Here is a 53,935-nt window from a genome sequence, read left to right as displayed (position 1 = left end):
ACGGTGTGTTCACTGCCCTGGGTATCGGGCTCGGGGTCATGCTGCATATCGGCTACAGCCTGCTGGGGGTGGGGGTGCTGTTGCAGCAGTCGCTGCTGTGGTTCACCGCGCTGAAGATTGCCGGGGCGCTTTATCTGATCTATCTGGGGATCAAGCTGTTGCGCGGTTCGGACCAGGGGCCGCACGAGGAGGGGGCGGCGAATGTCGAGACTTCGTCATGGGCGGCTCTGCGCAGCGGCTTTCTGACCAATGCGCTGAACCCCAAGACGATGATTTTCGTTCTCAGCCTGTTTATGCAGGTGATCCAGCCGGGCACGGCATTGCCGGTGCAGATCGGCTACGGGGGGATCATTGTCCTGGCTCACGTGTTGTGGTTCGTGGCGGTGGCGCTGTTTTTCTCGGCACCGGCCATTGCCAGTCGATTGCTGGGGTACAAGCGCCGTATCGATCAGGTATTTGGTGTGGTGCTGGTGGGGTTCGGGCTGCTGCTCAGCGTGCTGAGCCTGCAGCCCTGAAACACCTCAGGTGCTTTCCCGCACCCGCAGCTCGAAGCCCATGTCCACCACGGGCTCGGCCACGCTATTGCCGGCCAGCAGGGTCAGCATCTGCTCGGCTGCACGGCGGCCGATGGCTTCCCTTGGGGTGCTGATGCTGCTCAGGCGCGGCACCATGTGTTCCGAGGAGGGCAGGTCGTTGAAACCCAGCACCGCCACTTGCTCCGGAACCTTGATCCCGCAGCGCATGGCTTCCAGCAGTGCGCCCTGGGCCAGGTCGTCGTTGCCGAAGAAGATGGCGTCGACTTGTGGCTGGCTCTGCATCAGTTGCAGGAACAGTTCGCCGCCCAGGCCCACGGAGGATGGGCGTGGGGTCAGCAGTTCCAGATCGGGGTTGTATAGCCCGGCCTCTTGCAGGGCGCGACGGAAACCTTCGCCCCGCAGCAGAGTGCGTTGATCCAGTTGTGCGCCGACGTAGGCCAGGTGCTTGCGACCACGGGAAATCAGGTGCTGGGCGGCAGTCTCGCCCGCGTTCAACTGGGAGAAGCCCACGCAGTTGAGCCCGGCGCCGGGGTCCAGGTCCATCATGTAGACGCAGGGGATGTTGTTGGCCTCGATCATCCGCCGGGCGCTTTCGGTACGGTCAAAACCGGTCAGCAACAGACCCCGGGGCTGGTAGGTCATGTAGTTGCGCAGCAGGTTTTCTTCTTCGTCCCGGGAGTAGTGGTAGTTGCCGATCAGCACTTCGAAGCCCTTGGGTCGCAGGACCTGATGAATGGCTTCCAGGGTTTCGATGAACAGCAGGTTGGACAGCGACGGCACCAGCACCACCACCGACTGGCTCTGGGCCGAGGCCAGGGCACGGGCGGCGGAGTTGACCACGTAGTTCAGCTCCTGCGCGGCCTTCTGCACCTTTTCCACCAGCTCGGTGGCCACGCTGCTGACGCCGCGCAGGGCCCGGGAGGCGGTGATCGGACTGACGCCGGCCAGTCGCGCCACTTCGTTGAGGGTAGGGCGCCCCGTGGTACGGGAGCTTTTATCGTTTTTATGAGGGGTCATCAGACGGCTTGCCAAACAAAATTCAAGTCACTAAGGTAGCGCTGTCCTGAAACAGCTGCAATGCGTGAGCGAGGTGTGCCTGACCCTCACTCTTTGGTTTGGCGGACTATATACGCGGCAACCCACAAAAATGACAAGAAGGCGTCGGCAGACACTGTTTTTGTACTAGAACTAGAACTAGCGAAGGTAGCGCTGTCTGCGCGCTGAGGTGTTACATGAGTCAATCTATTACCGCCCTGGTCATCATGGGTGTTGCCGGCTGTGGCAAATCCAGCGTCAGCCAGGCGCTGTGCCAACGCAGCGGCGCCACGGCCATTGAAGGCGATACGTTCCACCCTGCCGCCAATATCGCCAAGATGAGCGCCGGCATTCCCCTCGACGACGACGACCGTGCCGGCTGGCTCGACAGCCTCTGCGATGAATTGCGTCGGACCCTGGCCGCCGGTCAGCGTCCGGTACTGACCTGCTCGGCCTTGAAGCGCAAATACCGTGAACGCCTGCGCGCAGCGACCCCCGGCCTGGGCTTTATCTTCCTCGAACTGACACCGGCAGTGGCCGCCGATCGCGTGGCACACCGGCCAGGGCATTTCATGCCTTCGACCCTGATCGACAGTCAGTTCGCCACCCTCGAATCCCCCGTGGGGGAGCCGCTCACCCTGGCCCTGGATGCCAGCACCCTGAGCGTCCAGCGCCTGGCCGAACTGGCCAACCAATGGTGGCTGGAGCATGGCCTTGAACCTTCACATTAAGTGCTGGCTCGAAATAGGTAGCGCTATCCCACTCGGCCCTTGTTTTTAACGCTTAAATAAAAACAACAAACCGGAGGCAATCCCATGTTTGGCATGTCCCAAGAGACCTATCTGCTGGTTGATGCAGTGGTCACTATCATCGGCCTGATCGTCTTGATCACCCGATTCAAGCTGCATCCCTTTATTGCTCTGACCATTGCCGCGGGGTTCCTCGGCCTGACCTCGGGCATGCCGGTAGACAAGATCATCAAGGCGTTCCAGGACGGTTTTGGTGGCGTGCTCGGTTTTGTCGGCATCATCCTGGCCCTGGGCACCATGCTCGGAAAAATGATGGCCGAGTCCGGCGGCGCCGATCAGATTGCCCAGACCCTGATCCGTTCGTTCGGCAAGGAGCGGGTGCAGTGGGCGATGATGTTCGCCGCGTTCCTGGTGGGCATCCCGCTGTTCTTCGAGATCGGCTTCGTGCTGCTGATCCCGCTGGTGTTCATCGTCGCCCGGCGCACCGGGGTGTCGCTGATCAAGATCGGCATTCCACTGCTGGCTGGCCTGTCGGCGGTGCACGGCCTGGTGCCGCCGCATCCGGGGCCGCTGCTGGCCATCGGCGTGTTTGGTGCCGACATTGGCAAGACCATTCTCTACGGCCTGATCGTTGCTCTGCCGACGGCCATCATTGCCGGTCCGATCTACGGCACCTTCATCGCCAAATACATCCCGGGCCACCCGTCCCAGGAACTGGTGGACCAGCTGGCCCGTGAAAACACCTCGCAGAACCTGCCGAGCTTCAGCGTGACCTTGCTGACTGTACTGCTGCCGGTGTTCCTGATGCTGCTCAAGACCTTCGCCGACGTGGCGCTGCCGGACGGGCATTTCTTCCGCATCTGGATGGACATGATCGGCCACCCGATCAGTGCCTTGCTGCTGGCCCTGCTGCTGTCGCTCTACACCTTCGGCTACAAGCAGGGCATCGGCTCCAAGCAGATCCTCGGTTTGCTCGACGCCAGCCTGGCGCCTACCGCGGCGATCATCCTGATCATTGGTGCTGGCGGTGGTTTCAAGCAGATGCTGGTGACCAGCGGCGTGGGTGATGTGATCGGCCACATGGCGGTCAATGCGCAGATCTCGCCGATCCTCCTGGCCTGGCTGGTGGCGGCGGTGATTCGTATCGCCACCGGTTCGGCCACCGTGGCCACCATCACGGGCGCGGGCATCGTGGTGCCGGTGGTAGGGATGATCCCCGGGGTCAACCGCGAACTGCTGGTGCTGGCCACCGGTGCCGGCTCCTTGATCCTGTCTCACGTCAACGACGCGGGCTTCTGGCTGGTCAAGCAGTACTTCAACATGACCGTGGCCGAGACCTTCAAGACCTGGACGGCGATGGAAACCATCCTCTCGGTGGTGGGCCTGATCTTCATCCTGTTGTTGTCGTTGGTGGTTTAAACGGCGGGGCTGCCCCCTGTAGCCGCTGTCGAGCCTGTGGCGAGGCTGGGCAAAGGTCCGAAGGGCCTTGCCCGGTGATCTGCCGTCAGCCCTTGATAGGCTTCTGAATCGCCGCGAGTGCTACGCACTCGTTCGCAGCCTGCGGCAGCGGCTACAGTGCAGGCACAAAAAAACCGCATCGCTGCGGTTTTTTTGTGGCTGAAGGAGTCTCAGCTTTTCTGCACCAGGGCGTCGGCGCGGAACATCCCGCGAATGCCGCGCACCGCCTGGCGAATCCGGTCCTGGTTTTCGATCAGGGCGAAGCGCACATGATCGTCGCCGTACTCACCGAAACCCACCCCCGGCGACACGCAGACCTTGGCCTCGGCCAGCAGCTTCTTGGCGAATTCCAGGGAGCCCAGGTGCGCATAGGCTTCGGGAATCTTGGCCCAGACGTACATCGAGGCCTTGGGGTTCTCCACCATCCAGCCCAGCTCGTGCAGGCCCTTGACCAGCACATTGCGCCGTTGCCGGTATTGCTCGGCAATGTCCTTGACGCACTGTTGGTCGCCTTCAAGTGCCGCGATTGCTGCTACCTGCAGTGGGGTGAAGGTGCCGTAGTCGTGGTAGCTCTTGATCCGCGCCAGGGCGTTGACCAGCTCCGGGTTGCCGACCATGAAGCCGATGCGCCAGCCGGCCATGTTGTAGCTCTTGGACAGGGTGAAGAACTCCACCGCGATGTCCTTGGCCCCGGGCACCTGCATGATCGACGGGGCTTTCCAGCCGTCGTAGACGATGTCGGCGTAAGCCAGGTCGTGGATCACCAGCACGTCGTACTGCTTGGCCAGGGCGATCACCCGCTCGAAGAAATCCAGCTCCACGCACTGCGCGGTGGGGTTGGAGGGGAAGCCCAGGATCATCATTTTCGGCTTGGGGATCGAACCGCGAATGGCCCGCTCCAGCTCGGCGAAGAAGTCCACCCCGGGCACCAGTGGCACCGAGCGCACCTGGGCGCCGGCGATCACCGCGCCGTAGATGTGGATCGGGTAGCTGGGGTTGGGCACCAGCACCGTGTCGCCCTGGTCCAGGGTGGCCAGCATCAAATGCGCCAGACCTTCCTTGGAACCGATGGTGACGATGGCTTCGCTTTCCGGGTCGATATCGACCTCATAGCGATCCTTGTACCAGCGGGAAATCGCCCGGCGCAGCCGTGGAATGCCTTTGGAGGTGGAGTAGCCGTGGGTGTCCTCACGCTGGGCAACGGTCACCAGCTTTTCGACGATGTGCGGCGGAGTCGCGCCGTCGGGGTTGCCCATGCTCAAGTCGATGATGTCTTCGCCGCGCCGACGCGCAGCCATCTTCAGCTCGGCAGTGATGTTGAAAACGTAAGGGGGGAGACGATCGATGCGCGCAAAGCGGCGCGGCGAACCTTGTTCGGCCATTGTTGCCTCGAAAAGACGTAAGCGCCCGGAACCGTCCGAGCGACGTTGGCCACTGCGGTGGCCTGCGGGGGCAGACGATAAAGGCGCTGGCGCGGGCTTGTCCAGAGCAGCGGAAAAATATTTTTGCGCTGCCGGCGGTTTGCCCGGCTGGCGGGTTTGCCGCTATAACGTGCACGCTTTTTGCCTGCAAGGACGGCGCCCGGCCTGTGCCTGATTCGTTCGGGCAGATCTGATGCCGCTCGGCAGCTCTTCGAACAACAGCGTCAAACAGGATGAATGATGGAGTTTACCAGCGGCTTTTTGCTGAGCCTTTCGCTGTGCCTGGACATCGGCGTGGCCAATATCGCGATGATCACCCTGGCCATGCAGCGCGGCTATTTCCAGGGCTTCTGCCTGGGCCTGGGGACTTGCGTGGGTGACCTGATCTACGCGCTGTTGGCCCTGGCCGGGATGACCGTACTGTTGCAGTACGAAACTGTGCGTTGGGTGCTGTGGATCGGCGGTTCGGCGCTGCTGGTGTATTTCGCGGCAAAGATGATCTACGCCGCCATTCATCACAGTGCGCTGCTGGCCACGGCGGGGGAGGCGGACCGCGGTTCGCCGCGCAAGGAGTTCCTGCGCGGGATCTTCCTGGCCATGTCTTCCCCCAGCGCGATCCTCTGGTTTGCCGCCGTGGGGGGCACCCTGATTGCCCGATCCGGTGGCGGCACGATTGCCGATTCCGGGTTGTTCCTGGCCGGCTTCTTTTGCGCCGGGCTGGTCTGGACCATGGGCCTGTGCCTGGCCGCGACCCAGGGCGGCAAGTTGCTGGGCGACAAGCTGTTGCGCTACTCCTACCTGGCATCTGCGGCGATCTTCTGCTATTTCGCGGTGTACGTGATCCTATCCGGTTATCAGGAGTTCATCGTCGGCGCCGGGGTGGTCGACCTTCCGGCGCTCTGATCCTGGCCCTGGCGATTGGCTTCTATACTTGCTGCCGTACCCATCTTTTCTGCGGCAGGAGTGGCATTCATGGATGAGCAAAAACAGGGCGCAGGTCCAGAACCGCGCTTCGAAAGAGAGCGTTTTCTGCTGATCGCCGGCTTCAGCGAGCGGTTTACCCCTGGCGCCAGCCAGGACATCGGTCAGCTCTGGCAGCGCTTCATCCCCCACATCGGCAAGGTGCCGGGGCAAGTGGATGAGGTGACCTACGGCATCTGTTGCAACCCCGATGGCCAGGGTGGCTTCGAATACCTGGCCGGAGTCGAGATCAGCAAGCTCGACGATTTGCCCGAGCGCTATCGCTGGATCGAGGTGCAGCCGCAGAACTATGCGGTGTTCGAGCACGGTGGCTCCTTGCAGGAACTGCCACAGACCTTCAACTACATCTGGAAGACCTGGCTGCCCCAGTCCGGTCGCGAGGCGGCCGATGCCCCGGAATTCGAGCGCTACAGCGCCGATTTCAACCCCGATACCGGCAGCGGCGTGGTGGAGGTCTGGCTACCGCTGAAAAGTGAATGATCTCCTCGGGGGCGCTGGCCGGCCCCCGATTCCCCCGGCCTTGGCCGCAATCTATACGCCGTCTTAATACCGCCCCCCGCAATCAGTGTCCGACCTTGATACGTCCTCACCTAACCTGCGTGGCGCAGAGGAGAGCGGCGGACGGCTCGTTCCCGACTCCCTGCCGGTGCCCGTTGCCGGGTGCCTGACCGGTTGCGCCCCGGGCCGCTGTCTGCGGTTGCGGCGCCGCCTCAATGGATTAAGGGGAAAAGCCTTGCTGACACTGGAATTCATCTACGGCGCCAGCGGTTTTTGCGCCGTGCTGCTGTTTGTCTACCTGGGTTACGCGCTGATCCGTGCCGAGAAATTCTGATGACCGCACCCAACGCTACCCCGGCATTTTCATTCGCCCGTCCGGGCATTCTCGAGAAAGGAAACCAGCCATGTACGACCTGATCTTCGTGGGCCTGTCCCTGGGGTTCTTTGTACTGACGGCCCTGGTCATCGTCGCCATGGGCAAGATTTGAACGGAGCATCGACATGTTGAGTACTGTGCTGGAATACGCGGTGATCCTCGGGGTAATGACCGGGCTCGCCGTACTCATGGGCAAATGGCTGGCCCGGGTCTTCAGCGGCCGCGGCCACGCCTTGCCCGAGCGGGCCACCTACCGCCTGCTGGGGATCGACCCCGGCGAAACCATGGGCTGGGCCCGCTATGGCTCGGCGCTATTGCTGTCCAACGCGGCGATGATGCTCCTGGGCTACCTGGTGCTGCGCCTGCAAGCTGTCATGCCCCTCAACCCCCTGGGGTTGGCGGCGCAGACCCCGGACCTGGCGTTCAACACCACCGCGTCCTTTATCACCAACACCAACTGGCAGGCGTACTCAGGTGAAAGCAGCCTGTCGAACTTCAGCCAGATGGCGGTGATCACCTTCCTGATGTTCGTCGGCGCTACCGCCGGTGTTGTCGCCGCGGCCGGCTTCATTCGCGGCCTGAGCCGTTCCAGTTCGGCGGATATCGGCAACTACTGGGTCGACTTCACCCGCACCCTGTACCGGGTGATGCTGCCTTTGTGCCTGGTCATGGCCCTGGTCTATGTCTGGCAGGGCATGCCCCAGACCCTCAACTCCCAGGCCCTGGCCACCACCCTGGAAGGCGCCCAGCAGCAGTTGATCGTCGGCGCCGTGGCCAGCTTCGAGTCGATCAAGCACATCGGCACCAACGGTGGTGGCTTCTTCAGCATGAACGCCGCCCACCCGTTCGAGAACCCGACCCCGCTGACCAACGTCCTGCACATCCTCAGCATGTTGCTGATCCCTTCGGCACTGACCTACGCCTTCGGCAGCATGCTGCTGCGTCGGCGTCAGGGCTGGGTGTTCTTCGGCACTTTCCTGGTGATGTTCGTCGGCTTCCTGGCCATTGTCTTCACTGCGGAGCAGGGCGGTAATCCGCTGCTGACCCAGGTCGGTGCCGACCAACAACTGTCGGCAACCCAGAGTGGCGGCAACATGGAAGGCAAGGAACTGCGCTTCGGCATCGCCGACACCGCGCTGTTCGTCACCACCACCACGGGCGCCACCACCGGTTCGGTGAACGCCATGCATGACTCGCTGACTCCCATGGGCGGTTTCGTGCCCCTGGCGCAGATGATGCTCAACTGCGTGTTTGGCGGTGACGGCGTGGGCTTTATCAACCTGATCCAGTACGCCCTGCTGACGGTGTTCCTGGTGGGCATGATGATCGGCCGCAGCCCGGAATTCCTCGGCAAGAAGATCGAGGCCCGGGAGATCAAGCTGGTGATGCTCTCGGTGCTCGCGCACCCGATCTGCATCCTCGGTTTCACCGCCCTGGCAGCGTTGTGGCCGGACACCATGAACAGCCTCAACAACCTTGGCCCCCATGGTTTCAGCGAGGTGCTCTACGCCTACGCCTCGGGTACCGCCAACAACGGTTCGGCGTTTGCCGGGCTCAATGCCAACACGCCGTTCTTCAACACCACCATCGGTCTGGCGATGCTCATGGGGCGCTTCTTCACCATGCTGCCGATGCTGGCCGTGGCCGGTTCCCTGGCGGCGAAAAAGAACATCCCGGCCGGTGCCGGCACCATTCCCACCGCCACACCGCTGTTCATGTTCCTGGTGGTGTTCGTGGTGCTGGTGGTGGGTGGCCTGACTTTCCTGCCGGCCCTCGCGCTCGGCCCGCTGGTGGAGCAACTGCAGTTGCTGGCCGGCCAGACTTACAAGTAAGGGGTTGTGATGACGACGCAAATGCAAACCCAAGGCACCACTGCGGTGCTGTTCAAGGGCCTGTTGCGCCCGGTGCTGGTGGCGGCGGTGTTCTTCATGCTGCTGACCGGGCTGGCCTATCCGCTGGCGACCACCGTGCTGGCCAACCTGCTGTTCCCGTTTCAGGCCCAGGGCAGCCTGGTGCAGCGTGACGGGGTGGTGGTGGGCTCGGCACTGATCGGTCAGTCCTTCAGTCGCCCGGAGTATTTCCAGGGCCGCCCGAGCATGACCCTGGGCAGCGATCCGCTGGACCCGAGCAAGAGCGTGCCCCAGCCCTACAACGCCGGGGCCAGTGGTGCCAGCAACCTGGGCCCCACCAACCAGAAACTGGTGGACAGCGTAGCCGCGCGGGTCAACGCCTATCGCCAGCTCAACGGCCTGGCGGCGGACATGCAGGTACCGGTGGACGCGGTGACCGCTTCGGCTTCCGGCCTGGACCCGCACATCTCCCTGGCCAACGCCCAGCTGCAATTGAACCGGGTGGCCCGCCTGCGCAACCTGCCGCTGGCCGATCTGCAGGCGCTGCTGCAGGACCACAGCGAAAGCCGCACCTTCGGCCTGCTGGGCGAGCCCCGGGTCAATGTGCTGCAACTCAATCTCGCGCTGGATGCCCTGGCACCCGTGCATGCCTCGCCCCTTGCGGTCAGTGAGTAAGAGATACCGATCATGAGTAATAACCCTCGTATAGCGTTGTTCGACCGTGGGCTGCTGTTCACGGCGTGCCTGGATGCGGTGAAGAAGCTGCTGCCTCAGGCGCAGTGGAAGAACCCGGTGATGTTCGTGGTCTACCTGGGCAGCATTCTCACCACTTTGCTGTGGTTCCAGTCCCTGGGCGGTGAAGGCGAGGCCTCCAGCGGCTTCATCCTCAGCATCACCCTGTGGCTGTGGTTCACCGTGCTGTTTGCCAACTTCGCCGAAGCCCTGGCCGAGGGCCGCAGCCGGGCCCAGGCCGCGAGCCTCAAGGGCATGAAGCGCCAGACCCTGGCCAAGCTGTTGCAGCAGCCCAAGCATGGCGCTGCCTGGTTGCCCATGGCTGCCAGCGAGCTGCGCAAGGACATGGTGGTGCTGATCGAAGCCGGCGACCTGGTGCCTTTGGATGGCGAGGTCATCGAAGGCGTGGCCACGGTGGACGAGAGCGCCATTACCGGTGAATCGGCGCCGGTGATCCGCGAGGCCGGGGGCGACTTCTCCTCGGTCACCGGCGGCACCAAGGTGCTGTCCGACTGGCTGGTGGTGCGCATCAGCGTCAACCCCGGTGAGTCGTTCCTGGACCGCATGATCTCCATGGTGGAATCGGCCAAGCGCCAGAAGACCCCCAACGAGGTGGCCCTGACCATTCTCCTGGTGGGGCTGACCCTGCTGTTCCTGCTGGTGATCGTGACCCTGAGCCCGTACTCGATCTTCGCCGTGGCCATGAGCGGCACCGGCAGCGTGATCAGCGCCACGGTGATGGTGGCGTTGCTGGTGTGCCTGATTCCCACCACCATCGGCGGCCTGCTCTCGGCCATCGGCGTGGCAGGCATGAGCCGGATGATGTCGGCCAATGTCATCGCCACTTCCGGGCGCGCTGTGGAAGCCGCTGGTGACGTCGACGTGCTGCTGCTGGACAAGACCGGCACCATCACCCTGGGCAACCGTCAGGCCAGCGCCTTCCTGCCGGCCCCGGGAATCAAGGACAGCGAACTGGCGGACGCCGCGCAACTGGCCTCCCTGGCGGACGAAACCCCGGAAGGCCGCAGTATCGTGGTGCTGGCCAAGCAGAAGTTCGACATCCGTGGCCGCGACATCGAGGCCCTGGGCGCCAGCTTCGTGCAGTTCAGCGCGCAGACCCGCATGAGCGGCGTCGACCTGCCGCAGGGGCGCAGCATCCGCAAGGGCGCGGCCGATGCCATTCGCCGGCACATCGAAGCCCTGGGTGGCAGCTTCCCGCCGGCCTTGCAGGCCAAGGTCGACGAAGTCTCCCGGCGCGGCAGCACGCCGCTGGTGGTCAGCGACGGCGCCCAGGCCCTGGGCGTGGTGGAACTCAAGGACGTGGTCAAGGGCGGGATGAAGGAGCGTTTTGCCGAACTGCGGCGCATGGGCATCAAGACCGTGATGATCACTGGCGACAATCGCCTGACTGCGGCGGCGATTGCCGTGGAGGCCGGGGTCGATGATTTCCTCGCTGAGGCCCGTCCCGAGGACAAGCTGCAACTGATCCGCGACTACCAGGCCAAGGGCAAGCTGGTGGCCATGACCGGCGACGGCACCAACGACGCCCCGGCCCTGGCCCAGGCCGACGTTGCGGTGGCGATGAACAGCGGCACCCAGGCGGCAAAGGAAGCCGGCAACATGGTCGACCTGGACAGCAACCCGACCAAGCTGATCGAGGTGGTGGAAGTCGGCAAGCAGATGCTCATGACCCGCGGCGCCCTGACCACCTTCAGCGTGGCCAACGACGTGGCCAAGTATTTTGCTATCGTACCGGCCGCGTTCGTCGCCACTTACCCGCAATTGGGCGCGTTGAACGTGATGCAACTGACCAGCCCGAACTCGGCGATTCTCAGCGCGGTGATCTTCAACGCGCTGATCATCGTGTTCCTCATCCCCCTGGCGCTCAAGGGGGTGAAGTATCGGTCCATCGGCGCGGCGGCCTTGCTTAACCGCAACCTGCTGATCTACGGACTGGGCGGGGTGCTGGTACCCTTTGCCGGGATCAAGCTGATTGACATGCTGCTGGCCGGGCTTGGCCTGGTTTGACGCAAGGACAGGCAATGCGGCGCTCCCTGGGGGCGCCGCATTGTTCATTTAAGGAAGCTCATGACTGTGCTTGATGCAAGTCCTGCGCCCCGCGACGGGCGCCCCGATCCCGATGCGCTGCTGGAAAAGCTGCAACAGGACGAACAAGCCGCCCAGCGCGGCAAGCTGCGGATCTATTTCGGTTCCAACGCCGGGGTCGGCAAGACCTGCGCCATGCTCACCGCCGCCCGCAATGAAGTGGCCCTGGGCCGCGACGTGGTGGCCGGGGTGGTGGAAACCCACGGCCGGCGGGAAACCGCCGAGCTGCTGCAAGGCCTGGAGGTGCTGGAGCGTCACAGCCTGATGCACCGCGACTATGCCTTGCCCGAATTCGACCTGGACGCGGCCCTGGCGCGACGTCCTTCGGTGTTGCTGGTGGACGAATTGGCCCACAGCAACGTCCCCGGTTCCCGGCATCCCAAACGCTGGCAGGATGTGGAAGAGCTGCTGCGGGCCGGGATCGACGTCTGGACCACCCTCAACGTCCAGCACCTGGAAAGTCTCAACGACATCGTCAGCGGCATCATCGGCATCCGCGTGCGCGAGACGGTGCCTGATCACCTGTTCGATGAGGCCCACGAAGTGCTGGTGATCGACCTGCCACCGGACGACCTGCTGCGTCGCCTCAAGGACGGCAAGGTCTACATGGGGCCCCAGGCCGAGCGCGCTTCACGCAATTTTTTCCGCAAGGGCAACCTGTTGGCCCTGCGCGAGCTGACCCTGCGCCGCACCGCCGACCGGGTCGATGCGCAAATGCGCGACTATCGCCGCGAGCGTTCGATCAATGCCCTGTGGCCGGCCCGGGAGCGCTTGCTGGTGGGGATCGCCGGCGACCCGGCGGACGAACGCCTGGTGCGCGAGGCCGCGCGCCTGGCGCAGAAACTCGAAGCCGACTGGATCGTCGTGCACGTGGCCTCGGCGCAACGTCGTGGCCACGGCGCTAGCCGTTATGCGGCGGCGATGAAGACCCTGGCCCTGGCCGCCGAGTTCGGCGCCGAGACCGCGACCCTGCCCGGCCTGGACGTGGCCGAGGCGCTGGTGGCCTGTGCCCGCGAGCACAATGCCAATCGCCTGGTGCTGGGCCATTACCCGCGCAAGGTCTGGCAGTTCTGGCATCAGTCGGTGAGTGATCGCATCAGCCGCCAGCATCCGGAAATCGATCAGATCGTGATCGCCAACGGGCCCTTGAGCCGGCGCCCGGCCGCTGCGGACAAGCCAGAGGCCGGTTTGACCCCGAGCCGAGCGCCGGCCTATCTGTGGGCCAGCCTGGCCTGTTTTGCCGCCACTGCAGTGGCGGCGCTGCTGCTGAAGGTGTTCGACCCGGCCAACGTGGTGATGTTGTTCCTGCTCACTGTGGTTCTGGTGGCCTTGCGTTTCGGGCGGGGGCCGGGTGTCTGGGCGGCCATGCTGGCGGTGCTGTGTTTCGACTTCTTCTTCGTCCAGCCGGTGTTGTCGTTCACCGTCAACGACACCCAGTATTTCTTCACCTTCGCCTTGATGCTTGGCATTGCCCTGATCACCGGCCAGCTCACCGCGCGGCTGCGCCACCAGGCCCGCACCGCCGCCGAAGGCGAACGCCGCGCCACCTCCCTGGCCGGGCTGGCTCGGGAGTTGTCGGCGGCACTGACCGAGGAGCAGATCTGCGCCGTGGCCCTGCGCACCTTCAGCGGTGTGTTCGAGGCCCGGGTCGGATTGGCGCTGCCGGATGCGGACAATCGCGTGCGAGCCTTGAATGCCAATACCCTGGCGATTGATGAAAGCATTGCCCAGTGGGCCTATGACCACGACCAGCCGGCAGGCAGCGGCACCGACACCCTGGCGGCGGCCAAGGGCTGCTACCTGCCGCTCAAGGCGCCGATGCGCGTGCGCGGGGTGCTGGTGCTGGAGCTGGCGGACGCCGAACGCCTCAACGAACCCGAGGAGCAGCGCCTGCTGGAGGCCTGCATGAGCCAGCTGGCAATCGCCCTGGAGCGGGTGCATTACGTCGAAGTGGCGCAGAGCACCGTGGTGCAGATGGAAGGCGAACGCATGCGCAACACTTTGCTCGCCGCTATTTCCCATGACTTGCGCACTCCGCTGACCACCATCATCGGGGCCGCCGATGCCGCGTTGCCCCATGCCCCCAGTGGCCCGCTGCCCGAGCTGTTGCATGGCATCCATGATCAAGCCACGTCGATGCAGCGCCTGATCGAGAACCTGTTGGACATGGCGCGCATGCAGGAGCGCGGGGTGCGCCTCAAGCGTCAGTGGAATTCCCTGGAGGAGATTGTCGGCAGCGCCCTGCGCCAGTTGCGCGAGCCCCTGGCCAGACATGAACTGCGGGTGACCATGGCGCCCCATCTGCCTCTGGTGGAGGTGGATGCGCTGCTGCTGGAACGGGTGCTGGTGAACCTGCTGGACAACGCCGCCAAGTACACCCCTGCCGGCACCCTGGTGCAGATCACGGCCCGTCAGGTGGACCAGCAGATCATCCTGCAGGTCAGCGACTCCGGCCCCGGCTGTCCCAAGGGCAGTTCCCCGGACAGCCTGTTCGAGGCCTTCAGCCGTGGCCAGCAGGAGTCCGCGGTGGCCGGGATCGGCCTGGGGCTGGCCCTGGCCAAACGGATTGTCGAAGCCCATGGCGGGCGTATCGAGGCCCAGCCTCACGCCGACGCCGGGCTGAGTTTTGTCATCACCTTGCCGGCGGGACAACCGCCATCCATGGAAGCCCTATGAGCAACCCACGCATCCTGATTGTCGAGGACGAAGCCAACATCCGCCGTTTTGTCGGCATTGCCCTGGAGGACGAAGGTTTCCAGGTGTTCGAGGCCGACAGCGTCAAGCGCGCCCTGATCCATGCCGCCAGCCGCCAGCCGGATCTGGTGATCGTCGACCTGGGCCTGCCGGATGGCGACGGCAAGCAATTGATCAGCGAGCTGCGCGGCTGGCTGGCGGTGCCGATCCTGGTGCTGTCGGCCAGGGACCGCGAAGACGAGAAAGTCGCCGCCCTGGATGCCGGCGCTGATGATTATCTGGTCAAACCCTTCGGTGTGCCGGAGTTGCTGGCGCGCATTCGTGCACAACTGCGGCGCCACGGCCAGAGCGGCGCGGTGGCGGCCACCAGCAAGGTGGCCTTCGGTGCCATCGAGGTCGACCTGGCCACCCATGAGGTGCGCCGCGAAGGGCAATTGGTGCACCTGACACCCATCGAATACCGTCTGCTCTGCGCCCTGATCCGCGGCCAGAGCCGGGTCCTGACCCATCGCCAACTGCTGCTGGAGGTCTGGGGCCTGGACTATGTCGACCGCGCCCATTACTTGCGGGTGCACATGGCCCATCTGCGGCAGAAGCTGGAGGCTGATCCGGCTCAGCCCCAGCACCTGATCACCGAGTTGCAGGTGGGTTATCGCCTGGTGGGGCTCTGATCCTGCCTGGTGGCGCCGCTCAGGGCTTTTTTGCCGCGACGCCGCTCATGTACAAAATCGATGTACAAGGTGATGCAGCCGAAGGCGGTGATGCTGAACAGCACAAGAAGGCCGATCTGGATGTTGCTCATGGGGAAAGTCCTGTGGGCAAGACGCGGCAGGACCGGCTTGATGGGGCCGGCCAGGAGGCGTCGGGGATCAGATAGATAATCCCTGGGCGCCGCCCTTGCCAGGGTTTATATGAAAGCTTTACGGCGGCCCCGACTATCCCTATGCCCTGCATACGCCAGGCTCCCGGCAACGCCACTCTTGCTAGAATCGGCCACCCTTCACCGTCTTCAGGTTGCCGCCCATGACTGCTTCGACCCCACTGATCCGTACCGTCCTGCCCACCGACCTGGATGCTTGCTTTGCCATCGAGACCCTGGCCTACGAAGGCGACGAAGCCGCGACCCGGGAAAAGATCGCTACCCGCATCGCCACCTGGCCCGAGGGTTTTATCGTCGCCGAAGTGGATGGCGCAGTGGCCGGCTTCATCAACTCCGGTGCCACCTTCGAGGTGCAGATGGCCGACGAAGCCTTCAAGGAACTGATCGGCCACGACCCGGCCGGTTCCGAAGTGGTGATCATGTCGGTGGTGGTGCATCCGGATTTCCAGGGCCAGGGTCTGTCCCGGCAACTGTTGCAAGCCTTCATTGCGCGCATGACCGAGCTGGGCAAGGCGTGCATCCACCTGATGTGCAAGGAACGCCATGTGCCGCTCTACGAGCGCTTTGGCTTCGTCTATGTCAAGGCGTCGGCGTCGGACCACGGCGGCATGGCCTGGCATGAGATGGTGCGGGGGCTGTAAGTCCCAGGCATGCCCCTGATGCACAAGGGGCGCCGGCGTAGGGGCTTTTCAGGGGGCTGCTAAGCAGGAGTGCCCTTGAGTTGAAGTGCTGAACTCAAAACGCCAGGACCATCCTGCGTTCATAACCCATCCGGCCTTTGCAGGCTTCGCCATTCTCGACCCAGCCCAGCTTGAGATAGAGCTGGAGTGCGGCCTGGTTGTCGGCATCCACCGCCAGCATCAGGCCCTTGAGCTGCGGCCACTCCTGGAGCGCGGCGCCGGGCAGGGCTTGCAGGCAGGCGGTGCCCAGTCCCTGGCCCTGGAACGGCAGGTCCACTTGCAGGGCGTGCAGGGTGGCGTGGTCGGCCTCGGCCCAGGCCGGCAGGCAAGGCGCGTGCTTGAGCAGCAGGAACGCCACCGGCCGTTCGTCGCTGAGCAGGGCAAAGCCCTTGATGGCGCCGGCCGGTGCATTGCCCAAGGTGTACAGCGCGCCATGGATATCCCCGGAAAACGCTCTCTGTTCAGGCCGTACTTCAAGGCTCAGCAGTTGGGCACGCTGATGGCTGTTGAGCTGTTCATAAGGCACGAGACGAGTGGTCACTGGCGGGACTGTCCAGGGGAGGGAAGGGGGCGGATTCTAGCGATTTTGCCCGAGCGGTAAAATTTTTTATCGAGGTTGTCGATTGTCTGGCTGGCCAGACGACTAAGGGTGTACCGAGCATTCAAGTGCGCTCTTGCAGGGGCTGCCCGGTGCCGGTTGATTCCACCCTTGAGGAGTTTTGCCATGCACAACCCATCCAGCGAAGCACAGATCCGCAGCCTGATCGGCCATTGGCAGCAGGCGGTGGTCGCCAGGGACATCGAGCGTATCGTCAGCTTTTACGCCGATGACATCGTCTCTTTCGACGCCGTCGGCGCCCTGCAGTATTCGGGCAAGGCGGCCTACCGTGAACATTGGCAAGCCTGCATGCAGGAGTGCCCGGGGCCGGGCATCTTCGAGTTCCACCAGCTGCAGGTGCGGGCCGCCGAGGAGCTGGCGTTCGCCCATTGGCTGGCCCATTGCGGGGGCACCGATGCCCAAGGGCAGACCAAGGCCTGCTGGATGCGGGTGAGTGCCGCCTATGAGCTGCGCGACGGGCAGTGGCAAGTGGTGCATGAACACTGGTCGGCGCCGTTCGACATGCAGACCGGGACCACTCAGTTCGATCTGCAACCTTGATGAGCGGGCGGTTCGCCAAAGGACAAAACAGCAACCATAGTTGATCAGCCCGAACTCGGAGACACCCATGAAATACCTCTGTCTGGTCTACAGCGATGAACAGTTGTTGCACAGCCTGCCCGAGAGCCCCAAGGACGCCGAGTGCCAGGCCTATGCCGAGTCGGTCCAGGGCAGCGGACGGATGCTTGCCGCCGAGGCGTTGCAATCGATACAGACCGCCACCACGGTGCGCATGCGTGGCGGCAAGCTCTCCATCACCGATGGTCCGTTCGCCGAAACCAAGGAGCAACTGGCTGGTTTCTACCTGATCGAGGCCAGGGATTTGAATGAAGCGATCCAGGTGGCGGGGAACATTCCGGCGGCCCGGGTCGGCAGTGTCGAAGTGCGTCCTGTGCGTGAACTCAATCCCTGATAACAAGCATAAGCAGGAGTTTGCCAATGACCTTTTCAACAGTCGGCCGCCAGGCCGCCGAGCATGAACTGTCCATCAGCCGCTTGATCGATGCGCCGCGTGCCAGGGTGTTTCGCGCCTGGACCGAGCCGGCGTTGCTGGCGCAATGGTGGGGGCCGCACGGCATGACCACCCCGGAGTGTGAAATGGATCTGTGGGTCGGTGGCCAGTTTCGCACGTTGATGCGGGCTGCGGACGGTGCCGAATACCCGACCATGGGGGTGTTCCTGGAGATCCACGCGCCGTCGCGCCTGGTGTTCACCGATGCCTATGTGCCGGGCTGGATTCCTTCGGGCAAGCCGTTCATGACCGCTGAAGTGACCTTCGAGGAGCAGGACGGCAAGACGCTCTACACCGCCCGCGCCATGCATTGGAGCGAAGCCGATCGGCAAGCCCACGAAGCCATGGGATTTCACCAGGGTTGGGGAGAGAGCCTGGAGCGTCTGGTGGCCCTGGTGACCCAAGGCATGGCGGACTGATGCCGGGTCAATCCGGTGAGGCCGTGCAGGTCCTGGTGGCGCGGGTCTACCGCGAGCAATCGCGGCGCATTCTCGCCACCCTGATCCGCCTGCTGGGGGATTTCGACCTGGCTGAAGAGGCCTTGCACGAGGCCTTCTTTGTCGCCGTAGAGCGTTGGCAAAAGGACGGCGTCCCGGACAATCCTCGGGCCTGGCTGGTGTCCGTCGGACGCTTCAAGGCCATCGATGCCTTGCGCCGGCGGGCGCGCTTCGCCGCTTCCCAGGCGGCGCTGATCAGCCAGCTGGAGCACCTGGAACAGCACGACTGGGACGGTGAGGACGTGCAAGACGATCGCCTGCGGTTGATCTTCACCTGTTGCCACCCGGCGCTGGCGGCAGACGCCCAGGTGCCACTGACCCTGCGGGAAATCTGCGACCTGAGCACCGAGGAAATCGCCCGGGCCTTTCTTGTCTCTCCGGCCACCATCGCCCAGCGTATCGTGCGGGCCAAGGCGAAGATCCGCGACGCCGGAATTCCCTATCAGGTGCCGACGCTGGACGAGTTGCCCGAGCGCCTGGACAGTGTCTTGCGAGTGATCTACCTGGTGTTCAACGAAGGCTATTCGGCGTCCATGGGGGCCGAGTTGACCCGCGAGGACCTGACCCGTGAAGCGATACGCCTGGGGCGCCTGCTGCTGGAGCTGTTACCGGAAGCGGAGGTATTGGGCCTGCTGGCCCTGATGCTGTTGCACGAGTCGCGACGTGGGGCGCGACTCTCCAGCACGGGCGAGTTGATCCTGCTGGATGAGCAGGATCGTTCCCTGTGGCAGCGGGCCTTGATGGACGAAGGTTGTGCCCTGGTGGAGCGCGGATTGCGCAGCGGACGCGGCGGAGCCTATTGCCTGCAGGCGGCGATTGCCGCGGTGCATGCCGAGGCTCCCAGCGCCGAACAGACCGATTGGCCGCAGATCGTTGGCCTGTATGAGGTGTTGCTGCGGCTGCAGCCTTCGCCGGTGATCGAGCTCAACCGCGCCGTGGCCCTGGCCAAGCGTGACGGCCCCGCGGCCGGCCTGGAGCAGGTGGAGGCCATCCTGCAGCGCGGCGACTTGCAGGATTACCACCTGATCCACGCTGCCCGTGCCGACTTCTGCCGGCAGTTGGGGCGAGTCGAGGCGGCGCGGGAGTCCTATCAAAGAGCCTTGGCCCTGACCCGGCAAGCTCCGGAACGGCGTTTTCTCGAAGCGCGCCTGGCCCAACTGGTTTCCAGCTCTGCGTAGCTTTACAGGGCGCGCTCTACAGGGGCGGATACCCGAGCTGCCTCACTCCAGCATCCGCCCCAATAGCCAGCTCCCGGCCGGCCCGGGCGGGTGCAGGCGCGACCAGAGGGCATCCACCACCACCTTGCGCGGCCAGCCGCGTACGTTCAGTTCCTGCAATTTGCCGGCGCCGAAGCCTTCTACCAGCCAGCTCGGCAACGGCGCCCAGCCAAAACCGCCCTGGGCCATTTCCAGCAGCATCAGGTAGCTGGGCGCCGACCAGACCCGTCCCTGGGGACGACTGTCGTAGGGGTTGAGCACCGTCGCCAGGCGCAGCTCGCGGTGCTGGCGCAGGGCTTCCTGATCGACGTGCTCGAGCCGGGCCAGGGGATGCTTGCGGGAGACGTACAGGGACATTTCACCCTGTTCATCCAGGGTCTGGTGATCCAGGTCCGCCGGGTAATCGGCCTGCATCTCGGCAAAGGCGATGTGCGCCCGGCCACTTTGCACCAGGGCGATCAGGTCTTCGCATTCGGCAATCAGGCATTCCAGTTCCAGGTCCGGGTAACGCTGCTCGAAGGCGCTCAGGCAGCTTTCAAAGCGATCCGACTGATAGGTGTCGGACAGGGCAACGGTGAGTTTCGCCTCGACTCCCTGGGACAGTTGGCTGGCGGCCATTTCCAGGCGGCTGGTGGCCGCGAGGATTTCCTCCGCGTGCTGCAGCATCACCTGCCCGGCGGGGGTCAGGCCGGGCTTGCGGCTGGCCCGATCGAACAATTGCACATTGAGGTCGATTTCCAGGCTGGCCACCGCGGCGCTGATGGTGGACTGGCTCTTGCCCAGCTTGCGGGCGGCGGCGGAAAAGGAACCCTGGGTCGCTGCCTGGACGAACGCCAGCAGCACTTCGTGTGAGGCCATGAACTATCGCCTTGGTCGATGGTTATTGATTATGAAGTATCGATCTGATCCTGGAAGATCGCCAACACATTCACTCAAGGAGCACGGCAATGAGCCTGCACAAATCCCTTACCGAACGTATTTTCCAGGCTGTAGGTTTTGAGCTGCTGGCCGTGCTGATTTGCACGCCGCTGCTGTCCTGGATCATGGATAAACCCATGGCTGACATGGGCCTGGTGACCATCGGCATCGGCCTCTTGGCGCTGATCTGGAACGTGGTGTTCAACGGTCTGTTCGATCGTCTGCTCAAGCGCCTGCAACTTGCACGCAATGGTTGGACCCGGGTCTTGCATGCCCTGCTGTTCGAAGGCGGTCTGGTGGCGATGGGGGTACCGCTGATTGCCTGGTGGTTGAATGTCAGCCTGTTGCAGGCGTTCATCCTCGATATCGGCGTGCTGTTGTTCTTTCTGCCCTACACCTACCTCTACCACTGGGCCTACGACGTACTGCGGGACAAGTGGTTGCAACAGCGTCTGGCTCATTGAGCCGCAGGCCTTTGTGATAGTCGCCGGTTTCGGCCGGCGAAAACCCACGGGGGGCCTATTATGGCGTAGAGGTCTGCGAGCTGATTTCAGACAGAACTGGACACCGTCCTCGGGTTTTTCTGAAAATGTGCGTCCGCTGGAGGCCGTCACTGAACCAGCAGCCCTCCCGACTATCTGAAGACCATGACTATTTCCCGCAACTGGATCATCTGCGAGCACTGCGATTCGCTGTACGAATCCGTGCCGCTCGGCAAAGGCCAGGCCGCTCAGTGCTCGCGCTGTGGCGCGTTGCTGGCCCGTGCCCGCTACATGAACGTGCAGCAGCTGTTCGCCTTGTCGATTACCGCCGGGTTGTTGTTCGTCTTCGCCAATCTGTTTCCGGTGATCAAGATCAGCCTCGAAGGCCTGAGCAACGAAGCCACGCTCTGGCAATCGGTAGAAGCCTTGGCTCAGGGCCGCATCAGCCTGATTGCGGCGATCACCGGCCTGACCATTATTTTGGCACCGTGCCTGCAGATCATTCTGCTGTGCTGGGTGCTGGGGTTCGCCAATTTCGATCGCGCCGCGCCAGGCTTCAAGGCCTGCATGCGGGCTCTGGAGCACCTGCGGCCGTGGAGCATGCTGGAGGTGTGCCTGCTGGGCATTCTGGTGGCCATCGTCAAGCTCGCTGGCATGCTCGATGTGCACCCCGGCCTCGGGCTCTGGGCCCTGGCCATGCTGACGGTGCTGATCATCCTGATTTCCGGCAAGGACATCCGCTATCTGTGGGATGACCTGGAGGGTCGCTACTGATGAGTACGCCCCCTTACGCCCGGGACTATCAACTGATGCTCTGCCACACCTGCGGCCAGGTCTGCGAGCAATCCGAGCACCAGTGCCCCCGATGCGACTCCGTGGTCCATGCGCGCAAGCCCAACAGCCTGGCGCGGACCTGGGCCTTTCTCGTGGCCAGCCTGATCTTCTATATTCCGGCCAACCTGCTGCCGGTGATGCACACCAGTATTTTTGGCAGCGCCAGTGAAAACACCATCATGAGCGGCGTGGTGGAGTTCTGGAGACACGGCTCCTGGGACATCGCCCTGTTGATCTTCATCGCCAGCGTGGTGGTGCCCTGCATCAAGTTCTTTGTCCTCGGCACCTTGCTGGTGACCTGCCAGCGCCGCAGCCTCTGGGCCCAGCGCGAGCGTGCCAGGCTGTACCGTTTTATCGAGGTGATCGGCTATTGGTCGATGCTCGATGTGCTGGTGGTGGCCCTGGTGGCGGCCCTGGTGCAGTTTCGGGCCCTGAGTTCCATCGATCCGCGGATGGGCATTCTGTTTTTTGGTTTGGTGGTGGTGCTGACGATGTTGGCGGCCATGAGTTTCGATCCCCGGCTTATCTGGGATGTAGAGGTTGAAGATGTCTGATCATCCAGGTTCCAAGGCGGCAGGTTCCCAGCCGGCTCCCGGCGCTCCGGCGCTGCGTACGCGGCGTTTTAATGTCTCGCTGGTGTGGTTGGTGCCCATTGTCGCGGCCTTGGTGGGGCTGTCGATGGTGGTCCACAACTCGCTGTCGGCCGGGCCGGAAATCACCATCAGTTTCCAGACTGCCGAGGGCCTGGAAGCCAACAAGACCCAGGTCAAGTACAAGAACGTGGTGATCGGCAAGGTGACCTCCATCGCCTTGAGCGATGATCGCCGCAAGGTGCTGGCCAAGGTCGAGCTGGATCAGTCCGCCGAACCTTTCACCGCCGACGACTCGATGTTCTGGGTGGTGCGCCCGCGCATTGGCGCCAACGGCGTTTCCGGGGTCGATACCTTGCTCTCCGGGGCCTTTATCGGCGCCGATGCCGGCAAGTCGGAGAAGCGCAAGAACAGCTTCAAGGGCCTGGAAACCCCGCCGCTCATTACCTACGGGCAGAAGGGCAAGCGCTTCACCCTGCACACCGACGACCTGGGCTCCCTGGACATCGGTTCGCCGGTCTACTACCGGCGCATCGAAGTGGGGCAGGTGGTGTCCTATCAGTTGGCCAACAGCGGCAAGGGGGTGGACGTGAAGATCTTCGTCAACGCGCCCAATGATAAGTACGTCACCACCGACAGCCGATTCTGGAACGCCAGCGGTGTGGATGTGACCCTGGGCGCCAACGGCTTGAAGGTCAACACCGAGTCGGTGTCCTCGATCCTTGCTGGCGGCATCGCCTTCGTCGAACCCAAGTACAGCCCCAACGCCAAGCCGGCCGAGGAGAATGCCGAATACACCCTGTTCGGCGATCAGGATACGGCGCTGGCTCCGCCGGACGGCGCGCCGTATTACATCCGCATGCGCTTTGACCAGGCCCTGCGCGGCCTGTCGCTCAATGCCCCGGTGGAGTTCCTCGGGGTGAACATCGGCAAGGTGGTGTCCATGGACCTGGACTACGACGAACAGCGCAAGTATTTCCCGACCCTGGTAGGGGCGGTGATCTATCCCGAACGCCTGGGCAAGGCCCATGAAAAACTGGTGAAGCAGACCGGCGGCGAAGACGACGCCCGCTCCGCGCAACTGATCGGCGCCTTCGTCAAGAACGGCCTGCGGGCCCAGCCCCGCAGCGGCAACCTGCTGACCGGCCAGCTGTACATCTCCCTGGATTTTGTCGCCAATGCCAAGCCGGTGGCCTACAACCCCGCCGCACGGCCGCTGGAGATCCCCACCATCCCGGGCAGCATGGACAAGTTGCAGGAACAACTGCAGGCCGTGGTGGACAAGATCAGCAAGCTGCCGATCGACTCCATCGCCGCCAACCTCGATGGCAGCCTGGCGGAGATGCAGAAGACCCTGAAACAGGTCAACGGCCAAGTGCTGCCGCAGATGCGCGACACCCTGGAGCAGTCGAAGAAGACCCTGGCCAGCGCCAACGAGAGCTTCTCCGAGGATTCGCCGCAGCGACAGAAACTCAGCCAGGCCATGGAGGAAGTGCAGCGCACCGCCCGTTCGGTACGGGTGCTCAGCGACTTCCTCGGTCGTCATCCTGAAGCGTTGATTCGCGGCCGTCTCAAAGACAACCAACCGGATGCCTACCAGTCGCCATCCTCCTCTGTCCGCGAATCCGCACCGGAAGCCCAGCCATGAAAAAAATCGCCTTGTTGTTGAGCCTGACCCTGGGACTTGCCGCTTGCAGCTCTGCGCCGACCCGTTACTACACCCTGATGCCGCCGGTGACTGAAGGCAGCGCTGCGGCCCGCAACGCGAATCTGCAGTTCGAGATGTCCACGGTGCGCATCCCGGTCCAGGTGGATCAGCCGCAATTGGTGGTGCGCCAGGACAGCGGCACCCTGGCGATCCTGGAAACCCAGCGCTGGAGCGCGCCTTTGGTGGATGAGTTCCACGACGCCCTGGCCAGCCAGATGGAGCACAAGCTCGGCACCCGCAACCTTGAAGGCTTGCCCAAGCAGCCCGGGCTCCCGGTGCTGTCGTTGCAGACCGATGTACGGCGTTTCGAATCCCTGCCCGGGCGTTACGCGCTGATCGATGTGGTCTGGAGCCTGCGCCTGCGGGGCGAGGGCGGCCCGGCCCGCAGCCTGACCTGCAGCAGCCAGATCCGCCAGCCGGCGGGTGTTGAACTGAGCAGCCTGGTGCAGGCTCATCAACAGGCCATCGCCCAGTTGGCCGCACAGATCGCCAGCACCGCACAACGCTGGACCTGCCCCTGAGTCAGCCCTGTAGCCGCTGCCGCAGGCTGCGAACGGCTGCGCAGGAGACGCAGGTTTTTCCGGTCGCCACAGGTTTGGCTCAGGATCGCCAGGCAAGGCCCTGCGGGCCTTTTCGCAGCCTCGCGGGCTCGGCAGCGGCTACAGGTGTCGGGTTGTAGCCGCTGCCGCAGGCTGCGAACGGCTCCGTAGGAGACGCGTGGATCTTGAGGCCGCTGGAGGTTCGGCAAGAGATCGCCAAGCAAGGTGTTCAGCGCCGGGCGCTGAGTTGCTGGGGCGCGAGGAAGGCGTCGTGGAAGTAGTCGCGCAAGGCCTGCATCGCCGGGGTGAAGGTCCGTTCGCGGTGCCAGGCCAGGCCTACGCTCATCGGGGTCACTGCGTCGCTCAGGCTCAGGGTCTCGATGCGCTTGCCCTCCAGGGACCAGGGTCGATGCACCAGGTCCGAAAGAATCGCCACGCCGCTACCGTTGGCCACCATGCTGCGCACCGCCTCCACCGAACTGGTGCGCACCCGTACATTGGGCTGCTGGCCGGCCTGTTCCCAGTAGCGCATGGCACTCTGCTCGGCTTCGTCGACGGTGAGCAGGATGAACGGCTCCTGGGCCACGTCCGCCAGGCTGACGCTGGCTCGTTCGCAGAGCCGATGGTGGGCCGGCAGCCATAGCCGGCGCTCGGAGTTGAACAGGGTTTCCGAGACGATGTCCGGGTGGGTCAGGTTGGCGGTGAGCACCACCGCCATGTCGAAACGGCCCTCCAGCAACCCTTGCTCGATGGCCTGGCGCTCCTGCTCGTGGAGTTCGATGGTGACGTCCGGGTGCCAGTGCTCCAGGCGTTGCAGGTGGTGCGGCAGGAAGTAGCCGATCACCGTGTAGCTGGCCGCCAGGTGCAGCACACCACTGGCCCGATAGTCCGGCAGCGGACTGTTCAGCGCATCCTCGACACTGCGCAAGATCACATAGGCGCGGTTGAGAAAATGCCGCCCGGCGTCGGTCAGGTTCATGCCCTGGGCCGAGCGCACGAACAACTGCACGGCGAGCATGGCTTCAAGCTCCTTGATCGCCGTGGTCACCGCCGATTGGGAGATATTCAAGTGGATCGCCGCCTGGGAGATCTGCCCGATCTCTGCGGTCGCCACGAAGTAGCGCACCTGGCGCAAGGTCAACGACATGTTCCATTCCCCATCACTTCTGTAGGAGCCGACTTGCCGGCCAAAGCCATCTCGCGCCGGTCTTCGCCGATACGTGGATCACCGCCTGCCAACTCCTAGCAAAGCTTTATCTGTTTTTCAGAAGATGCTCTATCTGATAATAGATCTTCCCAAGGGGTCAAGGCCGCTCTAATTTTCACTGCACGAAGTCACAAGAGTTGGAGCAACAGTGATGCAGGCAGTGGATTTCAATTCGGACATGGGCGAAAGCTTCGGCCCCTGGACCATTGGCGACGGCGTCGACAACGAGCTCATGGGCTTTATCAGCTCGGCCAATATCGCCACCGGCTTTCACGCCGGCGACCCCGGCACCATGCGCCGCACCATCGAACAGGCCAAGCGCCTGGGTGTGGCTATCGGTGCGCATCCGGGGTTCCGCGACCTGGTGGGCTTCGGCCGCCGGCACATCAACGCACCGGCCCAGGAGCTGGTGGACGACATGCTTTATCAGCTCGGCGCCCTGCGGGAAATGGCCCGGGTGCAAGGCGTGAAGTTGCAACACATCAAGCCCCACGGCGCGCTTTACATGCACTTGGCCCGGGATGAAGAGGCCGCACGGCTGCTGGTGCAAAACCTGCGCAAGCTGGAGCCCGAGCTGCTGCTGTATTGCATGCCCAATTCGGTGATCTGGCACGTGGCCCAGGAGCTGGGGCAGCCGGTGATCCGCGAGTTCTACGCCGACCGCGATTACGACCTCAGCGGCTCCATCGTCTTCACCCGCCAGGTGCGCGCCCTGGACCCGGCCGCCGTCGCCGCCAAGGTGCTGCGCGCCTGCCAGACCGGCCTGGTACGTACGGTTGAAGGCGAGGACCTGGCCATCGAGTTCGATTCCATCTGCCTGCACAGCGACACCCCCGGCGCCCTGGATCTGGTGGAGGCCACCCGCACGGCGCTGGATCAGGCCGGCATCGAGGTGCGCGCACCGCGCTGAGGCGCATTGACACGAAGCACCGCGCACAGACGCGGGTTTCATCTGGTTTTGATTTTTTGCCTGCCTTTCTACAACTATTCCAAAAGGAACAGACATGGCCGAATACAGTGTTATTACCCCCTTGCCGGGCACCTTCTATCGCAAGGCCACCCCCGAGTCGGCGCCTTTCGTCGAGGTCGGCGACAGCGTCAGCGCCGATACCGTGATCGGCCTGATCGAAGTCATGAAGCAGTTTTCCGAACTGACCGCCGGGAGCGCGGGTCAGGTCAGCGCCTTTGTGGTGGAAGACGGTGATCCGGTGGAGCCGGGTCAGGTCGTCGCGACGCTCGAACAGTGAGGGCCTGGGCATGACTCAAGCAATCAAGAAGTTGCTGGTGGCCAACCGCGGCGAGATCGCCGTGCGCATCATCCGTGCGGCCAAGGCCTTGGGGATTCCCACCGTTGCCGCCTGCAGTGAGGCGGATGCCGACTCCATGGCTGCACGTATGGCCGATGAAGTGCAGATCATCGGCCCGGCGCGGGCCGACAAGAGCTACCTGAACGTCCAGGCCCTGCTCGGTGCCTTGCAGGCCAGCGGTGCCAATGCGGTACATCCGGGCTATGGCTTTCTTTCCGAGAATGCCGACTTCGCCGAGGCAGTGGCCAAGGCCGGGGCGATCTTCGTCGGTCCCAGCGCTGAAACCATCCGCCGCATGGGCGACAAGGCCGAAGCCCGGCGCACGGCGCAGGCGGCAGGAGTGCCGGTGGTACCGGGCTCCCCAGGTGAGCTCTTCGACCTGGACGCCGCGCGCAAGGCCGCTGAAAGCGTGGGCTTTCCGCTGTTGATCAAGGCCAGTGCCGGCGGTGGCGGGCGCGGGATTCGCCTGGCTCAGGATGCGGCGCAATTGGCCGAGGAGTTCCCTCGGGCGCAACGCGAAGCCCAGACCGCCTTCGGCAATGGCGCAGTGTACCTGGAGCGTTTCATTGGGCGTGCGCGGCACATCGAAGTCCAGGTGTTGGGCGACGGCCAACACGCAGTGCACCTGTTTGAGCGCGAGTGTTCGCTGCAACGGCGGCGGCAGAAGATCTTCGAAGAAGCGCCGTCTCCGGTGCTCAGTGCCGAGCAGCGCGAGCAGTTGTGCAGCAGCGCCGTGCGCCTCACCGAAGCCTTGGGTTACCAAGGTGCGGGCACGCTGGAATACCTCTATGACGACAGCACCGGCGAGTTCTTCTTTATCGAGATGAACACGCGGATTCAGGTGGAGCACCCCATCAGTGAACTGATCACCGGCATCGATCTGGTCCAGGCCATGTTGCGCATCGCCGGGGGCGAGCCCCTGGGGTTGCGCCAGAGCGATATCCAGCTCAATGGCGCGGCCTTGCAGATGCGCCTGAATGCCGAAGACCCGGCGCGGGATTTCTTTCCCAGTCCGGGCAAGGTCGAGCAACTGATCTGGCCGCAAGGGGCGGGGGTGCGGGTCGATAGTCACTTGTACCCGGGCTATGCTGTGCCGCCTTATTACGACTCGCTGCTGGCCAAACTGATCGTCCACGGGCGTGACCGTGGCGAGGCCCTGGCCCGGGCGCGGCTGGCCGTGGAACACACCACCTTGACCGGCATGGCCAGCACCTTGGCACTGCACCGTGAACTGCTGGCCGAACCCTGGTTGCAGCAGGCCGATTTTCACACCGGAACCCTGGAAACCTGGCTGGCCGCGCGCCGCGCCGGAGGTGTCGCATGAACCAGCCGATCCGCTACAGCTTTGGTGCCGACGAGCACCTGTTCGCCGAAGTCAGCGACAGCATGTCCCTGGAAGCCTTCTTCAAGGGCATGGCGGTGACCCGTGCCGTAGAGCGCCTGGAGTTGGATGGGGTGCTGGATGTGTGCCTGGCCAATGCCTCGTTCCAGATTCGTTTCGACCCGGATCGCATCGCTCCGCAGGTTCTGCTGGAGGCGGTACAGCAGGCCGAGGCCGGGGCGGTGGCCGAGCGCAGCCTGCACACTCGGATCATCGAGATCCCCGTGCTCTACAACGATCCCTGGACCCACGAAACCCTGATGCGCTTTCGCGACCGGCACCAGGACCCCAGCGCCACGGACCTGGAGTACGCGGCGCGGATCAATGGCCTGGCGGACGTCGAGGCGTTCATCGCCGCCCACAGCGGTGCGCCCTGGTTTGTCTCCATGGTGGGCTTCGTCGCCGGGTTGCCGTTCATGTTCCAGATGGTCGAACGTGAACGGCAGTTGCAGGTGCCCAAGTACCTGCGACCACGCACCGATACGCCAAAACTGACCCTGGGCCACGGCGGCTGTTTCGGCTGCATCTACTCGGTGCGCGGCGCCGGCGGCTACCAGATGTTCGGCGTCACCCCGGCCCCCATCTACGACCCGCAGCAGCAACTGGCCTACCTCAAGGCGCACATGGTGTTCTTCCGTCCGGGGGACATCGTGCAGTTCAAGCCCATCGACCGTGAGGCTTACGACCAGGCGGTGGCCGAAGTCGAGGCCGGGCGCTTCGACCTGCGTATCCGCGAGGTGGAGTTCTCCCTGGATGCCTTTCTCGCCGACCCGGTCGGCTATCCCAAGTCGCTGCAGGAGGTGCTGGCATGATCAAGGTCATCAAACCGGGTCTGGCCACATCGGTGCAGGACCTGGGTCGCGAAGGTTTCTATCACCTGGGGATTCCGCCGTCTGGCGCCTTGGACCAGTACGCCCTGAGTGCGGCCAACCAGTTGGTGGGCAACCCGGCAGGCGCGGCCGGGCTGGAGTGCACGCTGCTCGGGCCGGAGCTTGAGTTCAGCGCCGATGCCCTGGTGGCGGTTTGCGGCGCGCACATGACGCCCAAACTCGATGGTGTGGACATGCACCTGGACACCGCTTTTGCGGTCAAGGCCGGGCAAGTGCTGCGCTTCGACTTTCCCAAGGCCGGGGCCCGGGCCTATCTGGCGGTGGCCGGTGGCATCGATGTGCCGCTGGTGCTGGGCAGTCGCTCGACCTACGCCCTGGGCGCCCTGGGTGGTTTCCAGGGCCGGCGCCTGGCGGCCGGGGATGAGCTGCCGGTGGGCGTCGCCAGTGGCAAGAGCCGTCCCGGTGCCAGCTTGCCCATGGCGTTGCGCCAGTCCCTGGGCGGCGAAATCACCCTGCGGGTGGTGCCGGGCCTGTACTACGAACGTTTGAGCGACGCGGCCAAAGCCAGCTTCTTCGCCGAACCCTGGACCGTAGGCTCGGAGGCGGACCGCATCGGCTATCGCTTCAAGGGCGGCAGCGCCTTGAGCTTCCAGCCCCGGGAGCAGCCGTTCGGCGCCGGTTCCGATCCGTCGAACATCGTCGACAGTTGCTACCCGATTGGCTCGATCCAGGTGCCGGCGGGGCTGGAACCCATCGTCCTGCACCGGGACGCGGTATCCGGTGGCGGCTACGCCATGATCGGCACGGTGATCAGCGCCGACCTTGACCTGATCGGCCAGATGCAGCCCAACCAGAAGGCCCGCTTTGTCGCGGTGACCCTCGAAGAAGCGCTGGAGGCCCGGCGCTCCTACAAGAAAAAGCTCAGCTGTCTGAGCAAACTGTTTCCTTCCTGATTCTGCCCGCCGCATCGCGCGGGCCATGCCAAACGGTAGGCCAACGCCGCACTTCGGTGCGGTGACGGCTGCCCGCGCTTCAACCCTTGATCGGTTCTGGAGTTCACGCACATGGCAGCTTTATCGCAAGCGAATCAAACCGGGCAGACCCCGGCCAATGTGGCCCTTCCCAGCGATGCACGCATGGGCCGACTGTCCCTGACCATGGCCTGGTGGGCGGTGTGCAGCGCGATGTTCTACATCGTCGTCGGCGCTTCCCTGGCCCTGTCCTACGGCACCCGCAATGCCTTGATCGGCATGCTCCTGTCGGTGCTCAGCTATGGCCTGGTGAACAGTGTCCTCAGCCGCTTCGCCATGCGCAGCGGGCTCTCGGTGGCGCTGTTTTCACGGTTGTTGTTCGGCAGCACCGGGGCTTGCCTGGCGACCCTGATCTTCTTCTCCACGGCCATCTACTACGCGGTGTTCGAGGGTTCGGTGATCGCCGTGGCGCTCAACCACCTGTACCCGCAACTGCTGTACCCGCTGGCGGCGCTGGTGGTGGTGCTGTACAGCGTGCCGTTGATCCTGGGCAGCGTGCAGCACTGGCTGGACAAGCTCAACGGCGTGCTGTTGCCGGTGTACCTGGGGGGCTTGCTGTTCGCCGTGGGCCTGTCCATCAGCCGTTATGGCTACCAGCCGCAATGGCTGGATTTCGGCCCGGCCAATCCCAGTAGCACAGGCTGGTGGGATTGCTTCGTGGCCTACATGGGGGTGTGGATCCTGATGCTGTTCACCTTCGACTACGCGCGCTTCGGCAAGCCCGAAGACGCCGGCTATCACGGTCGCTGGAACTTCGGCATGCCGTTCTACGCGGTGACGTTCTTGCTCAACGGTGCGGCAGGGATCTATCTGGTGAGCAGCATTCCCCATGACGGTGCACTCAACGAAGTCTCGGTGGTGATGGCGATCCTGCAATTGATGGGGCTGTGGGGGCTGTTGTTCGTCTGGGCCACGCAAACCCGGATCAACACCGCCAACTACTACCTGGCGACCTTGAACATGCAGGCGTTCTTCGGCCGCTTCGGCCTGCGCGGTTCCTACCTGATGTGGGCGGTGGCCGTGGGGATCATCGTCTACGGCCTGATGCTGGCGGATGTGTTCGCCTACCTGCTCAAGGCCCTGGCCTATCAGGGGATCTTCGTGGTGGCCTGGGTCGGCGTGGCCCTGGCGCAGATTCTGCTGGGGCGTACCGACGTGGCGGCGATTGAGCGCGTGGCGGCCTTCAACCCGGTGGGGCTGACGGCCTGGTTCGGCGGCACGGCCCTGGGCCTGATGCTGATGTGGGCGGGGGGTGGCTTGGCCAGTTTTTCGGCACCACTGACCGGGGTCCTGGCGTTTGCCTTGCAGGCCGGGCTGGCCAGTCGTTTGCACAGCCGCTTGCCCGCCGCCGGCTGACGGGGCGGGGCCAGCGGCGGCGGCTCAGAACAGTTGGGTGAACAGCCAGTACAGGCTGCCCGACAGCAGGATCGCCGCCGGCAAGGTCAGGACCCAGGCCATGGCCAGGTTGCGGATGGTGCGCATCTGCAACCCGCCGCCATTGGCCACCATGGTCCCGGCCACCCCTGAGGACAGGACGTGAGTGGTGGATACCGGCAGGCCGAACATGTCCGCCGCGCCGATGGTCAGCATGGCCACGGTCTCCGCCGAGGCGCCCTGGGCATAGGTCAGGTGGGTCTTGCCGATCTTCTCGCCGACGGTCACCACGATGCGCTTCCAGCCCACCATGGTGCCCAGGCCGAGGGCGATGGCCACGGCGATCTTCACCCACAACGGGATAAAGCGCGTGGCGTTGTCGATCTGCTGTTTGAACAGTTGCAGCTTGTCCCGGGTGTCCTGATCGAAGTGACCCACTTGGTTCTTGTCCATCAGGCGGATGGTTTCGCTGGTCAGGTACATGTCGTTGCGTACGTTGCTCATGGCTTCGGCGGGCACCTTGGCCAGCGAGCCGTAACCCTTGACCTCGGCACCGATGGCACCGGTCAGGGCCGCCAGGGCAGGGATCAGTTCAGGCGTTGCCTCCTTGCTGCGCATGTAGTCCGAAAGCACCGCGCGAGGATCGGCGGGGGCCGCTTGCGGGGCGCTTTTCACCAGGGCTTGCTGGGTGACTTCGGCCACCGCGGCAAATTGCAGTGACTGGTCGGCGGGCATGGTGCGGTTCAGGGCATAGGCCATGGGCAGGGTGCCCACCAGGATCAGCATGATCAGGCCCATGCCTTTCTGGCCATCGTTGGAGCCGTGGGCGAAGGACACTCCGGTGCAGGTCAGGATCAGCAAGCCGCGAATCCACCACGGCGGCGGGGCGTCGCCCTTGGGCGCCTTGTACAGCGCGCGATTCTTGACGAACAGGCGCAGGGCCAACAGCAGCAGGGCGGCAAACACGAAACCGATCAATGGCGAGAACAGCAGGGCGTAGCCGACCTTGGTGGCCTGGCTCCAGTCCACGCCGCTGGTGCCGTCACGGCCGTGCATCAGCGCGTTGGCCACACCGACGCCGATGATCGAGCCGATCAGGGTGTGGGAGGACGAGGCCGGCAACCCCAGCCACCAAGTGCCGAGGTTCCACAGGATGGCGGCAATCAACAGGGCAAAGATCATCGCAAAGCCGGCCGAGGAGCCCACCTGCAGGATCAACTCCACCGGCAACAGGGCGATGATGCCGAACGCCACCGCGCCGCTGGACAGCAGCACCCCGAGGAAGTTGAACAGACCGGACCAGACCACCGCGAACTGCGGCGGCAGCGAGTGGGTGTAGATCACGGTGGCCACGGCGTTGGCGGTGTCGTGGAAGCCGTTGACGAACTCGAAGCCCAGGGCGATCAGCAGGGCCACGCCCAGCAGCAGGAAGGGCGTCCAGGTGGTGACCGTGGTGCCCAGTTCGTGCATGTCGTGCACCAGGCTGTAGGCGGTGAACAGCAAGCCCATGGCCAGCACCGCGAAAAACACCACCAGGGTGAAGGGGCCGGGTTTTTTATCCAGTTGCGGTTGGCGATCGAGGCTGGAGGAGGCGGCAGTCAGGGACGGGGTGGCCATTGCTGGACAATCCTGTTGCTGGAAAGGAATGGTGTCCATGATCGTTGCCAAATGTTACAGGGAGACTGCCTCAGGTCATGGTTTAGGTGATTGAGCTGTTCCGTTGATCAAATCAAGCCCGCGTGGCCATCCCGTTATCCCGCTCACCTTGTAGGAGCCGGCAAGCCGGCTCCTACAAGGTGAGGTCAGTAGTCCTGGCGCTTGCGGAAGGCCCAGCGCCCGGCGATCACGGTGAAGGTGGCCACCAGCGCCACCAGGATCCAGAAGCCCTCCGGGTCGCCGGAAAAGGGAATACCTCCGACATTCATGCCGAAGAAGCCGGCGATGATGTTGATCGGCAGCGCCAGCACCGTGACCACGGTCAGGGTGAACAGGGTGCGGTTGGTCTGTTCATTGAGGTTGGCGGCGATCTCTTCCTGCAGCAGTTTGATCCGTTCGCCGAGGGCGGTGAGGTCGTTGATGATCAGGGCGAACTCTTCGGTGGACTTGCGCAGTTCCTTGACGTCTTCCTTCTGCAGCCATTGCGGCGGCCGATTGAGCAGGCGCAGCAGGGAACCCGGCTCCAGGGCCAGCAGCCGTTGCAGGCGCACCAGTACCCGGCGCATGGCCCCCAGTTCGGCACGGTTGCTGGAGACTCGGGACGCCAGCAACTGGTCTTCGATCTGGTCGACGCTGAGGCTGGTCTTGCGCACGATCTGGGTCAGCACTTCGCCCTGGTCGCGCAGCAGGTGCACCAGCAGTTCCAGGGGCGAGCGAAAGCGCTCCCCGGCCTTGACCGAGGAGCGCAGCTTGTCCACCGAATGCAGGGGCTGCAGGCGGGCGCTGATGATCAGGTTGCTGCGCACGCAGACCCACAGGGTGGAAATGTCCGAGGACACCATGCTGCTGAAGTTGAATACCACATCGTTGACCACCGCCAGCAGCGCCGAGTCCACGTGTTCGATGCGAGTCGAGCGCGAGCCTTCGTGCAGGGCTTCGAAGAACTCCTCGGGCAATTGCAGGTGGGCTTTCATCCAGCGCTCGCAGGCGGCGTGGGCCAGGTTCAGGTGCAACCAGAGGAATTGGTCGTCGTTGTGCGGCTGTTGCAGGGCTTGCAGGGCCTTGGCTGAGTCCAGTTCATGACCCCGTTCGCCGGGCCGAAAGTTGAAACCGTAGAGCAGGCCAAACAGATCGGAATCGCGGTGACTCTGGTCGATGCTGTGGTTCATGGGGTCTCGCAGGAGGGACAGTGCCTGGCGCGGGCTTTACAGGTTCACTTGGGCCTCATCATGGCAAGGCTTTTTGACAGTTTTGTGACGTTTCAAAGTGCACAGTCCGCGTTGCCATACCAGTGGTCGGCAGCGCTCAAGAATGGATCGCGGATGCCGATCACGCTCACATGCAATGCGCATTCGATTTTCCTCGAATGCTCCTGACAGGGAAGTTCGGACCTACGCATGCCTTTAGTGGCTTGCTCCATCCCTGCCATGAGATCTTCTCGATGTTTTTGCAAAAATCCCTGAGAGCGCAAATTCTTGCCCTGCTGAGCGGTAGCCTGTTTGCGGTGTTGTTGATCGCCCTGGCGTGTTTTCACTTGCTGTCCGGTGGCGTGCAGAGCTACCGCGAGCTGATCGAAGGTCCGCTGCGCAGTTCGCAGCTGATCGACGAGGCCAACCTGCAGTTCAAGAGCCAGGTGCAGGAGTGGAAGAACGTGTTGCTGCGGGGCAAGCAGCCCCAGGAGTTGAACAAGTACTGGCAGCAGTTCGAGGATCGTCAGCGGGATGTGCAGAACATCCTCGGCCAGTTGGCCCAGAAGCCGGGCCTGGACTCGGGCTTCAAGAGCCGGGTGCAGCGCCTGGCCGAGGAGCACCGTGCGCTGGGGGCGGCCTATCAAAGGGGTCGTGACGCCTATGTGGCCGCAGGCGCCGATCCGAGTGCCGGTGACGCTGCGGTCAAGGGCGTGGACCGTGCCACCAGCGAACAGATGAGCGAGTTGGTGACCGAGCTGCGCAAGCACAGTGACCAGCAGTCCCGGGACATCAGCTCGGCGGCCGATCGTACGGTGTGGCTGGGCATCCTGGTGATGCTGGTTTCCGGTTTGCTGATCGGCCTGCTCAGCCTGTGGCTGGTGAACCGCAGCCTGGTGCAGCCGATCCGCCAGTTGATCGACTACGTCGCCCAGCTCAGCCGTGGCCAGTTCGCCGACCGGGTGGCCAGCGATCGTCAGGACGAACTGGGCAGGCTGGCCGCCGCCGCCAACACCCTGCGTGACTTCCTGGCCCAGACCTTCAGCAGCCTGCAGCGCAGTGCCGCGGACCTGGACAGCTCCAGCGGCGAGCTCAATTCCATTGCTACCCTCATGTCCCAGGGCACCAACGAGCAGTTCAACCGCACCGATCAGGTGGCGACGGCGATGAACGAGATGTCCGCCACTGCCCAAGAAGTGGCGCGCCACGCTGCCGATGCTGCCCGCGCCGCAGATGATGCCGACCAGTCGGCGCAGCAAGGCGAGCAAGTGATGCAGAGCACGATCCACAGCATCACCCAGATGCGTGGCGAGATCGCCAACACCGCCACGGTGATCCGCCGCCTGGAGGCTGACAGCGGGCGTATCGGCAAGGTCCTGGAAGTGATCCAGGGGATCGCCGAGCAGACCAACCTGCTGGCGCTCAACGCCGCCATCGAAGCGGCCCGGGCCGGTGAGGCGGGGCGCGGGTTTGCCGTGGTCGCCGATGAGGTGCGCAGCCTGGCCCAGCGTACTGCGGCGTCCATCATCGAGATCAACCAGATCATCCAGAGCGTGCAGATCGGTGCGGTGGATGCGGCCCAGGCCATCGAGAGCGGTCAGTCGCGCAGCGAGCAGAGTGTGCAGCAGGTGACCGAGGCCGGTGCAATGCTGGAGCGCATCACCGAAGCGGTGGAAGCGATCCGCGACATGAATCGGCAGATCGCCACCGCCGCCGAGGAGCAGACATCGGTGGCCGAAGACATCTCGCGCAACCTGACCGAGATCACTTCGATTGCCAGTACCAACCTCGATAACGTCCAGCGCACCGAAGCGGCGAGCCGCAACTTGCATGGTCTGTCGGGACAGTTGAACGAAGTCACGGCGCGTCTCGGCGCCTGATACCGCTCACCCTGTACGCGGGCCCAAAAGCACAAGGCCGCGCTCCGGTAACGGGGCGCGGCCTTGTGCTGTGTGCGGGGGCTTACTTGTCTTGCTTGTTGCTCAGGACCTTGCCGGTCTTGGCGTCCAGGTCCACGTCCCACTCGATGCCTTTGCTGTCACGCAGTTCTACCTGGTAGACGTAGGCGCCTGTAGCGGTCTGCTCCAGCTCGGTGTCGGTGATGCTGGCGGCGGTGGTGCCCGGGTGCTGGGCCAGGGCCGCCTGGTTGAGTTTTTCCAGGTCCATGATGGCGCCGGATTTGAGCAGGCCCGGGATCAGGTCCGGACGGACATCGGCCTGGGCCAGGCCGGCGGTCAGGGTCAGGGCGGCAGCGGCGAACAGAGCGGAGAACTTGGTCATGGGTTGATTCCTTGGGGTGATGGGTTTCGATGGACACAGGTTAGCCAGTGCAACTTAACTCACCCTTAATTCAGGTCAGTGGTTGCGCCGTTTGTTCAAGCCAGGGGGCTGGGGCGGGGCCCAAGCTGGTGTCTCCCTTCTAGGAGACTCAGTGAATGAAACGATGGCTTGCGTGGTTGTATGCCCCCTTGTTCTTTGGTGGATTCATCGGTGGTGCATTGTGCTGGATGAGTGCGGCACAGGCGTCTGCGAGCGGGTTGCTGGTGTTGTTTGCGGCCGCGCTCCTGGTGTCTTTCCTGGTGGAGTGGGTCCTGCCTTATGAGCCGGCATGGAATCGCTCCCAGGCTGATCGCCTGCGGGACAGTCTGCATGCTCTGGTCAATGAGGGCCTGAATGCCCTGGGCCTGCTCGCATTGCCGGGACTGGTGGCGCTGCTGGCCCATGACGGCCTGTGGCCTCGGGACTGGCCGCTCTGGGGCCAATTGCTGCTGGCGATCGTGATCGCCGATTGCGGGATCACCCTGGCTCATTACGCCAGCCATCGCTGGGCCTGGCTCTGGCGCCTGCATGCGGTGCACCACAGTGTGCTGCGCATGTACGGTTTCAACGGTCTGCTCAAGCATCCCCTGCACCAACTGCTGGAAGCGACGGCGGGGTTGCTGCCGTTGTTGGTGCTGGGCATCCCGCTGCCGGTGGCACAGTTGCTGGCCCTGGCCATTGCCATTCAATTGCTGTTGCAGCATTCCAATGTCGATATGCGTCTGGGATTGCTGCGCCTGGTGTTTGCCTGGGCGCCGGTGCATCGCTTTCACCATATGAAGTACGGCCGTGCCGGTGATGTGAATTTCGGTCTGTTCTTCAATGTATGGGACTGGCTGTTGGGAACCGAGTTCTATCGGCATGACTACGCGATGCGCCAGGGCGACCTGGGCATCGGAAGCCGTCCGGACTATCCGGTGGATTACTGGCCGCAGTTGCTGGAGCCATTCAAGGCCCAACACTATGCCGCCGAGCCCAAGGTGCCGGAGGCGCTGCGGCGCCCGGTCAATCCAGCAGGCGGGGCTTGAGGGTTTTCAGGGCCTGGCCGGCGGTGACGCCGAACAGCGCCTTCAAGGTCCGGGAGAAGTGCGCGGTGTCGGCAAACCCGGCGCCATGGGCCGCCAGGGCCATGGCCTGCCCCTCCAGCAACAGGGCCATGGCCAGGCGCAGCCGTCGCCACAGCACCAGGCGCCGTACGGGCAGGCCGACATCACGGGCGAACAGCCGTTCCAGCTGGCTCAGGGACAGATGGGCCTGGGCTGCCAGTTGCGTCGCTGCCACCTTGCCCTCCAGGGCAGCGTCCAGGGCCAGCAGCGCCCGTGCCACGCGACGGTCGGCAATGGGCTGGCGCGGACAACTGCGCAGCGCCGCTTCCAGGCCGGGCAGTGATGGCTCGACACGGCTGACGCTGAGCTGCAGGTCCTGCGCCGTGATTCGCAGTGGCTCGGCGAAGACCGTGAAGGCCCGGTCGGGGGCCTGGATAATGGCGTGGCGACGCAGCGCCTGGATCAGCAGGAAGTGGCCACTGAGTCGGACTCCGTCCAGTTCCACGGTGACCGGCTGTTCGGGGGCAATGATCAGTTGATGGGCGTAGTGGGCGTGGGGCGTGGTGCGCCCCATCGCCCCATGGATCAGACCAAAGTCATGGCCCAGCCAGAGTTCGCCGCTCCAGTGTGAGGCGGACATTCAGTAACCGCTGGCCTCCAGCAGTTGGGCCACGCTGGCGCTGGCCGGTCGCTTGAAATACTTGAGCAGCTCGGCGCTGCGGTTGGTGAAGATACCATCGACCCCGGCCGCCATGACCTTCTTGAAGTCCACCGGTTCATCGACGGTGTAGACGTGCACCAGCAGGCCCTGGTCGTGGGTGTACTGATTCATCCAGGGTTGCACCAGATCCGCATAGCTCTGATCGCCGCCAGCCGTCAGTGCTGCCGAGGGACCGGTGCCGATGGCACCCTGGGTCTTGGCAAAGTCGACCCAGCGCTTGAACTCGGCCTGGTCCTTGGGTTGCTGCTTGGCATAAAAGGCGGCTTTGTCGGTCTCGCCGCTGCTGGCGAACGTCTGCCCGGAGGCTGGCTCGATGCTGCCGGGAGCCACCCACAGCAACAGGACTTTCGGCACCTTGGGCATTGCCTTGTGCAGCAGCTCCAGGCTGTGTTTGTCGAAGGTCTGCAGCACGACCTTGCCTTTGCCCTGGCCCACGGCCAGTTCGCTTTTCGCCAGCTTGGAGCCCGCCGGGCTCAGCCAGCCGCGGTCCTGGAGTTTTTCCTTGAGATCGTGCTCGATGCCGGGGAACAGCTGGGGCTCCTTGGTCTCGATGTAGAGCCCGGGTTTGTGCTGTGGATTGCCCAGGGCGATGTCGATGATCTCGTCCAGGGTGAGGATCTTCAGGCCGACGAAACCCGGACGGGCACGGTCCGGATGGGCCTGGTTGAACCAACTGCCGGCGTCGAGGGTTTTCAGTTCGGCCATGGTGAAGGCGTTGGCCGGGCTGTCCTTGCGTTCGGGGAATTTCTGCGCCACGTCGGTGGTACGTTGCAGGTTGTTGTCGTGCAGGGCGAAGAGCACACCATCCTTGCTGCGCTGCAGGTCCATCTCCAGGTAGTCGGCCCCCAGGTCCCGGGCCAACCTGTAGGACGCTGCGGTGGACTCGGGGGCATCGAAAGAGGCTCCACGGTGGGCGATCACTGCCGGGTGCGGAATGCCCTGGCGAGCGGCAAGTGCATTCGGATCAGGCTGTTCAGTGGCCTGGGCCAGGCCGCAACCGAGCATCAGGGCCAACATCAGGGCACAAGGGGGGAAGGTCGCTGGCATGCTCGAAATCCTTTCGTGGAGGCAAGTACAAGGAAATATCTTTTAGCAACTCAATGACGCTTGTGCTATCTCCAGAGCGACATAAAACCTTCTCATACGCATCTTTCGCGGTTTTTTCCGGTGCTTTGCAGTACTCTTGGGCGCTGCAGTTTCCCCATCAGAGGGAAGCCCGAAAACAGCTCCTTCCTTGCCTCGCGTGTAGACCATCGATCACCCGTCCCATGGGACTTACAGTGAGGTTTACCATGAGCATCACCTCCGAACTCATCTGCCAGGCTGCCGATCAGCTCAAGGGCTTTGTCGGCTTCAATCGCAAGACCGGTCGCTACATCGTGCGTTTCAGCGAAGACTCCTTCGGCATGGATGTGGCGGATGACGCCATAGTGCCGGCCCATGAATTTGTCTGGGCGCCGGTGTCCGATCAGGCCATGAGCCTCAAGCGCGAGCAGATCCAGTTGCTGCTGGATCAGAACATCGACGACAGGATCAACATCAGCGAACCGCTGCGGGTCTACATGCGTCGCAGCGATCTACCGGAAATCCAGGCGGTGCGCAGCCTGCTGTCGACCGCCCAGGGATGATCCGTGCTTGCCCTGAACCGCATCCGGAGCGGTTCAGGGCCTTGCTTCAAATGCCGAAGCTGTAGGCCCGCTCCACCTTGCTCACCCGGGTATGAAAGTAGTGGTACCAGTCGTTGCGACCACGTTCGCGGATGGCGCGGTGTTCGGCCTGTTGCTTCCAGGCCAGGATCGCCGCCTCGCAGCTCCAGTAGGACACGGTAATGCCGAAGCCATCCTCGCCCCGGGCCGATTCGACCCCAAGGAATCCCGGTTGTTGGCGAGCCAGCTCGACCATGTGTTCGGCCGCCTGGTCATAGGCGGGATCGGTTTGGTGGCGCTGGGAACTGAAGATCACTGCGTAATAGGGTGGGGCGGGCGTCTGGCCGATCATCCTTGCGCCTCCAGGCAGGCTTTGAGCAGAGCGTTGACCAGGGGCGGTGTGCGGCCTTGGAGGGCCGCACGCTCGGGCTGGAACAGTGTGGCGACGAAGAACGGATGGCCGTCCAGTTCCACGGCGCGCAAGTCGCCGTCACTGTCGTGGCCAGCAGGGCGCAGGGCGCCGCTGAGCAAGGGGCCGGCAAAGTCCGGATTGACCCCATAGCGGCAGCGATAACCTTCCTCGATGCTCTGGGTGCCGTAGGCCTGGGCGATCCGGCTGCCGCTGTGCAGCTGGATTCGGTCGCGGGCTTCCACCAGGGCGCAACTCAAGGGAGTGAGCACCGCGCGCTGGGCATGGGGGTTGATCTCGCCGTGCTCGGCGTCGGACCAGCCCAGTACGTTGCGGGCATATTCCAGCACCGCATGCTGAAAGCCGCCGCAGGTGCCGAGGAAGGGCCGTTGCTGTTCCCGGGCGACGCGGATCGCCAAGAGGGCACCGTCGACGTGGCGGTAGGGACTGCCAGGCACGCACCAGATTCCGTCGAAGCCTTTGAGCTGTTGCTCGTGGATCAGCTCCGGCGTGGCCAGCCACTGGTAGTCCACCCTGACCCCGCTATCGGTCGCGGCGCGTTCCAGGGCCAGGGGAATGGCCTGGTGTGCAGTGATCTGTGGGTCGTAATCCCCCACCAGGGCGATGCGGATGGTGGCGCTAGATCGGGCTGTGTGCATGTGGCCTCTCTGACTTGTCGACTGCCTGGAGCCACTATAGATTGGCGATCACGCAATCAATATTGGCGTTTGCCCAAGTGATCAATGCAGCCGTGCACTATCAGCTGGACTATCCCGACCTGTCACTGATTCTCGCCCTGGTCCGTGGCGGCTCCCTGGCTCGCGCCGCGGCCCTGCTCAAGGTGGATGTTTCCACGGTGTTTCGTGCCGTGCGCCGGCTGGAGGCCGGGCTCGGGCAGCAGTTGTTCGACAAGAGCCGCGCCGGCTATCTGCCCACCAGCCTGGCCCAGGCTCTGGCACAGCAGGCCGAACAGGCGGAGCAGGCCCTGGAGGCCGCGCGGATCGGCGTGGCCCAGGGAGGAGAGGTGATCAGCGGCACAGTGCGCCTGACCTGCACCGACTCGGTGTTGCAAGGTCTGCTGCTGCCGGCCCTGGCGCAATTCATGCCGAACTACCCGGCGCTGGTGATCGAACTCTGTACGTCCAATGATTTCGCCAACCTCAACCGGCGTGATGCGGACATTGCCCTGCGTCTGACCGCGACACCGCCGGAACATCTGGTGGGGCGCTGCCTGGGGGCGGTGTCGTATCGGCTGTGCGCGAGCCCGGAGTACAAGCTACGGGTGGATTGCAGCGACCTGTCGAAGGTGGCCTGGATCGCCCCGGATGATTTTCTCCCCGACCATCCCACCGTGGCCTGGCGCCGTCAGCGCTGGCCTGGCGTGCAGCCCAGCTACCGCTGCAACAGCATGCTCGCGGTGAGCGAACTGGTAAGGGCCGGCCTCGGCGTTGCAGCCTTGCCGGATTTTCTCATGGGCGCTGGTGGTCTGGAGGCGTTGAGTGAACCTCTAGGTCATGACACCGCGCTGTGGCTGCTGACCCGTCCGGATTGCCGGGCCCTGCGTTCGGTGGTGACCCTGTTCGATGAACTGGCGCGCCATCTGCGCTGGCCATGAGCAAGGCTCAAGGGTGGGGCTGATCCTTGCGCATAAAGTGTGCGTGCATCTCGCTGGTGAGGTTCTCGATGCGTTCGGTCAGTTGCTTGGTCATCTCCGTGAGCCGGGTGTTCTGCTCCAGCAACTCCAGCAGCTGGCTGGTGGTCTGCGCGGCCTGGGCCTGGCGTTCACTGTTGGCGATGGCCAGGGCTTCGCGGTGTTGGGCGTCGGCGTCCGATTGGGCCTTGTCCCGTGCGGCCTGGCGGGTCTGGGCCAGGAGGATCAGCGGTGCGGCGTAGGCTGCCTGCAGGCTGAAAGCCAGGTTCAGAAGGATGAAGGGGTAGACGTCGAACTGGGTCACGCCAGTGAGGTTGAGGGCAATCCAGATCACTACGATCAGGGTCTGTGCACCGAGAAAGGTCGGGGTACCAAAGAACCGGGCAAAGGCTTCGGCCTTCAGGGCAAAGGCGTCGTTGCCAAAGGTCGGTGCCAGGTGGGCGTGGGCGCGGTGAAAGCGCAGGTGGTCGACGATTGGGGTGGTTTTTTCCGGGGTGTCACTGGAACTCATGATGGCCTCCGCCAGGCGTTGGGACGTCAGGCCACTATAGTCCCCAAGGCCAGGCCCGACGTCGTTATCGACGCCGGGAAAACCACCCTCAGAGCACGTTGCGTTCGTTGGCGAACATGCTGACAGCTTGCACCGCGTCGCTGGCGCCATCGCGAATCTGCAGGATCACCGTCCCGGCCTGATCCGCCAGTTGCACGCCCTTGGCGGCTCGTTCACGAGTGCCGTCCATGCTCTTGATCGCTTGCTGCGTTTCGTTCTGGATCATGTCGATCATGCTGGAGATTTCCGCCGTCGAGCCGCTGGTGCGCGCCGCCAGTTGCCGGACTTCGTCGGCCACCACGGCAAAACCTCGTCCCTGCTCCCCGGCACGGGCGGCTTCGATGGCCGCGTTGAGGGCTAGCAGGTTGGTCTGATCGGCAATCGCGCGAATGGTGTTGACGATGGCGGTGATCTGCTCGGAACGTTCGCCGAGGTGGGCAATCAGCGAGGAAGAGTCCTCGATGTTATGGGCGATCTGGCGCATTTCGCTGGCCGCCTGCTGGATCACTTCTGTTCCTTGTTCGGCGACTTTCCGGGTCTGCACCGAGATGTGATAAGCCTGGCTCGCACTCTGGGCATCCTGCTCGTGCTTCTCCACCTGCTGAGTCACGTCGGCGGCGTACTTGACCACCTTGCACAGGCGTCCGCTGGCGTCATAGACCGGGTTGTAGTTGGCTTCCAGCCACAGCGTGCGCCCGTGCTTGTCGATCCGCTCGAAGCGGCCGTTGAAGAACTCCCCCCTGTTCAGGCGATTCCAGAAGTCCTGGTAGGCGCTGCTGTTGACCAGCTCGGGTTTGCAGAACATCCGGTGATGCTTGCCCTGGATCTGGGCCAGGCTGTAGCCCATGCGGCTGAGGAAGTTGGCGTTGGCACCGATGATGCTGCCGTCCAGGTTGAACTCGATGACCGCCATGGCCCGGTCGATGGCCTCCAGTTTGTTCCGGGCCTCGACTTCCTCTTGCACCCTGGCGGTGACGTCAAGGGCGTATTTGACCACTTTGTACACCGTACCGGAGGCATCGCGGATCGGGTTGTAGCTGGCCTCCAGCCACAGGCTCTGGCTGGTGGCGCCTACCCGCTCAAAGGTGCCGGACTCGAACTGGCCGTTTTTCAGGCGGGTCCACAATTGCTGGTAATCGGCGCTGCGAGCGTATTCCGGGAGGCAGAACAGTCGGTGAGACTGGCCGATCACCTGGTCTTGCCGATAGCCCAGGGTCTTCAGGAAATTGTCGTTGGCTCGGAGCACCGTGCCCTGGAGGTCAAACTCGATCACCGCCATGGAGCGGTCGATGGCCTCCAGCAGACGGGATTGTTCGACGATGGTCTGGTTCAGGGAATCGATGGTCTTGTTGTGACGGTTGAATAGCATGTTGGCAGGTGCTCTGTGGGAGAAACGTCGCGTCGATCCCTATGGAGTGCGCCGGTATGCCGAAAGCTCCCCGGCGATCGGCATTATCTGCTCAATGTCAGCGTTCCATGACTGACAGATAATTTCGCAGCGGTGAAGCGGGCGACATTTCGGGCGAACGTCGCTGGCCGCATCAAGAGGAGACGTAACGGCTGCGAATCGATTTAGTTGGGTTGGATGACTTTGCTGGCAGCGGTGCCGAAGGCGTTATCCGCTGCTGCAAAGTGGCGGCATTATGATGTCAACCACGAAGAAAAATCCAAATAAACTTATACAAAAGTATTTTTTACTTCATTTTTGTATAAGTTTTAACGGTTTTTATGCCATTTGCGCGTGCGAGAAATGGGCTTCGCTGTCATTGCTGGCGGTGCGGTTGCGCCCGTTGTTCTTGGCCAGATACAGGGCCTTGTCCGCCGCATCGAGCCAGCTGGCAGGGTCGGGGAAACTTGAGTCGAAAGCCGCCAGACCGATACTCAGGCTGACTTTCAGCTCCTGTACCTCTGGATGCTGGTACTGGTTGAACACCTGGCGCAGGCGCTCCATTACATCCATGGCCTGTTGCCGGCTCATGCGTGGCAGGATCACGCAGAACTCGTCGCCACCGTAGCGGCCGGCGAGATCGTCATGGCGCAGGTTGCGCCGCAGTTCATTGCTCAAATGGCGCAGCACCGTATCGCCGACAATATGCCCGTAGGTGTCGTTGATCGCTTTGAAGTGGTCGATGTCGATCAGGGCGATGCTGGCTTCCATCTGCTGTTGCTGGCACTTGTGGAACTTGATGTGCAACAGGTCTTTCCACGAGCCGTGGTTGAGCAGGCCAGTGAGGCTGTCGGTGCGGCTCAGGGCGCTGAGGGCACGCTTGTGTTCGGACAGTTTGATCGCCAGTCGATAGCAGACCATGCCCACTGCGAGGGGGTAGAGGGTCAGCATGGGCAGGCAGGCATAGATTTGCAGCGGGCTGATCTGGGTACTGAAGGCGGCCCCGAACAGCGCCCAGGACAGCAGTATCCCTGCACATTGGGCCAGGCCGCCACGAATGAACAGGCGCAAGCCACCTGCGGCGACATTGTTCATGCACATCATCGAGAGGATGGTGACTGCCGGCAGGGGATTGAATTGCATGGTTGCCGCCCAGAATCCCCCCAGCAGCGAGTCATACAACAGGTTGCGGCGTTCTGCCCGATAGGGAAAACCAGAACGGGTCGAGAGCTGATACGCCAGATGGGGCCAGATCAGGCCATTGAACAGCAGCAGGGCCCATACCCAGTCAGGCGGGGCCAGGGGGTAAATTGCAGCCAGGACACTGATGCCGCCGATACTCAGGCCGATGATCCTTGGCCAATAGATGCGCCGGGCAAATGACAGCCCCTTGCCGCGTTGGTTTTCCATAAATTCGTGCACCGGATTCTGTACTGAAACACTTTGTGGTGTTTTTTTCGGCTTGGCCGTTTATCGGATCAGTCTGGTGAATATTGTCATTTATTCCAGTGGGAATAATCAGTGTCCTTCGAAGCCATTTAACAGTGGCCGGGAACGTTGCACGACGGGAGCGCGAGCTGGCTCATGCTTGGTAGTGGGCCAGGAACATGTCCAGTGCCGATTCGATGACCCGGGTCTGCATGTCTGCTGTCAGGGGCGGCTGGCCCATGGTGATCTGCGGCCAGAAGGCAAAGCTCTTGATCAGCCCGTGCATCTGTTGCGCGGCGAACTCCGGGTCCAGGGGCTTGAGGCGGCCATCAGCCAGGGCCCCGCGGATCCACAGGGTCAGGCCTTCTTCCCGTTCGCCGAGTCGTTCCACCATGTTCTGTGCCCGCTCGGGGGAGTGAATGGTTGCGGCGATGGCGACTCGGGCCAGGTCGAGGAAGTTGTTGTCGGCCAGCAGTTGCAGCTTGGCGCGCAGAACGTTTTGCAACTGCTCGCGCAATGGCTGGTCGCTGCGGTAGCTGACTTCCGATTGGGCGCTGGTGCTGTTCCAGAGCTTATGCAGAATTTCGGCGAACAACTCTTCCTTGCTAGGGAAGTGGTTGTACACCGTGCGCTTGGAAACCCCGGCTGTCGCGGCAATCTTGTCCATGCTGGTGATCTCGAAACCGCTGGCGCGGAATTCGCTGATCGCCGCCTGGATGATTGCGTCGCGTTTAAGGTCGGTGAGGCGCTTCGGAGCTGTCATAAGTCGGGTTCGGTCAGGGTCGGCGTAGAAATCAGTCGGCAGTCTACTTCGTCTTAATTCTGTTGCAATGCAGAAACTACACTGTGTAGTGTAGCTTTTCTTGAAAACGATGATTGGCGGCTGATGCTTGCGTGCCTTGGCCAGTAGATCGTCTTGCAGAACAACGTCGGAACCTGCCGCGTTCCAATGGAGTCATTTCAATCATGGCCACTGTTTCGTCCAGCGTCACCCGCGCTCCCCGCCAGGAAACTTCCCGCCAGGAGCAGGGCGCCTTTCGTAACCATGCTCCGGTACGTCGCGCCGGTTTCGGTAAAACCCTGCAGATTTTCTGGAACATGCTGTTCCACAAACCGCGCAATACCCGTCCGGCCGGTGCCATACCCGTCCAGCCGCTGACCCGTGAGCAACTGCTGGCGGCTCCCAATCACAGTGTGTTTCGTCTTGGGCACTCCACGGTGCTGTTGAAGATGCGCGACAAGTTCTGGATCACTGACCCGGTGTTTGCCGAACGTGCATCCCCGGTGCAATGGGCTGGTCCGAAGCGTTTTCACCAGCCCCCCATCAGTCTGGAGGCGCTGCCCGAGATCGAGGCGGTGATCCTCTCCCATGACCATTACGATCACCTGGACCACCAGACAGTACTGGCCCTGGCAGGCAAGACCCGGCACTTTCTCACCCCGCTGGGAGTGGGAGACACCCTGATCAAATGGGGGGTACCAGCGGCCAAGGTCCGGCAGCTGGATTGGTGGCAGGGCTGCGAAGTCGAGGGCATCCGCTTTATCGCTACGCCGTCGCAGCACTTTTCCGGTCGCGGGTTGTTCGATGGCAATCACACCTTGTGGGCGTCCTGGGTGATGATCGACGCAGCGACGCGGATCTTCTTCAGTGGCGATACCGGTTACTTCGACGGCTTCAAGCGCATTGGCCAGCAATACGGGCCCTTTGACCTGACGCTGATGGAAACCGGTGCCTACAACGTCGAATGGCCCCATGTACACATGCAGCCGGAGCAAACCCTGCAAGCTCACATCGACCTGCAAGGTCGCTGGTTGCTGCCGATCCATAACGGCACCTTTGACCTGGCGATGCATGCCTGGCATGAGCCCTTCGACCGTATCCTGGCCCTGGCTTGGGAGCGCAGCATCACTATCACTACGCCGCAGATGGGTGAAGCCTTCAACCTCGCACAACCTCAGCGGGGCGGAGCCTGGTGGCTGGAGGTGGAAGGCGCCTCGGAACAGGCGGCTGTCGAGTCTGCGTAATCCTGTCCTGATCCATGTGTGGCAGGTCGGGCAAAGACAGGCCGAGGCTGTGAAACTTGTTGGATGTCCGCTCTGAGGGAGCAGTGTCATGGCCTACAGAATTCATATCTTCGGCGCATCAGGTTCCGGGACTACAACTTTGGGTCGGGCCCTGGCCGAGCGCTTGTGCTGCAAACACTTCGATTCCGATGATTTTTTCTGGCAACCCGGCGCCAAGCCTTTTAGTTGCCGGCGTCCCCGTGACGCACGTATCCATATGTTGCAAACCCAGGTGTTGACGGAGCCGGACTGGGTCCTGTCCGGCTCCCTTTGTGGTTGGGGAGATGTGCTGATCCCCAGTTTCACTCTGGCGGTCTTCGTGCAATTGGACCCTGAGGTTCGCTTGCAGCGCTTGCGTGCCCGTGAATTCCAGCGCTACGGCGAGCAGATTTTCGAAGGTGGTGAACGCTACGTCGCGACCCAGACTTTTCTCGCCTGGGCCGCCGGCTACGACGAGGGTGGCCACGGAACCCGCAGTCTGCGGCGGCATGAAAGCTGGATCAAAAAACTCGACTGTCCGCTCGTTCGCCTGGATTCGACCCGGCTTTCAGTGCCGGACTTGTGCGGGCAACTGCTCAAGGCACTGGATCACTCGATCATTGCGTAGTCAGGGCGTTCCATGGGGTTGGGAGTCGCGCCCTTGATATTCATGCCGCGGCCCGGAGCGAAGCCGGGAAAGAACACCAACCCTTGAGCTTCAAGGCAGAACGCCAGTGCCAGGCGGGTCACGTCACGCACCTCGTAGCCGGCTTCGAAGCGCTGGATAGCTTGCACCGAGACTGCGGATTCACGGGACAGTTGATCCATGTCCCAATCCAGCATGTCCCGGGCCTGGGCACAGTGCTGCGGAGTGAATTGATAGAGGGCGATACGTTCCAGGGTGATTTTCATCGCTAGAGAGGCCATGGTTTTCTCCGGGAGGTTAGGCTGGAAGTTGGCTTGGTGCTGGTTATTTGTACAGTTGTTTAATTCCCGGATCAAACTGATTTTTGCTCTCTGCCCGCGCCTTTGGTCACAAGGTTTTTCCCGGGCTCGGGTCCGTCCTGTTCAGGTAGGTACTGGGGGACTGTCCCAGCACTCGGCGGAACATGGTGGAGAATGCCCCGGGGCTTTCATAGCCGAAATCCAGGGCGATGCGTGTCACGGACTCCGCGGCTGCCAACCGCGCCAGGGCCAGGATCACGCAGGCTCGTTGTCGCCATTGAATGAAGCTCATACCCGTTTGCTGGCGGAAGACGCGATTAAACGTACGCAGGCTGACGTGCAATCGATCCGCCCAGTGCTCCGGGGATTGGTGAATATCGGGTTGCCCGAGAAAGGCCTGGCACAACTCCAGTAGCGGGCCATCAGCCGGCAGAGGGATATGCAGCGGTAGCGCCGTGCTGCGTCGCAGTTCATGCAGCAGCAGGTCGACCAGCAATCCGTCACGCCCGCGCTGATCGTATTGCAGGGGAATCTCTACGGCCTCCAGGAGCAGTTGGCGCAACAGCGGTGAGACGCTGACGACTCGACAGCCGCTGTTATCCAGGGGCGCCGCGGCAGGTTCGATATACAGGCTGCGGGTACTGACCCCGAGCATCAGCACCTCATGTTCCACCCCGGGTGGAATCCACACCGCATGTTGCGGTGGCACTACCCAGTTGCCCTGATCGGTGCCCACCTGCATGACTCCGGTAGCGCCATACAGCAGTTGTGCCCGCCGATGACGGTGACGAGGCAGGCGTTGGCCGTCGGCGTAGTCGGTGCCGATGGCCAGTACCGCACGCGGTGTCTGATCCAGTTGATCGATGGAGATATTGCGCATGCCGAGTCGTTCCGTGTTTGGCGTAAACGCAAATATTATTGGCTGACTTGCTGAAGTCGGCCAAGCGCTGAAGCTCTATCGTCCAGCTCTTGTGCAAAGACGAGCGTGGTCCGATGTTCTATCTACTGCTGGCACTTTTTGGTTGCATGACGGGTATCAGCGCCGTGCTGTTCGGCTTTGGCGGCGGATTTGTAGTGGTGCCGCTGCTGTACTGGATGCTGCTGGGCAGCCAGGGGGCGGACTCGGCGGCAGGGCAGTCGGCGATGCATGTCGCGGTGGCTACCTCGACTTGCGTGATGATCGTCAATGCCCTGGTCGCTAGCCGTCGACACCATCAGGCGGGCAATCTTGTTCGCCACTACCTGTGGCCGCTGGGGGGCTATATAGGGCTGGGGGCTATCTTGGGTGCGGCAGCGGCCATGTGGGTCAGTGGCGAAGTGCTTCGCTATGCCTTTATCGCCTACCTGGGAATCACCGTTGCTGACTGCCTGCTGCGACGTGGTTTTCTTGAACCGTCCCAAGGGCAGGAGGCGCGTCTTCTTGGAGCCCGCGAAACGCTCTTTGGCGGTGTAGGAATAGGTGTTGTCGCCACCTTTCTCGGCGTAGGCGGCAGTATCATGACGGTGCCCCTATTGCGCCGTTGCGGTCTGTCCATGACCCAGGCCACCGCAATGGCCAATCCTCTGAGCGTGCCTGTGGCGTTGGCGGGAACGGTCACCTACATGGCCCTGGCCGGTTTCAGCTCGTTCGATCTCGGACCCTGGTTTGTCGGTTATGTCGATCTGCTGGCGTTCTCGGTACTGACCCTCGGCTCGTTGCTGGGCATCCGCCTGGCCACTTCCTGGATTGGCAGAATTCCCGACCGTGTACATGCAAGGGTGTATATCGGTCTGTTGTTGCTGGTGCTGTTCAGCATGTGTGTGAAGGGCTAGGAGCGTCACGCTTGGTGGCTCGATTGTCCTTGTCCGCAGATCCATAATTGCCCGCCGCTGAACGCTGGCTCTGCTGACCGTGCTTTCGGCTTTTTCATACAAGGGAGCTTCCATGTTCAACGGATTGATCCAATGCACAGCCGACGGCTGGCAGGGGCGGTGGTCAGGAAGCATCCAGGGGCCGTGGCCCTGGAGTTGCCCAAGCGGTGAAACCGTAGGGGGCTATTTTGCTTCCAGGCCCGGTGCCTCGCGAATCACGAAATGGTCCAGGTTCTCGATATTGGCGCTGAACACCCCGAAGGTCGCTTCGGGGTTTTTCTTGCTCGGCACCTGCTTGAGTGTCGGGGTGACGCCATAGAAGAAGCAGTACAACTCACGCTGGCTGTCGATGGCGCCCTTGATCTCTTCAAGGAAGGCTTTGCGCTTGCGGTAGTTGTCGACCAGTTTCTTGCTCAGGTAGACGTTGACTGAATAGGGCTTCTTCTTGGCTTCTCCCTCTTCCTTGAACCAGACCTTGTGCTCGAAGTCGATGCGAAAGCTCTGGGTGTAGTCCTTGATTTCCTTGATCTTGCCCCAGTAGATCAGCCCCTTGTTATCCAGCAGGTACTCGATCTTCTTGAAGAACGAGGCGTAGGACGCTGTGTGCTCGCCGATCTTCAACGGCATGCGCTTGAGCAGTTCCTTGTCGTCGATATTCGACACGAAGCATTCCACCGGGTGAGCGAAGACGCTGGTCTTGTCCGGGGTTGTATCGCGCCCGGCGTGGGGCGCTTGCAAGCTGGCAGGCGTCACTGGCGGGTTATTTCCAGGTGTCTGCGGCGCTGCTGTCGGGTTGGCCGGTCGCCGCAGGTATTCGCGGCGGGTCAGCAGCAGCTCCGAAGGGAAGTGCTCCTCGCGATCATCCTCGACTGCAGCCCCTTCGATGCTGCCGGGGCTTTTGCTGATCCCGTAAGGGCAGCCTTCTATATGAAGAGTGCTGGGCAGGTTCTTGAAATGCGGAGTGCGGATGTAATTGACGTTCTTGGCATTGAAGGTGCCCAGTTGATTGGCGGCATCGAACGCTGCGCGACAGTCATCGTTGGGGCACTGGAAGCTTTCCTTGGTCGAGTCGAAGACCAGGGTTTCATCGAAGTTCAGATCCCGCACGTCATAGATCGACAACTTTTCGTCGAGGCTGATGCAGTAGGCGGTATCGAATTTCATGAGCGCTTTGATCCTTAAGCGGGGGAGGGAACTTTATAACGGCAGGTCTTGAAGCCTGCACGCACTTTAATGAGCCGGGCCTTGTAGATGAAGCAGGTGCGGATTTGCGCGGCCAATAAAAAAGCCCTGACCAAGTCAGGGCTTCTTGTTTGTTTCATCGATCCGGGAATCAATCCCAGCTCAATGCACCGCCAGTCTGATACTCGATCACGCGGGTCTCGAAGAAGTTCTTCTCTTTCTTCAAGTCCATGATCTCGCTCATCCATGGGAACGGGTTGGTGGTACCTGGGTACTCTTCCTTCAAACCGATCTGCGACAGGCGACGGTTGGCGATGAACTTGAGGTAGTCCTCCATCATCGCCGCGTTCATGCCCAGTACGCCGCGCGGCATGGTATCGCGAGCGTATTCGATTTCCAGTTGAGTGCCCTGGAGAATCATCTGGGTGGCTTCTTCCTTCATCTCGGCATCCCACAGGTGCGGGTTTTCGATCTTGATTTGGTTGATCACGTCGATGCCGAAGTTCAGGTGCATGGATTCGTCGCGCAGGATGTATTGGAACTGCTCGGCGACACCGGTCATCTTGTTGCGACGGCCCATGGACAGGATCTGGGTGAAGCCGCAATAGAAGAAGATGCCTTCCAGAACGCAGTAGTAGGCGATCAGGTTGCGCAGCAATTCCTTGTCGGTGTCGACGGTGCCGGTTTCGAATTTCGGATCGGAGATCGAACGGGTGTACTTCAGGCCCCAGGCAGCTTTCTTCGCGACCGATGGAATCTCGTGGTACATGTTGAAGATCTCGCCTTCATCCATGGCCAACGATTCGATGCAGTACTGATAGGCGTGGGTGTGGATCGCCTCTTCGAACGCCTGGCGCAGGATGTACTGGCGGCATTCCGGGTTGGTGATCAGGCGGTACACGGCCAATACCAGGTTGTTGGCAACCAGGGAGTCGGCGGTGGAGAAGAAGCCCAGGTTGCGCATGACGATGCGACGCTCGTCGTCGGTCAGGCCTTCCGGGTTTTTCCACAGGGCGATGTCGGCGGTCATGTTGACCTCTTGCGGCATCCAGTGGTTGGCGCAGCCGTCGAGGTACTTCTGCCAGGCCCAGTCGTACTTGAACGGTACCAACTGGTTGAGGTCGGCGCGGCAGTTGATCATGCGCTTTTCGTCAACGGCGACACGAGCGGAAGAGCCTTCCAGTTCAGCCAGGCCTTCGGCGATATCGAGCTGGTCCAGGGACGCCTTGGCGCGGGCCACGGCAGCGGAGTCGCTGGCAGTCACGGCGCGTGCTTCAAGAGCGGCGGCACCACCGGCGCTGTCGAGGCGGTCCATGTTGGCTTCAGTAGCGTGGCCGGCGTTGGCGCCTTTGACTGCAACTTCGCCTTCTTCTTTGTCGAATTCGTCCCAGCTCAGCATGACGTGTCGTCTCCTGCTTGAGGGCCAGATGCCCGTGTGAAAACAAAAGGGTTGGCTTTTCACACGGCGCTACTGGCCGCGTTAAATCATTGGAAATCGTTTGTTGCAGCAGTGAACGCAGGCAATAAACAGAAATACGTGTTCGGGTGCCTTGAAGCTGCTGTCGGGCGGAACTGAGGGTGTCGGTTCCGGCGCGGGATTCAGCAGGTCGTTTTCATCCGGTAAGGGAATGTTGCGGGCCCGTTTTGAGGACGCATTATAAGGATATTTTCAGGGCCGTGGGGCGACCGATGGGCGCAGGCGGGCCCAAGAAGGAGGGGGACTGAGAGCAAAGCGCGGGTTTACAAGGCTTTGGCCGTTGAAGATTTTTTTTCAGGCTCGAAAAAAATATCCTCGAGTGGCCAAAAAATAGCCAATTTTACTAGATGTTGTGTTTTTGCAAGCCTTTTTCAGGTTTTGAACACAACTCGAATCGTCCGGTTTTGTCGCTGAAAATCTCCTGGCAGAGGTCTTCAAGGTCGGCGGGATTGCCCTCGTCGAAGTCGTCAGCCGAGAGGCTCAAAAGGTCGTTGGCAGTGCCATGAGCAGGCCATCAACCACGGCAGCAAAAAGTGCGTGCGATTGCCGTACTCGCACGTCGTCAAGGTGAAGCCTTTCACTGCCCTTGGGCGGGTCGTTGTCGGGCATCTTTGCCGCAAGAGGGATTTCTTGCGGCCGGCAGTCATCAAGGTCTATGCAATGAACTTGGCTATTAGCCGTTAGAACAACCGTTGCCCATTACGCGGTATTGAAGAATATGCCGCTGACCGTGGGAGTCTTCATATTCCATGCGCGCTGGTACAACTTCGCATACTTCTGGAACTTCGCTCATGGAGATAACTTTGGCGATATCCAGGTCAGTGGAGTAAGTGTATTCCTCTACCGGTACTTGCTG

56 protein-coding genes and 3 pseudogenes (2 of these 59 only partly in view) are annotated in these 53,935 nt (G+C 62.7%); 36 read left to right on the top strand and 23 right to left on the bottom strand.

The genetic code is table 11. From position 1 onward, the window contains the following. A protein-coding gene (locus PFZ56_RS28260) for a LysE family transporter (RefSeq protein WP_102880637.1) crosses the window boundary here: on the top strand, nt 1–515 show its 3' portion. 106 nt of this gene lie to the left of the window's left edge; the window shows 515 of its 621 coding nt (coding positions 107–621); its start codon lies off the left edge, out of view; the stop codon is at nt 513–515. A 6-nt stretch (nt 516–521) separates the two neighbouring features. Here the strand turns inward: PFZ56_RS28260 and PFZ56_RS28255 are convergent, their stop codons facing one another. Then, nucleotides 522–1,553 (bottom strand): LacI family DNA-binding transcriptional regulator, encoded by a 1,032-nt coding sequence (locus PFZ56_RS28255; protein ID WP_102880636.1) that lies wholly within the window; start codon nt 1,551–1,553, stop codon nt 522–524. 215 nt (nt 1,554–1,768) lie between these two features. On the opposite strand from PFZ56_RS28255, the gene PFZ56_RS28250 reads away from it, so the two are divergent. Beyond that, nucleotides 1,769–2,302: a gluconokinase gene (locus PFZ56_RS28250; RefSeq protein WP_102860632.1), complete on the top strand. Its 534-nt coding sequence runs from the start codon at nt 1,769–1,771 to the stop codon at nt 2,300–2,302. Nucleotides 2,303–2,386: 84 nt separating this feature from the next. Then, nucleotides 2,387–3,739, top strand: a complete 1,353-nt coding sequence (locus tag PFZ56_RS28245) for a GntP family permease (RefSeq protein WP_047305702.1) — start codon at nt 2,387–2,389, stop codon at nt 3,737–3,739. A 209-nt stretch (nt 3,740–3,948) separates the two neighbouring features. Here PFZ56_RS28245 and alaC read toward each other — a convergent pair whose 3' ends face one another. Further along, a complete protein-coding gene (alaC, locus tag PFZ56_RS28240) occupies nt 3,949–5,160 on the bottom strand; it encodes an alanine transaminase (protein ID WP_102880635.1) in 1,212 nt (403 codons plus the stop codon). A gap of 279 nt (nt 5,161–5,439) precedes the next feature. Here alaC and PFZ56_RS28235 point away from each other — a divergent pair, with 279 nt between their 5' ends. The 9 genes from PFZ56_RS28235 to PFZ56_RS28195 all read left to right on the top strand — a co-directional run bounded on the left by PFZ56_RS28235 (nt 5,440) and on the right by PFZ56_RS28195 (nt 15,107). Continuing rightward, nucleotides 5,440–6,102, top strand: coding sequence for a LysE family translocator (locus tag PFZ56_RS28235; protein WP_110594805.1), 663 nt, complete (start codon nt 5,440–5,442; stop codon nt 6,100–6,102). Between the two features lie 69 nt (nt 6,103–6,171). Further along, nucleotides 6,172–6,660 carry a GyrI-like domain-containing protein gene (locus PFZ56_RS28230; protein ID WP_102860634.1) on the top strand — a complete coding sequence of 163 codons (489 nt, stop codon included), beginning with the start codon at nt 6,172–6,174 and terminating at the stop codon, nt 6,658–6,660. Between the two features lie 253 nt (nt 6,661–6,913). Then, nucleotides 6,914–7,012 carry a K(+)-transporting ATPase subunit F gene (kdpF, locus tag PFZ56_RS28225; protein ID WP_016968152.1) on the top strand — a complete coding sequence of 33 codons (99 nt, stop codon included), beginning with the start codon at nt 6,914–6,916 and terminating at the stop codon, nt 7,010–7,012. Further along, nucleotides 6,996–7,166, top strand: coding sequence for a hypothetical protein (locus tag PFZ56_RS28220; RefSeq protein WP_162884082.1), 171 nt, complete (start codon nt 6,996–6,998; stop codon nt 7,164–7,166). The genes kdpF and PFZ56_RS28220 overlap by 17 nt, the downstream gene beginning before the upstream one ends. Before the next feature lie 13 nt (nt 7,167–7,179). Beyond that, nucleotides 7,180–8,886, top strand: coding sequence for a potassium-transporting ATPase subunit KdpA (gene kdpA, locus PFZ56_RS28215; RefSeq protein WP_110594803.1), 1,707 nt, complete (start codon nt 7,180–7,182; stop codon nt 8,884–8,886). A 9-nt stretch (nt 8,887–8,895) separates the two neighbouring features. Continuing rightward, nucleotides 8,896–9,579, top strand: coding sequence for a K(+)-transporting ATPase subunit C (gene kdpC / locus PFZ56_RS28210; RefSeq protein ID WP_102880631.1), 684 nt, complete (start codon nt 8,896–8,898; stop codon nt 9,577–9,579). A gap of 12 nt (nt 9,580–9,591) precedes the next feature. Continuing rightward, the gene (gene kdpB / locus PFZ56_RS28205) at nt 9,592–11,664 is read left to right on the top strand and encodes a potassium-transporting ATPase subunit KdpB (protein ID WP_123394109.1); all 2,073 of its coding nucleotides are present in this window, start codon (nt 9,592–9,594) and stop codon (nt 11,662–11,664) included. A 60-nt stretch (nt 11,665–11,724) separates the two neighbouring features. Continuing rightward, nucleotides 11,725–14,418 (top strand): sensor histidine kinase KdpD, encoded by a 2,694-nt coding sequence (locus PFZ56_RS28200; RefSeq protein WP_110594799.1) that lies wholly within the window; start codon nt 11,725–11,727, stop codon nt 14,416–14,418. Beyond that, nucleotides 14,415–15,107 carry a response regulator gene (locus PFZ56_RS28195; protein WP_102860639.1) on the top strand — a complete coding sequence of 231 codons (693 nt, stop codon included), beginning with the start codon at nt 14,415–14,417 and terminating at the stop codon, nt 15,105–15,107. Before PFZ56_RS28200 ends, PFZ56_RS28195 begins: the two co-directional genes overlap by 4 nt. Here the strand turns inward: PFZ56_RS28195 and PFZ56_RS28190 are convergent. Then, nucleotides 15,086–15,238: a hypothetical protein gene (locus PFZ56_RS28190; RefSeq protein ID WP_162884081.1), complete on the bottom strand. Its 153-nt coding sequence runs from the start codon at nt 15,236–15,238 to the stop codon at nt 15,086–15,088. The genes PFZ56_RS28195 and PFZ56_RS28190 overlap by 22 nt on opposite strands. Before the next feature lie 221 nt (nt 15,239–15,459). Between PFZ56_RS28190 and PFZ56_RS28185 the strand changes: the two genes are divergently transcribed. After that, complete coding sequence (locus PFZ56_RS28185; protein WP_170001720.1) at nt 15,460–15,957, top strand: GNAT family N-acetyltransferase; 498 nt, start codon at nt 15,460–15,462, stop codon at nt 15,955–15,957. Nucleotides 15,958–16,051: 94 nt separating this feature from the next. On the opposite strand, the gene PFZ56_RS28180 is transcribed toward PFZ56_RS28185, so the two are convergent. Then, complete coding sequence (locus tag PFZ56_RS28180; RefSeq protein WP_170001722.1) at nt 16,052–16,537, bottom strand: GNAT family N-acetyltransferase; 486 nt, start codon at nt 16,535–16,537, stop codon at nt 16,052–16,054. A 183-nt stretch (nt 16,538–16,720) separates the two neighbouring features. Here PFZ56_RS28180 and PFZ56_RS28175 point away from each other — a divergent pair, with 183 nt between their 5' ends. The 4 genes from PFZ56_RS28175 (at nt 16,721) to PFZ56_RS28160 (ending at nt 19,341) form a co-directional block, all read left to right on the top strand. Next, complete coding sequence (locus PFZ56_RS28175) at nt 16,721–17,155, top strand: SgcJ/EcaC family oxidoreductase (RefSeq protein WP_102880626.1); 435 nt, start codon at nt 16,721–16,723, stop codon at nt 17,153–17,155. A 67-nt stretch (nt 17,156–17,222) separates the two neighbouring features. Beyond that, on the top strand, nt 17,223–17,567 hold the full coding sequence (locus PFZ56_RS28170; protein WP_102860643.1) for a YciI family protein: 345 nt from the start codon (nt 17,223–17,225) through the stop codon (nt 17,565–17,567). Between the two features lie 26 nt (nt 17,568–17,593). Beyond that, nucleotides 17,594–18,085, top strand: coding sequence for an SRPBCC family protein (locus PFZ56_RS28165; RefSeq protein WP_102860644.1), 492 nt, complete (start codon nt 17,594–17,596; stop codon nt 18,083–18,085). Further along, a complete protein-coding gene (locus tag PFZ56_RS28160) occupies nt 18,085–19,341 on the top strand; it encodes an RNA polymerase sigma factor (RefSeq protein ID WP_170001724.1) in 1,257 nt (418 codons plus the stop codon). The genes PFZ56_RS28165 and PFZ56_RS28160 overlap by 1 nt, the downstream gene beginning before the upstream one ends. Nucleotides 19,342–19,383: 42 nt before the next feature. Here PFZ56_RS28160 and PFZ56_RS28155 read toward each other — a convergent pair whose 3' ends face one another. Beyond that, nucleotides 19,384–20,238: a LysR family transcriptional regulator gene (locus tag PFZ56_RS28155; protein WP_102880623.1), complete on the bottom strand. Its 855-nt coding sequence runs from the start codon at nt 20,236–20,238 to the stop codon at nt 19,384–19,386. Between the two features lie 89 nt (nt 20,239–20,327). Here PFZ56_RS28155 and PFZ56_RS28150 point away from each other — a divergent pair, with 89 nt between their 5' ends. From PFZ56_RS28150 to PFZ56_RS28130, 5 genes are all read left to right on the top strand, one after another. Continuing rightward, complete coding sequence (locus PFZ56_RS28150) at nt 20,328–20,762, top strand: multidrug/biocide efflux PACE transporter (RefSeq protein ID WP_102880622.1); 435 nt, start codon at nt 20,328–20,330, stop codon at nt 20,760–20,762. A 183-nt stretch (nt 20,763–20,945) separates the two neighbouring features. Beyond that, nucleotides 20,946–21,554 (top strand): paraquat-inducible protein A, encoded by a 609-nt coding sequence (locus PFZ56_RS28145; protein ID WP_102860648.1) that lies wholly within the window; start codon nt 20,946–20,948, stop codon nt 21,552–21,554. Beyond that, nucleotides 21,554–22,168 (top strand): paraquat-inducible protein A, encoded by a 615-nt coding sequence (locus tag PFZ56_RS28140; protein ID WP_102860649.1) that lies wholly within the window; start codon nt 21,554–21,556, stop codon nt 22,166–22,168. The genes PFZ56_RS28145 and PFZ56_RS28140 overlap by 1 nt, the downstream gene beginning before the upstream one ends. Beyond that, a complete protein-coding gene (locus PFZ56_RS28135; protein WP_102860650.1) occupies nt 22,161–23,852 on the top strand; it encodes an intermembrane transport protein PqiB in 1,692 nt (563 codons plus the stop codon). The genes PFZ56_RS28140 and PFZ56_RS28135 overlap by 8 nt, the downstream gene beginning before the upstream one ends. Continuing rightward, nucleotides 23,849–24,433 carry a membrane integrity-associated transporter subunit PqiC gene (locus tag PFZ56_RS28130; RefSeq protein ID WP_102860651.1) on the top strand — a complete coding sequence of 195 codons (585 nt, stop codon included), beginning with the start codon at nt 23,849–23,851 and terminating at the stop codon, nt 24,431–24,433. Before PFZ56_RS28135 ends, PFZ56_RS28130 begins: the two co-directional genes overlap by 4 nt. Nucleotides 24,434–24,680: 247 nt before the next feature. Here the strand turns inward: PFZ56_RS28130 and PFZ56_RS28125 are convergent, their stop codons facing one another. Then, a complete protein-coding gene (locus PFZ56_RS28125; RefSeq protein ID WP_102860652.1) occupies nt 24,681–25,598 on the bottom strand; it encodes a LysR family transcriptional regulator in 918 nt (305 codons plus the stop codon). 211 nt (nt 25,599–25,809) lie between these two features. Between PFZ56_RS28125 and PFZ56_RS28120 the strand changes: the two genes are divergently transcribed. From PFZ56_RS28120 to PFZ56_RS28095, 6 genes are all read left to right on the top strand, one after another. Then, complete coding sequence (locus tag PFZ56_RS28120; RefSeq protein ID WP_102860653.1) at nt 25,810–26,568, top strand: 5-oxoprolinase subunit PxpA; 759 nt, start codon at nt 25,810–25,812, stop codon at nt 26,566–26,568. Nucleotides 26,569–26,662: 94 nt separating this feature from the next. Continuing rightward, on the top strand, nt 26,663–26,905 hold the full coding sequence (locus tag PFZ56_RS28115) for an acetyl-CoA carboxylase (RefSeq protein WP_102880618.1): 243 nt from the start codon (nt 26,663–26,665) through the stop codon (nt 26,903–26,905). 10 nt (nt 26,906–26,915) lie between these two features. After that, complete coding sequence (locus tag PFZ56_RS28110) at nt 26,916–28,289, top strand: acetyl-CoA carboxylase biotin carboxylase subunit (RefSeq protein ID WP_170001726.1); 1,374 nt, start codon at nt 26,916–26,918, stop codon at nt 28,287–28,289. Beyond that, nucleotides 28,286–29,158 (top strand): allophanate hydrolase subunit 1, encoded by an 873-nt coding sequence (locus tag PFZ56_RS28105; protein ID WP_102860656.1) that lies wholly within the window; start codon nt 28,286–28,288, stop codon nt 29,156–29,158. The genes PFZ56_RS28110 and PFZ56_RS28105 overlap by 4 nt, the downstream gene beginning before the upstream one ends. Next, nucleotides 29,155–30,129: a biotin-dependent carboxyltransferase family protein gene (locus tag PFZ56_RS28100; protein WP_102880616.1), complete on the top strand. Its 975-nt coding sequence runs from the start codon at nt 29,155–29,157 to the stop codon at nt 30,127–30,129. Before PFZ56_RS28105 ends, PFZ56_RS28100 begins: the two co-directional genes overlap by 4 nt. Nucleotides 30,130–30,240: 111 nt before the next feature. Further along, nucleotides 30,241–31,563, top strand: a complete 1,323-nt coding sequence (locus PFZ56_RS28095; RefSeq protein WP_170001728.1) for a cytosine permease — start codon at nt 30,241–30,243, stop codon at nt 31,561–31,563. A gap of 24 nt (nt 31,564–31,587) precedes the next feature. Here the strand turns inward: PFZ56_RS28095 and PFZ56_RS28090 are convergent, their stop codons facing one another. Both PFZ56_RS28090 and PFZ56_RS28085 read right to left on the bottom strand, forming a co-directional pair. After that, nucleotides 31,588–33,198 (bottom strand): inorganic phosphate transporter, encoded by a 1,611-nt coding sequence (locus PFZ56_RS28090; protein ID WP_102880614.1) that lies wholly within the window; start codon nt 33,196–33,198, stop codon nt 31,588–31,590. A 185-nt stretch (nt 33,199–33,383) separates the two neighbouring features. Next, nucleotides 33,384–34,406, bottom strand: coding sequence for a transporter (locus tag PFZ56_RS28085; RefSeq protein WP_102880613.1), 1,023 nt, complete (start codon nt 34,404–34,406; stop codon nt 33,384–33,386). A 170-nt stretch (nt 34,407–34,576) separates the two neighbouring features. Between PFZ56_RS28085 and PFZ56_RS28080 the strand changes: the two are divergent. Beyond that, nucleotides 34,577–35,371, top strand: a pseudogene (locus PFZ56_RS28080) (methyl-accepting chemotaxis protein); the annotation flags it as partial. A gap of 165 nt (nt 35,372–35,536) precedes the next feature. Beyond that, the gene (locus tag PFZ56_RS28075) at nt 35,537–36,304 is read left to right on the top strand and encodes a methyl-accepting chemotaxis protein (RefSeq protein WP_372820561.1); all 768 of its coding nucleotides are present in this window, start codon (nt 35,537–35,539) and stop codon (nt 36,302–36,304) included. Nucleotides 36,305–36,386: 82 nt separating this feature from the next. Here PFZ56_RS28075 and PFZ56_RS28070 read toward each other — a convergent pair whose 3' ends face one another. Further along, complete coding sequence (locus tag PFZ56_RS28070) at nt 36,387–36,704, bottom strand: PepSY domain-containing protein (RefSeq protein WP_011062798.1); 318 nt, start codon at nt 36,702–36,704, stop codon at nt 36,387–36,389. A gap of 155 nt (nt 36,705–36,859) precedes the next feature. Between PFZ56_RS28070 and PFZ56_RS28065 the strand changes: the two genes are divergently transcribed. Then, on the top strand, nt 36,860–37,771 hold the full coding sequence (locus tag PFZ56_RS28065) for a sterol desaturase family protein (RefSeq protein ID WP_394304530.1): 912 nt from the start codon (nt 36,860–36,862) through the stop codon (nt 37,769–37,771). Here the strand turns inward: PFZ56_RS28065 and PFZ56_RS28060 are convergent. Both PFZ56_RS28060 and PFZ56_RS28055 read right to left on the bottom strand, forming a co-directional pair. Further along, nucleotides 37,749–38,429 carry a helix-turn-helix domain-containing protein gene (locus PFZ56_RS28060; RefSeq protein ID WP_170001962.1) on the bottom strand — a complete coding sequence of 227 codons (681 nt, stop codon included), beginning with the start codon at nt 38,427–38,429 and terminating at the stop codon, nt 37,749–37,751. The genes PFZ56_RS28065 and PFZ56_RS28060 overlap by 23 nt on opposite strands. Beyond that, nucleotides 38,430–39,557, bottom strand: a complete 1,128-nt coding sequence (locus PFZ56_RS28055) for a glycerophosphodiester phosphodiesterase (RefSeq protein ID WP_102880609.1) — start codon at nt 39,555–39,557, stop codon at nt 38,430–38,432. A 245-nt stretch (nt 39,558–39,802) separates the two neighbouring features. Between PFZ56_RS28055 and PFZ56_RS28050 the strand changes: the two genes are divergently transcribed. After that, nucleotides 39,803–40,138, top strand: coding sequence for a DUF2025 family protein (locus PFZ56_RS28050; protein WP_102880608.1), 336 nt, complete (start codon nt 39,803–39,805; stop codon nt 40,136–40,138). Nucleotides 40,139–40,184: 46 nt separating this feature from the next. On the opposite strand, the gene PFZ56_RS28045 is transcribed toward PFZ56_RS28050, so the two are convergent. Beyond that, nucleotides 40,185–40,508: an antibiotic biosynthesis monooxygenase gene (locus tag PFZ56_RS28045; protein ID WP_170001960.1), complete on the bottom strand. Its 324-nt coding sequence runs from the start codon at nt 40,506–40,508 to the stop codon at nt 40,185–40,187. Further along, nucleotides 40,505–41,224 (bottom strand): CTP synthase, encoded by a 720-nt coding sequence (locus PFZ56_RS28040; protein WP_170001958.1) that lies wholly within the window; start codon nt 41,222–41,224, stop codon nt 40,505–40,507. The genes PFZ56_RS28045 and PFZ56_RS28040 overlap by 4 nt, the downstream gene beginning before the upstream one ends. Nucleotides 41,225–41,265: 41 nt before the next feature. Between PFZ56_RS28040 and PFZ56_RS28035 the strand changes: the two genes are divergently transcribed. After that, nucleotides 41,266–42,180, top strand: a complete 915-nt coding sequence (locus PFZ56_RS28035; RefSeq protein WP_170001956.1) for a LysR family transcriptional regulator — start codon at nt 41,266–41,268, stop codon at nt 42,178–42,180. Between the two features lie 7 nt (nt 42,181–42,187). Here the strand turns inward: PFZ56_RS28035 and PFZ56_RS28030 are convergent, their stop codons facing one another. The 5 genes and pseudogenes from PFZ56_RS28030 to PFZ56_RS28010 all read right to left on the bottom strand — a co-directional run bounded on the left by PFZ56_RS28030 (nt 42,188) and on the right by PFZ56_RS28010 (nt 46,344). Continuing rightward, nucleotides 42,188–42,727, bottom strand: a complete 540-nt coding sequence (locus tag PFZ56_RS28030) for a DUF1003 domain-containing protein (RefSeq protein ID WP_170001954.1) — start codon at nt 42,725–42,727, stop codon at nt 42,188–42,190. An 88-nt stretch (nt 42,728–42,815) separates the two neighbouring features. Next, nucleotides 42,816–43,256, bottom strand: a pseudogene (locus PFZ56_RS28025) (methyl-accepting chemotaxis protein); the annotation flags it as partial. Nucleotides 43,257–43,409: 153 nt separating this feature from the next. Continuing rightward, nucleotides 43,410–44,045: pseudogene (locus PFZ56_RS28020) on the bottom strand (PAS domain-containing protein); the annotation flags it as partial. Nucleotides 44,046–44,492: 447 nt separating this feature from the next. Continuing rightward, nucleotides 44,493–45,563 (bottom strand): diguanylate cyclase, encoded by a 1,071-nt coding sequence (locus tag PFZ56_RS28015; RefSeq protein ID WP_110651448.1) that lies wholly within the window; start codon nt 45,561–45,563, stop codon nt 44,493–44,495. 172 nt (nt 45,564–45,735) lie between these two features. Beyond that, complete coding sequence (locus PFZ56_RS28010; RefSeq protein ID WP_102860671.1) at nt 45,736–46,344, bottom strand: TetR/AcrR family transcriptional regulator; 609 nt, start codon at nt 46,342–46,344, stop codon at nt 45,736–45,738. A gap of 203 nt (nt 46,345–46,547) precedes the next feature. Here PFZ56_RS28010 and PFZ56_RS28005 point away from each other — a divergent pair, with 203 nt between their 5' ends. Together PFZ56_RS28005 and PFZ56_RS28000 are read left to right on the top strand one after the other, a co-directional pair. Further along, nucleotides 46,548–47,606: an MBL fold metallo-hydrolase gene (locus tag PFZ56_RS28005; protein ID WP_102880601.1), complete on the top strand. Its 1,059-nt coding sequence runs from the start codon at nt 46,548–46,550 to the stop codon at nt 47,604–47,606. An 88-nt stretch (nt 47,607–47,694) separates the two neighbouring features. Further along, nucleotides 47,695–48,252, top strand: coding sequence for an AAA family ATPase (locus PFZ56_RS28000; RefSeq protein WP_170001950.1), 558 nt, complete (start codon nt 47,695–47,697; stop codon nt 48,250–48,252). Here the strand turns inward: PFZ56_RS28000 and PFZ56_RS27995 are convergent. Both PFZ56_RS27995 and PFZ56_RS27990 read right to left on the bottom strand, forming a co-directional pair. Continuing rightward, nucleotides 48,234–48,551, bottom strand: a complete 318-nt coding sequence (locus PFZ56_RS27995; RefSeq protein WP_102860674.1) for a transcriptional regulator — start codon at nt 48,549–48,551, stop codon at nt 48,234–48,236. The genes PFZ56_RS28000 and PFZ56_RS27995 overlap by 19 nt on opposite strands. Before the next feature lie 106 nt (nt 48,552–48,657). Continuing rightward, complete coding sequence (locus PFZ56_RS27990; protein ID WP_102880599.1) at nt 48,658–49,449, bottom strand: helix-turn-helix transcriptional regulator; 792 nt, start codon at nt 49,447–49,449, stop codon at nt 48,658–48,660. A 113-nt stretch (nt 49,450–49,562) separates the two neighbouring features. Between PFZ56_RS27990 and PFZ56_RS27985 the strand changes: the two genes are divergently transcribed. After that, entirely contained in the window at nt 49,563–50,381 is an 819-nt protein-coding gene (locus tag PFZ56_RS27985; protein ID WP_170001949.1) for a sulfite exporter TauE/SafE family protein, read from the top strand. A gap of 222 nt (nt 50,382–50,603) precedes the next feature. On the opposite strand, the gene PFZ56_RS27980 is transcribed toward PFZ56_RS27985, so the two are convergent. The 3 genes from PFZ56_RS27980 to PFZ56_RS27970 form a co-directional block, all read right to left on the bottom strand. Next, nucleotides 50,604–51,584, bottom strand: a complete 981-nt coding sequence (locus PFZ56_RS27980) for a hypothetical protein (RefSeq protein WP_170001947.1) — start codon at nt 51,582–51,584, stop codon at nt 50,604–50,606. Between the two features lie 169 nt (nt 51,585–51,753). After that, entirely contained in the window at nt 51,754–53,001 is a 1,248-nt protein-coding gene (locus tag PFZ56_RS27975; protein ID WP_011062780.1) for a ribonucleotide-diphosphate reductase subunit beta, read from the bottom strand. 751 nt (nt 53,002–53,752) lie between these two features. Beyond that, nucleotides 53,753–53,935, bottom strand: partial view of a DUF2790 domain-containing protein gene (locus PFZ56_RS27970; protein ID WP_016968107.1) — the 3' portion only. Its footprint extends 81 nt past the window's final position; only the last 183 of its 264 coding nucleotides appear in the window; its start codon lies beyond the right edge, outside the window; the stop codon is at nt 53,753–53,755.

The organism is Pseudomonas danubii, assembly GCF_042980055.1.
GTDB classification, from domain to species: domain Bacteria; phylum Pseudomonadota; class Gammaproteobacteria; order Pseudomonadales; family Pseudomonadaceae; genus Aquipseudomonas; species Aquipseudomonas danubii.
The sequence above is the reverse complement of the archived record's forward strand: the minus strand, read 5'-3'. Positions and strand labels throughout refer to the sequence as shown.

Coding starts and splice junctions, on each gene's coding strand:
- PFZ56_RS28170 (WP_102860643.1), top strand. CDS start 17,223: ATGAAATACCTCTGTCTGGTCTACAGCGATGAACAGTTGTTGCACAGC.
- PFZ56_RS28000 (WP_170001950.1), top strand. CDS start 47,695: ATGGCCTACAGAATTCATATCTTCGGCGCATCAGGTTCCGGGACTACA.
- PFZ56_RS28010 (WP_102860671.1), bottom strand. CDS start 46,344: ATGACAGCTCCGAAGCGCCTCACCGACCTTAAACGCGACGCAATCATC.
- PFZ56_RS28230 (WP_102860634.1), top strand. CDS start 6,172: ATGGATGAGCAAAAACAGGGCGCAGGTCCAGAACCGCGCTTCGAAAGA.
- PFZ56_RS28190 (WP_162884081.1), bottom strand. CDS start 15,238: ATGAGCAACATCCAGATCGGCCTTCTTGTGCTGTTCAGCATCACCGCC.
- PFZ56_RS28250 (WP_102860632.1), top strand. CDS start 1,769: ATGAGTCAATCTATTACCGCCCTGGTCATCATGGGTGTTGCCGGCTGT.
- PFZ56_RS28145 (WP_102860648.1), top strand. CDS start 20,946: ATGACTATTTCCCGCAACTGGATCATCTGCGAGCACTGCGATTCGCTG.
- PFZ56_RS28150 (WP_102880622.1), top strand. CDS start 20,328: ATGAGCCTGCACAAATCCCTTACCGAACGTATTTTCCAGGCTGTAGGT.
- alaC (WP_102880635.1), bottom strand. CDS start 5,160: ATGGCCGAACAAGGTTCGCCGCGCCGCTTTGCGCGCATCGATCGTCTC.
- PFZ56_RS28235 (WP_110594805.1), top strand. CDS start 5,440: ATGGAGTTTACCAGCGGCTTTTTGCTGAGCCTTTCGCTGTGCCTGGAC.
- PFZ56_RS28140 (WP_102860649.1), top strand. CDS start 21,554: ATGAGTACGCCCCCTTACGCCCGGGACTATCAACTGATGCTCTGCCAC.
- PFZ56_RS28045 (WP_170001960.1), bottom strand. CDS start 40,508: ATGATCGGCCAGACGCCCGCCCCACCCTATTACGCAGTGATCTTCAGT.
- PFZ56_RS28135 (WP_102860650.1), top strand. CDS start 22,161: ATGTCTGATCATCCAGGTTCCAAGGCGGCAGGTTCCCAGCCGGCTCCC.
- PFZ56_RS28050 (WP_102880608.1), top strand. CDS start 39,803: ATGAGCATCACCTCCGAACTCATCTGCCAGGCTGCCGATCAGCTCAAG.
- PFZ56_RS28115 (WP_102880618.1), top strand. CDS start 26,663: ATGGCCGAATACAGTGTTATTACCCCCTTGCCGGGCACCTTCTATCGC.
- PFZ56_RS28200 (WP_110594799.1), top strand. CDS start 11,725: ATGACTGTGCTTGATGCAAGTCCTGCGCCCCGCGACGGGCGCCCCGAT.
- PFZ56_RS28075 (WP_372820561.1), top strand. CDS start 35,537: ATGTCCCAGGGCACCAACGAGCAGTTCAACCGCACCGATCAGGTGGCG.
- PFZ56_RS28160 (WP_170001724.1), top strand. CDS start 18,085: ATGCCGGGTCAATCCGGTGAGGCCGTGCAGGTCCTGGTGGCGCGGGTC.
- PFZ56_RS28185 (WP_170001720.1), top strand. CDS start 15,460: ATGACTGCTTCGACCCCACTGATCCGTACCGTCCTGCCCACCGACCTG.
- PFZ56_RS28130 (WP_102860651.1), top strand. CDS start 23,849: ATGAAAAAAATCGCCTTGTTGTTGAGCCTGACCCTGGGACTTGCCGCT.
- PFZ56_RS28120 (WP_102860653.1), top strand. CDS start 25,810: ATGCAGGCAGTGGATTTCAATTCGGACATGGGCGAAAGCTTCGGCCCC.
- PFZ56_RS28165 (WP_102860644.1), top strand. CDS start 17,594: ATGACCTTTTCAACAGTCGGCCGCCAGGCCGCCGAGCATGAACTGTCC.
- PFZ56_RS28125 (WP_102860652.1), bottom strand. CDS start 25,598: ATGTCGTTGACCTTGCGCCAGGTGCGCTACTTCGTGGCGACCGCAGAG.
- PFZ56_RS28110 (WP_170001726.1), top strand. CDS start 26,916: ATGACTCAAGCAATCAAGAAGTTGCTGGTGGCCAACCGCGGCGAGATC.
- PFZ56_RS28055 (WP_102880609.1), bottom strand. CDS start 39,557: ATGCCAGCGACCTTCCCCCCTTGTGCCCTGATGTTGGCCCTGATGCTC.
- PFZ56_RS28255 (WP_102880636.1), bottom strand. CDS start 1,553: ATGACCCCTCATAAAAACGATAAAAGCTCCCGTACCACGGGGCGCCCT.
- PFZ56_RS27995 (WP_102860674.1), bottom strand. CDS start 48,551: ATGGCCTCTCTAGCGATGAAAATCACCCTGGAACGTATCGCCCTCTAT.
- kdpC (WP_102880631.1), top strand. CDS start 8,896: ATGACGACGCAAATGCAAACCCAAGGCACCACTGCGGTGCTGTTCAAG.
- PFZ56_RS27990 (WP_102880599.1), bottom strand. CDS start 49,449: ATGCGCAATATCTCCATCGATCAACTGGATCAGACACCGCGTGCGGTA.
- PFZ56_RS27980 (WP_170001947.1), bottom strand. CDS start 51,584: ATGAAATTCGATACCGCCTACTGCATCAGCCTCGACGAAAAGTTGTCG.
- PFZ56_RS28175 (WP_102880626.1), top strand. CDS start 16,721: ATGCACAACCCATCCAGCGAAGCACAGATCCGCAGCCTGATCGGCCAT.
- PFZ56_RS28105 (WP_102860656.1), top strand. CDS start 28,286: ATGAACCAGCCGATCCGCTACAGCTTTGGTGCCGACGAGCACCTGTTC.
- PFZ56_RS28070 (WP_011062798.1), bottom strand. CDS start 36,704: ATGACCAAGTTCTCCGCTCTGTTCGCCGCTGCCGCCCTGACCCTGACC.
- PFZ56_RS28155 (WP_102880623.1), bottom strand. CDS start 20,238: ATGGCCTCACACGAAGTGCTGCTGGCGTTCGTCCAGGCAGCGACCCAG.
- PFZ56_RS28090 (WP_102880614.1), bottom strand. CDS start 33,198: ATGGCCACCCCGTCCCTGACTGCCGCCTCCTCCAGCCTCGATCGCCAA.
- PFZ56_RS28060 (WP_170001962.1), bottom strand. CDS start 38,429: ATGTCCGCCTCACACTGGAGCGGCGAACTCTGGCTGGGCCATGACTTT.
- kdpB (WP_123394109.1), top strand. CDS start 9,592: ATGAGTAATAACCCTCGTATAGCGTTGTTCGACCGTGGGCTGCTGTTC.
- PFZ56_RS28195 (WP_102860639.1), top strand. CDS start 14,415: ATGAGCAACCCACGCATCCTGATTGTCGAGGACGAAGCCAACATCCGC.
- PFZ56_RS28005 (WP_102880601.1), top strand. CDS start 46,548: ATGGCCACTGTTTCGTCCAGCGTCACCCGCGCTCCCCGCCAGGAAACT.
- PFZ56_RS28040 (WP_170001958.1), bottom strand. CDS start 41,224: ATGCACACAGCCCGATCTAGCGCCACCATCCGCATCGCCCTGGTGGGG.
- PFZ56_RS28245 (WP_047305702.1), top strand. CDS start 2,387: ATGTTTGGCATGTCCCAAGAGACCTATCTGCTGGTTGATGCAGTGGTC.
- kdpA (WP_110594803.1), top strand. CDS start 7,180: ATGTTGAGTACTGTGCTGGAATACGCGGTGATCCTCGGGGTAATGACC.
- PFZ56_RS27975 (WP_011062780.1), bottom strand. CDS start 53,001: ATGCTGAGCTGGGACGAATTCGACAAAGAAGAAGGCGAAGTTGCAGTC.
- PFZ56_RS28085 (WP_102880613.1), bottom strand. CDS start 34,406: ATGAACCACAGCATCGACCAGAGTCACCGCGATTCCGATCTGTTTGGC.
- PFZ56_RS28030 (WP_170001954.1), bottom strand. CDS start 42,727: ATGAGTTCCAGTGACACCCCGGAAAAAACCACCCCAATCGTCGACCAC.
- PFZ56_RS27985 (WP_170001949.1), top strand. CDS start 49,563: ATGTTCTATCTACTGCTGGCACTTTTTGGTTGCATGACGGGTATCAGC.
- PFZ56_RS28015 (WP_110651448.1), bottom strand. CDS start 45,563: ATGGAAAACCAACGCGGCAAGGGGCTGTCATTTGCCCGGCGCATCTAT.
- PFZ56_RS28095 (WP_170001728.1), top strand. CDS start 30,241: ATGGCAGCTTTATCGCAAGCGAATCAAACCGGGCAGACCCCGGCCAAT.
- PFZ56_RS28065 (WP_394304530.1), top strand. CDS start 36,860: ATGAAACGATGGCTTGCGTGGTTGTATGCCCCCTTGTTCTTTGGTGGA.
- PFZ56_RS28100 (WP_102880616.1), top strand. CDS start 29,155: ATGATCAAGGTCATCAAACCGGGTCTGGCCACATCGGTGCAGGACCTG.